The 53,730-nt window shown below is 69.3% G+C and carries 58 protein-coding genes (2 of these 58 cut by a window edge); 19 read left to right on the top strand and 39 right to left on the bottom strand.

Annotated elements, in window-relative coordinates; all coding sequences use genetic code 11:
• Nucleotides 1-1,387 carry the 5' portion of a dihydrolipoyl dehydrogenase gene (gene lpdA / locus ACHWVH_RS03660; protein ID WP_394686689.1) on the bottom strand. Its footprint begins 410 nt before the window's first position, so the window shows 1,387 of its 1,797 coding nt (coding positions 1-1,387); the start codon lies at nucleotides 1,385-1,387; its stop codon lies off the left edge, out of view.
• A 132-nt stretch (nucleotides 1,388-1,519) separates the two neighbouring features.
• Nucleotides 1,520-3,271: a dihydrolipoyllysine-residue acetyltransferase gene (gene aceF / locus ACHWVH_RS03655; protein ID WP_152236503.1), complete on the bottom strand. Its 1,752-nt coding sequence runs from the start codon at nucleotides 3,269-3,271 to the stop codon at nucleotides 1,520-1,522.
• 211 nt (nucleotides 3,272-3,482) lie between these two features.
• Between aceF and ACHWVH_RS03650 the strand changes: the two genes are divergently transcribed.
• Nucleotides 3,483-4,226 carry a hypothetical protein gene (locus ACHWVH_RS03650; protein ID WP_295925113.1) on the top strand — a complete coding sequence of 248 codons (744 nt, stop codon included), beginning with the start codon at nucleotides 3,483-3,485 and terminating at the stop codon, nucleotides 4,224-4,226.
• Between the two features lie 158 nt (nucleotides 4,227-4,384).
• Here the strand turns inward: ACHWVH_RS03650 and ACHWVH_RS03645 are convergent, their stop codons facing one another.
• Nucleotides 4,385-4,924 carry a DNA-deoxyinosine glycosylase gene (locus ACHWVH_RS03645; protein ID WP_017913071.1) on the bottom strand — a complete coding sequence of 180 codons (540 nt, stop codon included), beginning with the start codon at nucleotides 4,922-4,924 and terminating at the stop codon, nucleotides 4,385-4,387.
• A 182-nt stretch (nucleotides 4,925-5,106) separates the two neighbouring features.
• Between ACHWVH_RS03645 and ACHWVH_RS03640 the strand changes: the two genes are divergently transcribed.
• On the top strand, nucleotides 5,107-5,736 hold the full coding sequence (locus ACHWVH_RS03640; protein ID WP_017907486.1) for an OmpW family protein: 630 nt from the start codon (nucleotides 5,107-5,109) through the stop codon (nucleotides 5,734-5,736).
• Between the two features lie 117 nt (nucleotides 5,737-5,853).
• Here the strand turns inward: ACHWVH_RS03640 and ACHWVH_RS03635 are convergent, their stop codons facing one another.
• The 5 genes from ACHWVH_RS03635 to ACHWVH_RS03615 form a co-directional block, all read right to left on the bottom strand.
• Entirely contained in the window at nucleotides 5,854-6,417 is a 564-nt protein-coding gene (locus ACHWVH_RS03635; RefSeq protein ID WP_150411059.1) for a DUF1453 domain-containing protein, read from the bottom strand.
• Nucleotides 6,418-6,430: 13 nt separating this feature from the next.
• Nucleotides 6,431-7,234 carry a MetQ/NlpA family ABC transporter substrate-binding protein gene (locus tag ACHWVH_RS03630; protein ID WP_017907484.1) on the bottom strand — a complete coding sequence of 268 codons (804 nt, stop codon included), beginning with the start codon at nucleotides 7,232-7,234 and terminating at the stop codon, nucleotides 6,431-6,433.
• Nucleotides 7,235-7,396: 162 nt separating this feature from the next.
• Nucleotides 7,397-8,092 (bottom strand): methionine ABC transporter permease, encoded by a 696-nt coding sequence (locus ACHWVH_RS03625; protein WP_043093395.1) that lies wholly within the window; start codon nucleotides 8,090-8,092, stop codon nucleotides 7,397-7,399.
• Nucleotides 8,089-9,096, bottom strand: coding sequence for a methionine ABC transporter ATP-binding protein (locus ACHWVH_RS03620; RefSeq protein WP_394686688.1), 1,008 nt, complete (start codon nucleotides 9,094-9,096; stop codon nucleotides 8,089-8,091). Before ACHWVH_RS03620 ends, ACHWVH_RS03625 begins: the two co-directional genes overlap by 4 nt.
• Before the next feature lie 97 nt (nucleotides 9,097-9,193).
• Nucleotides 9,194-10,087 (bottom strand): DMT family transporter, encoded by an 894-nt coding sequence (locus ACHWVH_RS03615; RefSeq protein WP_394686687.1) that lies wholly within the window; start codon nucleotides 10,085-10,087, stop codon nucleotides 9,194-9,196.
• A 300-nt stretch (nucleotides 10,088-10,387) separates the two neighbouring features.
• On the opposite strand from ACHWVH_RS03615, the gene ACHWVH_RS03610 reads away from it, so the two are divergent.
• Nucleotides 10,388-10,870 carry a YajQ family cyclic di-GMP-binding protein gene (locus tag ACHWVH_RS03610; RefSeq protein WP_017913076.1) on the top strand — a complete coding sequence of 161 codons (483 nt, stop codon included), beginning with the start codon at nucleotides 10,388-10,390 and terminating at the stop codon, nucleotides 10,868-10,870.
• A 365-nt stretch (nucleotides 10,871-11,235) separates the two neighbouring features.
• On the opposite strand, the gene salA is transcribed toward ACHWVH_RS03610, so the two are convergent.
• The 13 genes from salA to ACHWVH_RS03545 form a co-directional block, all read right to left on the bottom strand.
• Complete coding sequence (gene salA / locus ACHWVH_RS03605) at nucleotides 11,236-12,522, bottom strand: salicylate 1-monooxygenase (protein WP_152236510.1); 1,287 nt, start codon at nucleotides 12,520-12,522, stop codon at nucleotides 11,236-11,238.
• A 22-nt stretch (nucleotides 12,523-12,544) separates the two neighbouring features.
• Nucleotides 12,545-13,264, bottom strand: coding sequence for an alpha/beta fold hydrolase (locus ACHWVH_RS03600; protein WP_017915018.1), 720 nt, complete (start codon nucleotides 13,262-13,264; stop codon nucleotides 12,545-12,547).
• Nucleotides 13,265-13,283: 19 nt separating this feature from the next.
• The gene (locus ACHWVH_RS03595) at nucleotides 13,284-14,477 is read right to left on the bottom strand and encodes an OmpP1/FadL family transporter (protein ID WP_394686686.1); all 1,194 of its coding nucleotides are present in this window, start codon (nucleotides 14,475-14,477) and stop codon (nucleotides 13,284-13,286) included.
• An 896-nt stretch (nucleotides 14,478-15,373) separates the two neighbouring features.
• On the bottom strand, nucleotides 15,374-16,501 hold the full coding sequence (locus ACHWVH_RS03590; RefSeq protein WP_017913080.1) for an NAD(P)-dependent alcohol dehydrogenase: 1,128 nt from the start codon (nucleotides 16,499-16,501) through the stop codon (nucleotides 15,374-15,376).
• An 18-nt stretch (nucleotides 16,502-16,519) separates the two neighbouring features.
• The gene (locus tag ACHWVH_RS03585; RefSeq protein WP_148828001.1) at nucleotides 16,520-17,983 is read right to left on the bottom strand and encodes a benzaldehyde dehydrogenase; all 1,464 of its coding nucleotides are present in this window, start codon (nucleotides 17,981-17,983) and stop codon (nucleotides 16,520-16,522) included.
• A gap of 32 nt (nucleotides 17,984-18,015) precedes the next feature.
• Complete coding sequence (locus ACHWVH_RS03580) at nucleotides 18,016-18,978, bottom strand: alpha/beta hydrolase (protein ID WP_017908782.1); 963 nt, start codon at nucleotides 18,976-18,978, stop codon at nucleotides 18,016-18,018.
• Nucleotides 18,979-19,087: 109 nt separating this feature from the next.
• Nucleotides 19,088-19,861 (bottom strand): 1,6-dihydroxycyclohexa-2,4-diene-1-carboxylate dehydrogenase, encoded by a 774-nt coding sequence (locus tag ACHWVH_RS03575; RefSeq protein WP_152238512.1) that lies wholly within the window; start codon nucleotides 19,859-19,861, stop codon nucleotides 19,088-19,090.
• Nucleotides 19,858-20,889: a benzoate 1,2-dioxygenase electron transfer component BenC gene (benC, locus tag ACHWVH_RS03570; RefSeq protein ID WP_152238511.1), complete on the bottom strand. Its 1,032-nt coding sequence runs from the start codon at nucleotides 20,887-20,889 to the stop codon at nucleotides 19,858-19,860. Before benC ends, ACHWVH_RS03575 begins: the two co-directional genes overlap by 4 nt.
• A gap of 26 nt (nucleotides 20,890-20,915) precedes the next feature.
• On the bottom strand, nucleotides 20,916-21,404 hold the full coding sequence (gene benB, locus ACHWVH_RS03565) for a benzoate 1,2-dioxygenase small subunit (protein WP_017908779.1): 489 nt from the start codon (nucleotides 21,402-21,404) through the stop codon (nucleotides 20,916-20,918).
• Nucleotides 21,401-22,756, bottom strand: a complete 1,356-nt coding sequence (locus ACHWVH_RS03560; protein ID WP_152236513.1) for a Rieske 2Fe-2S domain-containing protein — start codon at nucleotides 22,754-22,756, stop codon at nucleotides 21,401-21,403. The genes benB and ACHWVH_RS03560 overlap by 4 nt, the downstream gene beginning before the upstream one ends.
• Before the next feature lie 87 nt (nucleotides 22,757-22,843).
• The gene (catA, locus tag ACHWVH_RS03555; protein ID WP_267092945.1) at nucleotides 22,844-23,782 is read right to left on the bottom strand and encodes a catechol 1,2-dioxygenase; all 939 of its coding nucleotides are present in this window, start codon (nucleotides 23,780-23,782) and stop codon (nucleotides 22,844-22,846) included.
• 81 nt (nucleotides 23,783-23,863) lie between these two features.
• Nucleotides 23,864-24,154: a muconolactone Delta-isomerase gene (catC, locus tag ACHWVH_RS03550; protein WP_170268170.1), complete on the bottom strand. Its 291-nt coding sequence runs from the start codon at nucleotides 24,152-24,154 to the stop codon at nucleotides 23,864-23,866.
• A gap of 2 nt (nucleotides 24,155-24,156) precedes the next feature.
• Nucleotides 24,157-25,326, bottom strand: coding sequence for a muconate/chloromuconate family cycloisomerase (locus tag ACHWVH_RS03545; protein WP_394686685.1), 1,170 nt, complete (start codon nucleotides 25,324-25,326; stop codon nucleotides 24,157-24,159).
• 161 nt (nucleotides 25,327-25,487) lie between these two features.
• Between ACHWVH_RS03545 and ACHWVH_RS03540 the strand changes: the two genes are divergently transcribed.
• Complete coding sequence (locus ACHWVH_RS03540) at nucleotides 25,488-26,417, top strand: LysR family transcriptional regulator (protein ID WP_017908774.1); 930 nt, start codon at nucleotides 25,488-25,490, stop codon at nucleotides 26,415-26,417.
• An 89-nt stretch (nucleotides 26,418-26,506) separates the two neighbouring features.
• Nucleotides 26,507-27,076 (top strand): DUF1415 domain-containing protein, encoded by a 570-nt coding sequence (locus ACHWVH_RS03535; protein WP_152238508.1) that lies wholly within the window; start codon nucleotides 26,507-26,509, stop codon nucleotides 27,074-27,076.
• 82 nt (nucleotides 27,077-27,158) lie between these two features.
• On the opposite strand, the gene ACHWVH_RS03530 is transcribed toward ACHWVH_RS03535, so the two are convergent.
• The gene (locus tag ACHWVH_RS03530; RefSeq protein ID WP_394686684.1) at nucleotides 27,159-27,866 is read right to left on the bottom strand and encodes a pseudouridine synthase; all 708 of its coding nucleotides are present in this window, start codon (nucleotides 27,864-27,866) and stop codon (nucleotides 27,159-27,161) included.
• The gene (locus ACHWVH_RS03525) at nucleotides 27,863-28,933 is read right to left on the bottom strand and encodes a class I SAM-dependent methyltransferase (protein WP_394686683.1); all 1,071 of its coding nucleotides are present in this window, start codon (nucleotides 28,931-28,933) and stop codon (nucleotides 27,863-27,865) included. Before ACHWVH_RS03525 ends, ACHWVH_RS03530 begins: the two co-directional genes overlap by 4 nt.
• A 144-nt stretch (nucleotides 28,934-29,077) precedes the next feature.
• Between ACHWVH_RS03525 and ACHWVH_RS03520 the strand changes: the two genes are divergently transcribed.
• Nucleotides 29,078-29,341 carry a hypothetical protein gene (locus ACHWVH_RS03520; RefSeq protein WP_017908770.1) on the top strand — a complete coding sequence of 88 codons (264 nt, stop codon included), beginning with the start codon at nucleotides 29,078-29,080 and terminating at the stop codon, nucleotides 29,339-29,341.
• Nucleotides 29,342-29,816: 475 nt separating this feature from the next.
• Here the strand turns inward: ACHWVH_RS03520 and ACHWVH_RS03515 are convergent, their stop codons facing one another.
• The 5 genes from ACHWVH_RS03515 to ACHWVH_RS03495 all read right to left on the bottom strand — a co-directional run bounded on the left by ACHWVH_RS03515 (nucleotide 29,817) and on the right by ACHWVH_RS03495 (nucleotide 34,527).
• On the bottom strand, nucleotides 29,817-31,151 hold the full coding sequence (locus ACHWVH_RS03515) for a sorbosone dehydrogenase family protein (RefSeq protein WP_193313947.1): 1,335 nt from the start codon (nucleotides 31,149-31,151) through the stop codon (nucleotides 29,817-29,819).
• Nucleotides 31,152-31,225: 74 nt separating this feature from the next.
• Complete coding sequence (locus ACHWVH_RS03510; RefSeq protein WP_394686682.1) at nucleotides 31,226-31,555, bottom strand: DUF3247 family protein; 330 nt, start codon at nucleotides 31,553-31,555, stop codon at nucleotides 31,226-31,228.
• A 68-nt stretch (nucleotides 31,556-31,623) separates the two neighbouring features.
• Nucleotides 31,624-33,624, bottom strand: a complete 2,001-nt coding sequence (locus ACHWVH_RS03505) for an ATP-binding protein (RefSeq protein WP_152236523.1) — start codon at nucleotides 33,622-33,624, stop codon at nucleotides 31,624-31,626.
• Nucleotides 33,625-33,788: 164 nt separating this feature from the next.
• Nucleotides 33,789-34,037 carry a hypothetical protein gene (locus ACHWVH_RS03500; protein WP_148828011.1) on the bottom strand — a complete coding sequence of 83 codons (249 nt, stop codon included), beginning with the start codon at nucleotides 34,035-34,037 and terminating at the stop codon, nucleotides 33,789-33,791.
• A gap of 19 nt (nucleotides 34,038-34,056) precedes the next feature.
• On the bottom strand, nucleotides 34,057-34,527 hold the full coding sequence (locus ACHWVH_RS03495; RefSeq protein ID WP_017914945.1) for a hypothetical protein: 471 nt from the start codon (nucleotides 34,525-34,527) through the stop codon (nucleotides 34,057-34,059).
• A gap of 191 nt (nucleotides 34,528-34,718) precedes the next feature.
• Between ACHWVH_RS03495 and ACHWVH_RS03490 the strand changes: the two genes are divergently transcribed.
• The gene (locus tag ACHWVH_RS03490; RefSeq protein ID WP_267087569.1) at nucleotides 34,719-35,291 is read left to right on the top strand and encodes a DUF3016 domain-containing protein; all 573 of its coding nucleotides are present in this window, start codon (nucleotides 34,719-34,721) and stop codon (nucleotides 35,289-35,291) included.
• 48 nt (nucleotides 35,292-35,339) lie between these two features.
• Here ACHWVH_RS03490 and alr read toward each other — a convergent pair whose 3' ends face one another.
• The gene (gene alr / locus ACHWVH_RS03485) at nucleotides 35,340-36,413 is read right to left on the bottom strand and encodes an alanine racemase (RefSeq protein ID WP_152236525.1); all 1,074 of its coding nucleotides are present in this window, start codon (nucleotides 36,411-36,413) and stop codon (nucleotides 35,340-35,342) included.
• Nucleotides 36,392-37,699, bottom strand: coding sequence for a D-amino acid dehydrogenase (locus ACHWVH_RS03480; protein ID WP_394686681.1), 1,308 nt, complete (start codon nucleotides 37,697-37,699; stop codon nucleotides 36,392-36,394). The genes alr and ACHWVH_RS03480 overlap by 22 nt, the downstream gene beginning before the upstream one ends.
• A 136-nt stretch (nucleotides 37,700-37,835) precedes the next feature.
• Here ACHWVH_RS03480 and ACHWVH_RS03475 point away from each other — a divergent pair, with 136 nt between their 5' ends.
• Nucleotides 37,836-38,315: an Lrp/AsnC ligand binding domain-containing protein gene (locus tag ACHWVH_RS03475; RefSeq protein ID WP_017908762.1), complete on the top strand. Its 480-nt coding sequence runs from the start codon at nucleotides 37,836-37,838 to the stop codon at nucleotides 38,313-38,315.
• Nucleotides 38,316-38,339: 24 nt separating this feature from the next.
• On the opposite strand, the gene ACHWVH_RS03470 is transcribed toward ACHWVH_RS03475, so the two are convergent.
• A complete protein-coding gene (locus tag ACHWVH_RS03470) occupies nucleotides 38,340-38,720 on the bottom strand; it encodes a host attachment protein (protein WP_017914941.1) in 381 nt (126 codons plus the stop codon).
• Nucleotides 38,721-38,842: 122 nt separating this feature from the next.
• Complete coding sequence (locus ACHWVH_RS03465; protein WP_150411044.1) at nucleotides 38,843-39,289, bottom strand: hypothetical protein; 447 nt, start codon at nucleotides 39,287-39,289, stop codon at nucleotides 38,843-38,845.
• Between the two features lie 138 nt (nucleotides 39,290-39,427).
• Between ACHWVH_RS03465 and msrB the strand changes: the two genes are divergently transcribed.
• The 6 genes from msrB (at nucleotide 39,428) to ACHWVH_RS03435 (ending at nucleotide 43,413) form a co-directional block, all read left to right on the top strand.
• Nucleotides 39,428-39,892, top strand: coding sequence for a peptide-methionine (R)-S-oxide reductase MsrB (gene msrB, locus ACHWVH_RS03460; RefSeq protein ID WP_017912901.1), 465 nt, complete (start codon nucleotides 39,428-39,430; stop codon nucleotides 39,890-39,892).
• Between the two features lie 104 nt (nucleotides 39,893-39,996).
• Nucleotides 39,997-40,317 carry a hypothetical protein gene (locus tag ACHWVH_RS03455; protein WP_295969736.1) on the top strand — a complete coding sequence of 107 codons (321 nt, stop codon included), beginning with the start codon at nucleotides 39,997-39,999 and terminating at the stop codon, nucleotides 40,315-40,317.
• Between the two features lie 114 nt (nucleotides 40,318-40,431).
• Entirely contained in the window at nucleotides 40,432-41,286 is an 855-nt protein-coding gene (gene motA / locus ACHWVH_RS03450; RefSeq protein ID WP_017908926.1) for a flagellar motor stator protein MotA, read from the top strand.
• 7 nt (nucleotides 41,287-41,293) lie between these two features.
• On the top strand, nucleotides 41,294-42,472 hold the full coding sequence (gene motB / locus ACHWVH_RS03445; RefSeq protein WP_295935442.1) for a flagellar motor protein MotB: 1,179 nt from the start codon (nucleotides 41,294-41,296) through the stop codon (nucleotides 42,470-42,472).
• 111 nt (nucleotides 42,473-42,583) lie between these two features.
• A complete protein-coding gene (locus tag ACHWVH_RS03440) occupies nucleotides 42,584-43,120 on the top strand; it encodes a hypothetical protein (protein WP_394686680.1) in 537 nt (178 codons plus the stop codon).
• Nucleotides 43,121-43,128: 8 nt separating this feature from the next.
• Nucleotides 43,129-43,413 (top strand): DUF4031 domain-containing protein, encoded by a 285-nt coding sequence (locus tag ACHWVH_RS03435; protein ID WP_017915239.1) that lies wholly within the window; start codon nucleotides 43,129-43,131, stop codon nucleotides 43,411-43,413.
• A gap of 19 nt (nucleotides 43,414-43,432) precedes the next feature.
• Here the strand turns inward: ACHWVH_RS03435 and ACHWVH_RS03430 are convergent, their stop codons facing one another.
• A complete protein-coding gene (locus tag ACHWVH_RS03430) occupies nucleotides 43,433-43,978 on the bottom strand; it encodes a hypothetical protein (RefSeq protein ID WP_267100592.1) in 546 nt (181 codons plus the stop codon).
• A 149-nt stretch (nucleotides 43,979-44,127) separates the two neighbouring features.
• Here ACHWVH_RS03430 and ACHWVH_RS03425 point away from each other — a divergent pair, with 149 nt between their 5' ends.
• Entirely contained in the window at nucleotides 44,128-44,370 is a 243-nt protein-coding gene (locus ACHWVH_RS03425; RefSeq protein ID WP_010343635.1) for a DUF3297 family protein, read from the top strand.
• A gap of 79 nt (nucleotides 44,371-44,449) precedes the next feature.
• Here the strand turns inward: ACHWVH_RS03425 and ACHWVH_RS03420 are convergent, their stop codons facing one another.
• From ACHWVH_RS03420 to ACHWVH_RS03410, 3 genes are all read right to left on the bottom strand, one after another.
• Nucleotides 44,450-45,211 (bottom strand): ABC transporter permease, encoded by a 762-nt coding sequence (locus ACHWVH_RS03420; RefSeq protein ID WP_017907655.1) that lies wholly within the window; start codon nucleotides 45,209-45,211, stop codon nucleotides 44,450-44,452.
• Nucleotides 45,208-46,155: an ABC transporter ATP-binding protein gene (locus ACHWVH_RS03415; RefSeq protein ID WP_267124095.1), complete on the bottom strand. Its 948-nt coding sequence runs from the start codon at nucleotides 46,153-46,155 to the stop codon at nucleotides 45,208-45,210. The genes ACHWVH_RS03420 and ACHWVH_RS03415 overlap by 4 nt, the downstream gene beginning before the upstream one ends.
• Before the next feature lie 171 nt (nucleotides 46,156-46,326).
• Complete coding sequence (locus ACHWVH_RS03410) at nucleotides 46,327-47,256, bottom strand: DMT family transporter (RefSeq protein WP_267124094.1); 930 nt, start codon at nucleotides 47,254-47,256, stop codon at nucleotides 46,327-46,329.
• Between the two features lie 111 nt (nucleotides 47,257-47,367).
• Between ACHWVH_RS03410 and ACHWVH_RS03405 the strand changes: the two genes are divergently transcribed.
• Complete coding sequence (locus ACHWVH_RS03405) at nucleotides 47,368-47,847, top strand: Lrp/AsnC family transcriptional regulator (protein ID WP_320744670.1); 480 nt, start codon at nucleotides 47,368-47,370, stop codon at nucleotides 47,845-47,847.
• Between the two features lie 196 nt (nucleotides 47,848-48,043).
• Here ACHWVH_RS03405 and ACHWVH_RS03400 read toward each other — a convergent pair whose 3' ends face one another.
• On the bottom strand, nucleotides 48,044-49,681 hold the full coding sequence (locus ACHWVH_RS03400) for a Na+/H+ antiporter (RefSeq protein WP_017907651.1): 1,638 nt from the start codon (nucleotides 49,679-49,681) through the stop codon (nucleotides 48,044-48,046).
• Nucleotides 49,682-50,101: 420 nt separating this feature from the next.
• Complete coding sequence (locus ACHWVH_RS03395; protein ID WP_267124091.1) at nucleotides 50,102-50,575, bottom strand: hypothetical protein; 474 nt, start codon at nucleotides 50,573-50,575, stop codon at nucleotides 50,102-50,104.
• A gap of 444 nt (nucleotides 50,576-51,019) precedes the next feature.
• On the opposite strand from ACHWVH_RS03395, the gene ACHWVH_RS03390 reads away from it, so the two are divergent.
• From ACHWVH_RS03390 to ACHWVH_RS03380, 3 genes are all read left to right on the top strand, one after another.
• Nucleotides 51,020-51,688, top strand: coding sequence for a class I SAM-dependent methyltransferase (locus ACHWVH_RS03390; protein WP_017914793.1), 669 nt, complete (start codon nucleotides 51,020-51,022; stop codon nucleotides 51,686-51,688).
• A gap of 248 nt (nucleotides 51,689-51,936) precedes the next feature.
• Nucleotides 51,937-52,554: a pentapeptide repeat-containing protein gene (locus ACHWVH_RS03385; protein WP_267085660.1), complete on the top strand. Its 618-nt coding sequence runs from the start codon at nucleotides 51,937-51,939 to the stop codon at nucleotides 52,552-52,554.
• Between the two features lie 254 nt (nucleotides 52,555-52,808).
• Complete coding sequence (locus tag ACHWVH_RS03380; protein WP_017911977.1) at nucleotides 52,809-53,399, top strand: fasciclin domain-containing protein; 591 nt, start codon at nucleotides 52,809-52,811, stop codon at nucleotides 53,397-53,399.
• A gap of 123 nt (nucleotides 53,400-53,522) precedes the next feature.
• Here ACHWVH_RS03380 and ACHWVH_RS03375 read toward each other — a convergent pair whose 3' ends face one another.
• Nucleotides 53,523-53,730 carry the final stretch of a UdgX family uracil-DNA binding protein gene (locus ACHWVH_RS03375; protein WP_267100587.1) on the bottom strand. 1,235 nt of this gene lie beyond the right edge of the window, so only the last 208 of its 1,443 coding nucleotides appear in the window; the start codon falls outside the window, past its right edge — the gene reads right to left on this strand; its stop codon occupies nucleotides 53,523-53,525.

The following is a 53,730-nucleotide window of genomic DNA, read 5'->3' as shown; positions in this document are numbered from 1 at the left end:
CGGCGGCCACTTCCGCGGCCAGCTTGCCCTCGTGGGTGGCCTTGTGCGCCAGCATCGGGTTACCGACGATGTCGCCGATGGCGAAGATATGCGGCACGTTGGTGCGCATCTGCCGGTCGACCGGGATGAAACCGCGCTCGGTGACATTGATGCCGGCCTTGTCGGCGCCGATCTTCTTGCCGTTGGGCGCGCGACCTACCGCGACCAGCACGCGGTCGTAGGTGGTGGCGGCCAGCGCCGGCGTCTCGCCCGCGGTGGCGGCTTCGAAGGTCACGGTGATGCCCTTCTTGTCGGCCTTGACCTCGGTCGCCTTGGTCTTGAGATGGACCTCCACGCCCTGCTTCTTCAAGCGGTCGGCCAGCGGCTTGACCAGGTCCTTGTCGGCGCCCGGCATCAGCTGGTCCATGAACTCGACCACGGTGACCTTGCTGCCCAGCGCGCTGTACACGGTGGCCATTTCCAGGCCGATGATGCCGCCGCCGACCACCAGCAGGGTCTTGGGGATCTCCTGCAGTTCCAGCGCGTCGGTGGAGTCCATCACCCGCTTGTCGTCCCACGGGAAATTCGGCAGCTTCACCGCCTGCGAGCCGGCGGCGACGATGCAGTGCTCGAAGCGCAGCAACTGGGTCTTGCCGTCGGCGCCGACGATCTCCAGCTCGTTCGGCGACACGAACGACGCCACGCCGGTGACGGTGCGCACCTTGCGCTGCTTGGCCATGCTGGCGAGGCCGCCGGTGAGCTTGCCGACCACCTTTTCCTTGTACTCGCGCAGCTTGTCCAGGGTGATCTTGGGCTTGCCGAAGTCCACGCCGAAGTCGCCGGCATGTGCGACCTCGTCGATCACCGCGGCCGCATGCAGCAGCGCCTTGGAGGGGATGCAGCCGACGTTGAGGCAGACGCCGCCGAGGCTGGCGTAGCGCTCGATCAGCACCGTGTCCAGGCCCAGATCGGCGGCGCGGAACGCGGCGGTGTAGCCGCCGGGGCCGGCGCCGAGCACCACCATCTTGCATTCGATGTCGGCGGGCTTGCCGCTGGCCAGCGCCGGCTTGGGCGCCGGCGGCTCGGCCGGTGCGCGGTGCGACGGCGCCACCGGCGGCTTGCTGGCCGGCACCTCGGCCGGGGCCGCGACGGGCGCCGCAGCGGCGCCGTCGACGGTCTCCAGCAGCGCGATCACCGCGCCCTCGGACAGGGTGTCGCCGAGCTTGACCTTCAGTTCCTTGATCACGCCGGCAGCCGCGGACGGCACTTCCAGCGTGGCCTTGTCCGACTCCAGCGTCACCAGGCCCTGGTCCTTCTTCACCGTGTCGCCGACGGCGACCAGCACCTCGATGACCGGAACGTCGCTGTAGTCGCCGATATCCGGAACCTTGACCTCAATGACCGCCATGCAGCTTCTCCTGTGGCCCATCGCCGCGGCGGTGGGCGTTTGCAGTTCGTCGGCGCGACCGCGCAAACAGGCGGCGCGCGCAGGTGGGGGAAAACCGGCACCGCGACGGACGCGGCACCGTGACGACAGGGCTTACAGCAGCACGCGGCGCATGTCCGCCAGCACCTGGCTCAGGTAGGTGGTGAAGCGCGCGGCGGCGGCGCCGTCGATGACCCGGTGGTCGTAGCTCAGCGACAGCGGCAGCATCAGCCTGGGCGCGAATTCCTTGCCATTCCAGACCGGCTGGATCGACGACTTGGACACGCCCAGGATCGCCACTTCCGGCGCATTGACGATCGGGGTGAAGGCGGTGCCGCCGATGCCGCCGAGCGAGCTGATCGAGAAGCAGCCGCCGCTCATGTCGGCCGGGCCGAGCTTGCCGTCGCGCGCCTTCTTGGCCAGCTCGCCGCTCTCGCGCGCCAGCTCGACCACGCCCTTCTTGTCCACGTCGCGGATCACCGGCACCACCAGCCCGTTCGGGGTGTCGGCGGCGAAGCCGATGTGGAAGTACTTCTTCAGGGTCAGGTTCTCGCCGCTGGCATCGAGCGAGGCGTTGAACTCGGGGAACTGCTTCAGCGCCGCGGCGCTGGCCTTGAGCAGGAAGGCGAGCATGGTCAGCTTGATGCCGGCCTTCTCGTTCTCCTTGTTCAACGCCACACGCAGGGCTTCCAGGTCGGTGATGTCGGCCTGCTCGAACTGGGTGACGTGCGGGATCATCGCCCAGTTGCGCGCCAGGTTGGCGCCGGAAATCTTCTTGATCCGCGACAGCGGCTTGACCTCGACCTCGCCGAACTTGGCGAAGTCCACCTTCGGCCACGGCAGCAGGTTCAGGCCATTGCCGCCCGCGGCGGGCGCGGCACCGGCGGCGGCCGGCGCGGCGCCGGACAGCGCCGCCTTGACGTAGCGCTGCACGTCGTCCTTGGTGATGCGGCCACCCTGCTCCGAGCCGCTGACCTGGAACAGGTCCACGCCGAGTTCGCGGGCGAACACGCGCACCGCCGGGCTCGCATAGGGCACCTTCTGCGGCAGCACGCTGTCGGCGTCGAACGCCACCGGCGGGCTGCTCTGGGTGGCGGACGGCGCGGCGGCCTTGGCCGGCGCCGTGGCCTGGACCTGGGCGATCTCGCGCTGGGCCAGCTTGTCCGGCGCGGACGAGGCCGGCACCGGCTCCACGCCGCCGCCGGTCTCGGCGCTGGGCTGGACCGCGGACGCGGCCGGCGCGTCGGCATCGCTGCCGGCCACCTCGATCAGCGCCACCAGCTTGCCCTCGGACAGGCTGTCGCCGACCTTGACCTTGAGTTCCTTGACCACGCCGGCCACCGACGAGGGCACTTCCATCGTCGCCTTGTCCGACTCCAGGGTGACCAGGCCCTGATCCTTCTTGACCGTGTCGCCGACCGCGACCAGCACCTCGATCACCGGCACGTCGCTGTAGTCGCCGATGTCCGGCACCCGCGCCTCGACCACGCCGGTCGCCGCGGCCGCGGCCGCGGCCGGGGCCGGCTTGACCGCGTTCTGCGCGGGCGCGGCTGCCGGAGCGGCAGCCTGCTGGGCCGGCGCGGGCGTGGCCTTGGCGGCCGCAGGCGCGGCACTGGCGCCACCCTCGGCCACTTCGATCAGCGCCACCACCTTGCCCTCGGACAGGCTGTCGCCGACCTTGACCTTGATCTCCTTGACCACGCCGGCGAACGGCGACGGCACTTCCATCGTCGCCTTGTCCGATTCCAGGGTGACCAGGCTCTGGTCCTTCTTCACCGTGTCGCCGACGGCCACCAGCACTTCGATTACCGGGACGTCGCTGTAGTCACCGATATCGGGGACAAGTGCTTCCTTGATTTCGGCCATGCGGGGAACTCCGGCAACTAATGAGGGGGAAACCCCTATTGTGGCGGCCCGCAGCCGCAGCGCCAACCTTTGGCGGGCAAAAAAGCCCGATCGCCTGCAGGGGGCGCCACTGCCGGCGGACAGTACGCCGGCGCATGTTGCGCAGCCATCGCCGGTGCACCGCCTTCACGGCGCCACGGCTAGGCTCGCCGCAGATTTCCGGAGGGCAGGCATGCGGATCCTGGTGCTGTTGATGGCGTTGGCGATGCCGTTGGTCGCCTGGTTCTCGCAACGTGGCGCGTTCGGCCCGACCAACGGCGCCATCTCCGACCGCTACCCGACCCTGATCGTCGCCGCCGGCTACGCCTTCGCAATCTGGGGTGTGATCTTCCTGCTCGACCTGGCCTTCGGCCTGTGGCAATCCAGCGCGCGGCGCCGTCGCGTCAGCGCGCTGGCGCAGGTGCGGGCGCCGGCGGCGCTGGGCTTCGCGCTGACGGCGGCGTGGATGCCGGTGTTCTCGCAGCAGCACTTCCTGTTGGCGCTGGCGGTGATCTGGACCGCGCTGGCGGCGATGCTGCTGGCCGCGCTGCGACTGTCGCGCGACCCCGCCCCCGAATCCGGCCAGACCCTGTGGGCCTGGCTGCCGCTGTCGCTGCACGCCGGCTGGCTGTCGCTGGCGGCATTCCTGAACACCGCGCAGGTGATCGTGGCCTACCGCTGGCTCTCGACCGAGCGGATGCTGCCGTGGAGCCTGGTGCTGTTCGCGCTGGCGGCGGCGCTGCTGCTGGGCATGAACCGGGCCATGCGCGGCAACCTCGCCTATGCGGCGGCGGCGCTGTGGGCGCTGGCCGCGGTCTACGCCAAACAGACCGACAGCACGCTGGCCGGTGCGCAGACTGCGGCGTGGGTGGCCTTGCTGCTCGCCGCGGTGCTGGCGCTGCAGACGCTGTGGCTGCGCCTGCGCGCGCGGCGCTGATCCATGGATGCAATGCCAGCGCGCCGCCAATCACCTGTTTTTGCCACATCGCGCTGTCTCGTAAGAGTGGCTTCGGCCGCGCCAGCGCTGTCGGGATCGCCGCGTCGCGGCTGAAGCCGCCCCTGCGCGTGTGCCTCGTGCGTGATTGGAGGCACCCGTCAATCGCCAGCCATCGGCACCCGCAGCCATTGCTGCAGCGGCGACCACGCCTGCAGCAGCCGCGGCCAGGCGAAGGCGGCATTGGCCGGGCTGCTGGACGGCAGCGCCAGCAGCACCAGCGGCGGATCGCGCAGCGGCAGGTGCGGCTGCACGAAACGCGCGAACGCCTGCGCCGCCGCCGCGCCATTGCAGGCGATGGCGCGCAGCTGTGGCAACTGCGCGATGCGATCGGGCAAGGCATTGGGAATTTCGCTGCCGCGCACGATCGCCGCGTCCAGGCTGCCGCGGCGTCGGCACTGGCCGATCACATCCCACAGGCCCACGCCGGCCGCGTGCAGCGCCTGCATCCGCGCCTCGGCGTCCAGTGCCGCATCGAAGCCGCACAGCGCCGCCATCAGCGGCCAGAACCGGTTGCGCGGATGCGCGTAGTAACGCGCCTGCTGCAACGACGCCGCACCGGGCATGGAGCCGAGCACAAGCACGCGGCAATCGTCGCGAATCTGCGCGGGCAGGCCCTGCAACAGCGGCTGCGTCGTCACGTCGCGCGCACCTGGATGAACAGCCAAAAGCCTTAAAACCTCGTTATTTCAAGCATCGGACGCAAGTGCCTGAACGTCGCCTGCATTCGTCCGGCGAGGGTCGGCGCCGATTCATCTTCTCATCGATACGGTGTGCGCGCCCACTCCCGTGGCCCCACAAGAAAAAGATGAGGAGATACCCCATGCGGTCCATTCAGATCCTGAGCCTGGCTGTCGTGTCCGCCCTTGCGTTTGCGCCCGCCGCATTCGCACAGGATGCCGATACCGCTTCCGGCAAGCACTTCTCCGTCGTCGGCAGCGCGACCCTGCTCGACCCGCATTCCAAGCCGGCGGCCGGCCTCGACGTCGATGGCGGCCCGGCGCCGACCATCAGCGCCAGCTGGCTGATCGACGACAACTGGGCGGTCGAACTGTGGGGCGCTGCCGACAAGTTCAACCACCGCGTCAAGGCCGACGGCATCGGCAAGGTCGGTACCGTCGAGCAGCAGCCGATCGCGCTGAGCGGTCAGTACCACTTCGGCCAGGCGGACAACGTGTTCCGTCCGTTCGTCGGCGTCGGTTACTACGAGTCCAACTTCAGCAACGAGAAGCTGGCTGGCCTGAACCCGGACCAGCACATCAGCCTGGACACCGCCAAGGGCGCCATCGGCACCGTCGGCGTGGACATGAACATCAACTCCACCTGGTTCGCCCGTGCCGATGCGCGCTACATGCACTCGCGTCCGGAGCTGAAGGTGGCCGGCGAAGGCACCGGCGAAGACCTGAAGCTGGATCCGTGGCTGTTCAGCTTCGGCGTCGGCGCGCGCTTCTAAGCGTTCCGTCTCCAGCGTTTGCGCAAACGGGCCCGCAAGGGCCCGTTTGTTTTTGTGCGTGCGCTGGATCGAGCGCGCGACCAGCGAAAACCGCATTGCGCGTGCACGCGGGCGCCTTCAGCGCGGCGAGCGATCGAAACCGCGGTAGCGGTCGAACCGGCGCAGGCGCCGCCGCAGCAGCCAGGCGTAGGCGCAGGCATAGCCGAGCAGCAAGGCCGCGGCGGCCAGCAGACTGGCATGACTCATCCAGCCCTCGGTCGGCCACGCCGCACCATCGGCCAGACTGCGCCAGCCTTGCCACAGTCCGGCACCGATGCGTACCGCCACCAGCGCGGTCAGACCCAAGACCAACCACAGGTTCGGCGTGTAGTGCAGCCCGTGCGGCAACGGCTCGAAGCGGGTGGCGACGATGCCGAGCGCGCCCAGCAGCGCGCCGATGCCCCAGCCGGCCAGCGCATGCGTGGCCGCACCGGGCCACCAGTGCGCGGCGATCAGGGCGAAGACCAGCACCACCACGCTGGACAGCAGCGCCGACCACAGTTGCACCGCGACCAGCCAACCGCGCGCTTGACGCCGCGCCGTGCCCACGCGAAACCGCTGCAGCAGCGACAGCGGCAAGAGCACGGCGGTCACCGCCAGCGCGATCACGATCGCCAGCGGAATGGCCAGCAGCAGCGGCATGCGCGTGGCCCGATCAGAACGCCGGCAGCACCGCGCCCTGGTACTTGCGCTGGATGAAGGCCTTCACTTCCGGGCTGGTCAGCGCCTTGGCCAGCTTCTGCACGCGCGGATCGTCCTTGTTGTCGCGACGCGCGACCAGGAAGTTCACGTACGGCGAATCCTTGCTTTCGATCGCCAGCGCGTCGCGGGTCGGGTTGAGGCCGGCGTCGAGCGCGTAGTTGGTGTTGATCAGCGCCAGGTCGACCTGGTCCAGCACCCGCGGCAGCATCGCCGAATCCAGCTCGCGGAACTTCAGCTGCTTGGGATTGGCGACGATGTCGCGCTGGGTGGACAGCGCATTGCTCGGGTCCTTGAGCTTGATGACCCCGGCCTTGTCCAGCAGGATCAGCGCGCGGCTGTTGTTGCTGGGATCGTTGGGGATCACCACGTCGGCGCCCTGCGGCAGCGCGTCCAGCGACTTGTAGCGGCGCGAGTAGGCGCCGAACGGCTCGATGTGCACGCCGACCACGGTCACCAGGTCGCTCTTGCGGTCGCGGTTGTAGGCCTGCAGGTAGGGCTCGGTCTGGAAGTAGTTCACGTCGATCTGCTTCTGCACCACCTGGTCGTTGGGCTGCACGTAATCGTTGAACACGCGCACGTCCAGGGTCAGGCCCTGCTGCTCCAGCATCGGCTTGACCACCTCCAGAATCTCGGCGTGCGGCACCGCAGTGGCGGCGACGCTGAGATGGTCGCCGGCGGCGCCGGCATCGGGCTTGCCGCAGCCGCCGAGCACGAGCACGGCGCTGGCGAGCAGGAGGCGGAACGGGAATCGGGTCATGGCAGGTATCCGGGAAAACGGGGGGGAGTGGAGGAGCGCGACCCGCGGCCGCGATGCGTGCACGCTAGCAGACGGCCGTGCAGGCGGGGCGATCCATGCGCGCAGGAGCGGCTTCAGCCGCGACCGCTCACCGGCTGACGCCCTACCGCGGTACGCAGGACATCAGCGCCGGCTGTAGTGCGCGACCAGACGGTCACCGAGCATCTGCAACGCCTGCACCAGCAGCAACAGGATCACCACGGTCACCAGGGCCACATCGGCGTGCGAGCGCTGGTAGCCGTCGCGGTAGGCCAGGTCGCCGAGGCCGCCCGACCCGATCGCGCCGCCCATCGCGGTGAAGCCGATCAGGGCGATGGTGGTCACCGTGGCGCCGGCGATCAGGCCCGGCCGCGCTTCCGGCAGCAGCACCCGCGTCACCAGTTGCCAGGTGGTCGCGCCCATCGCCAGGCTGGCCTCGACCACGCCGCGGTCCACTTCGCGCAGCGCGGTCTCCACCAGCCGCGCGTAGAACGGCGCCGCGCCCACCACCAGCGGCAGGATCGCGCCGCGCACGCCCAGCGAGGTGCCCATCGCCCACAGCGTCAGCGGGATCATCGCGATCATCAAAATGATGAAGGGCACCGAGCGCAGCACGTTGATGACCAGCGCCAGGCCGCCGTACAGCAGCGGCTTCTGGTGGGTCTGGCGCGGGCCGGTCAGGAACAGCAGCACGCCCAGCGGCAGGCCGATCAGCAGGGTCAGCGGCAGCGAACCGCCCAGCATCAGCAGCGTATCGACGGTGGCGCGGCCGATCTCGCTCCACTTGCCGGCATCGAGATTGCGGAAGAAGCCGGCGGCGGCGGTGGCGATCGGACTCATCGGCGCAGCTCCTGCACATGCACGCCGGCGGCGACGAAGGCGGCCTGCGCCGCGTCCATGTCGCCACCGACCAGGGCCACGGTCAGTTGGCCGTACGGGGTGTCCTTGATCCGGTCGATGCGCCCGGACAGGATGTTGTAGTCCACCGCGGTGGCGCGGGCGATGCGCCCGAGCAGCGGCGCGTAGGTGTCGGTGCCGAGAAAGGTCAGCCGCAGGATGCGCCCGTCCACCGCGGTGAAATCGCGGTACAGCTCGGCCTCGTCGACGTGCTCGGCCTCGGACACGAAGCGCTTGGTGGTCGGATGCTGCGGGTGCAGGAACACCTCGGTGACCGGCCCGCTCTCGACCAGATGCCCGGCATCGAGCACCGCCACGCGATCGCAGACCCGGCGGATCACCTCCATCTCGTGGGTGATCAGCACGATGGTCAGACTCAGCTCGCGGTTGATCTGCGCCAACAGCGCCAGCACCGAGGCGGTGGTCTGCGGGTCCAGCGCGCTGGTGGCCTCGTCGCACAGCAGGATCCGCGGGCGCGTGGCCAGGGCGCGGGCGATGCCGACGCGCTGCTTCTGTCCGCCCGACAGCTGCGCCGGATACTTGCCGGCATGCGCGGCCAGCCCGACCCGCTCCAGCAACTCGGCCACCCGCGCGTCGATCTCCGCGCGCGGCGTGCCGGCCAGTTCCAGCGGGAAGGCGACGTTGCCGGCGACCGTGCGCGAGGACAGCAGGTTGAAGTGCTGGAAGATCATGCCTACGCGCTGGCGCAGCGTGCGCAGCCCGGCGCGGTCCAGCGCGGTGACGTCCTCGCCGTCGATGATCAGACGACCGCCGCTGGGCTCTTCGAGCCGGTTGATCAAGCGAATCAGGGTCGACTTGCCGGCGCCGGAGTGGCCGATGATGCCGAACACCTCGCCGGCCTCGATGCGCAGGTCGAGCGGATGCAGCGCCACGACCGGCTGGCCGGCGACGGAATAGGACTTGTGCAGGCGCTCGAACTGGATCAACGCGCGGGACCGGCAGCGACGGGGGGCGCAAAGCCTAGCAGGCCAGGATGGCGTGCGTTATTCCATTCGATTCTAACGTACGCGCGCATCGCGGACCCTAGGGGCGTGCCTGCGGCGGCGGATGCGCCACCGCGCGGATCCGCTCGCGGTGCAGCAGGTACAGGCCGCTGGCGACGATGATCGCCCCGCCCGCCCAGGTCCAGACATCGGGCAGCTTGCGCCACAGCAGCCAGTCCCAGGGAATCACCCACAACAGGCCGCTGTACTCCAGCGGCGCAACCAGCGAGGCGTCGCCGCGGCGGAACGCCTGGGTCAGCGCCACCTGGCCCAGCGCCCCGGCCAGGCCCATGCCGGCGATCCAGCCGGTGTCGGCCGGGCGCAGCGGGGTCCACTCCGGCAACGCCAGCGCACCGGCGCCCAGCGCCATGATCAGCAGGAACCACACCACCAGCGATTGCGACGTGTCGGTGCGCGCCAGCAGGCTGACCAGCACCGAGGCGACCGCGTAGGCGATGGCCGCCAGCAGCACCATCAGCCCCGGCAGCGAGACGAACCCGTCCATACCCGGGCGCAGCACCACCAGCACGCCGACCAGGCCGACGCCGATCGCCGCCCAGCGCCGCGGGCCCACGTATTCGCCGAGCAGCGGCACCGACAGCGCCGCCACCAGCAGCGGCGCGACGAAGTAGATGGTGTAGGCGGTGGACAGCGGCAGGCTGCGCAAGGCCCAGGCGAAGCAGCCGATCATGGCGATGCCGAGCACGCCGCGCAGCAGATGCAAGCCCCAGCGCACCGGCCAGATCGCGCGCGGCCCGGCGCTGGCCAGCACCCATACCAGCACGAACGGCAGCGAAGCCCCACCGCGCAATGCCGCGACCTGCAGCGCCGGATAATGCGTGCTGAGCTGCTTCATCGACGCATCCATCAGCGAGAAGAACGCGACCGCGGCGATCATCCACGCGGCGGCGGCATTGGAACGGGAGTTGGGCATCGGCGCATTATCGCCGCGATCGGCGATGTGCGTGGTGCCGAGGCTCATCGCGTCGGGACTGAAGTCCCTCCCACATGGCTCCAGCCGGCGCACCGGCCGATGCCGCTTCTTGTGGGAGCGACTTCAGTCGCGACGCGCGGCGCCCACCAACGCACGACATTGCGCAACGCGCCGGAACCGACATCCGTCCCACCCTGCACGTGCCAGCCCCTGCGACACCTGCGCTGCCACTTCCCACCTGCCGCGTCCCACTCCTCGCCCGCACGTCTTACGATAGGCATCTTTGCCGAGGACTTGCCCATGCCTTCCTTCGATATCGTGTCCGAAGTCGACAAGCACGAACTGACCAATGCCGTCGACCAGGCCAACCGCGAGCTGTCGACGCGCTTCGACTTCAAGGGCGTCGACGCCAAGTTCGCGCTCGACGACCAGGTCATCACGCAATCGGCGCCCAGCGATTTCCAGGTCAAGCAGATGACCGACATCCTGCGCGCGCGCCTGCTGGCCCGCGGCATCGACGTACGTTGCCTGGAGTTCGGCGACGTGGAGACCAACCTCGCCGGCGCGCGGCAGAAGATCACCGTCAAGCAGGGCATCGAGCAGAAGCTGGGCAAGAAGATCGTGGCCACGCTCAAGGAAGCCAAGCTCAAGGTGGAAGCCCAGATCAACGGCGACAAGCTGCGGGTCAGCGGCAAGAAGCGCGACGACCTGCAGGACGCGATCGCGCTGCTGAAGAAGAGCGATTTCGAGCTGCCGCTGCAGTTCGACAATTTCCGCGACTGAAGCCGCCGCGCAAACGCCTCGCGCGTCATCGCCATGCCGGTGCAAGGGTGCAGGACGACCACCGCGTGGCGATGGTCGTTCTGCAGTCGACCGCGCGATATCGTCGCCACGCTGCGTGAGTGCACACGGCTGCGCATCGCCTCGCCTTGCAGGGCGGCACGGCAGACAGGCGATACGCCCATGTCGCGACCTGCGCATGCCGTCCGGCCTGCGCAAGCAGGCATGCCGGCATGACCACGCGAGCGCATCCCGGTCATTGCAGCCCATGCGAAAGCGACGCACTCCGCATCGGAACGAGACGACACCACGCAACGGCACTCCCGCCTCCGCGCCGGGACGCGGACGCCTAGCGCCGCAATTTCTTGCTAGGCACCCGCGGTGACGCCCGCGGCCAGCATTCTCCGCCCCTGCGCCACTTCGGCTTCCAGGTCGTGCGTCCAGATCCAGTCGAAGCGCTGCGCCAGCGTCTGCGCCAGCCGCGTATCGTCGGCGCCGGCCTGCGGATCGCGCAGTTCGTACAGCTCGCCGGCCTCGCGCGAGGTGCGCTGCACGCGGCAGGCGCGCGGCAGGCGCAGGCGCTCGTAGACCTGCAGCAGGGCCGGCAGATCGCCGCGCGTCAGGCCAGGCGTGGCCAGCAGTTGCGCCAGCAGATAGGCATCCTCCAGGCCCTGCCCGGCGCCGGCGCCCTGGTGCGGCAACATCGCGTGCGCGGCATCGCCGATCAGCGCCAGCCGCCCATGCACATAGCCGGGCAGCTCGGCCAGATCGTGCAGCGCCCAGTGCGTGGGCGTGTCGATGCACTCCAGCAGCGTACGCGCCGCCTCGCCCCAGTGCGCGAACGCCTCCAGCATCTCGCGGCGGCTGGCCTCGCGTACCCAGGCCTGGCCAGCGCGCCATTGCGGCGCCGGCTCGCTGCGGTCGGAGACGAAGGCAACCACGTTGATCAGCCTTCCCTGCTTCACCGGGAAGGTCAGGATGTGCGCGTCCAGGCCCAGCAACATCTGCGGCACGTCGACCAGGTGCGCGTCCACGCCGCGGGCGGCGAAAGCGGCACGCAGCCGCGCGGCGTCGATCAGGCCGCGATAGGCGCAGGTGCCGGTGAAACGCGGTTCGGCCGGTGCATGGCCGAGCGCACGCAGCACTTCGCCGCGCATGGCGGACTTGATGCCGTCGGCGGCGATCAGCACGTCGCCTTCGTACTGGCTGCCGTCGGCGAAGCGCACGCGCGCCACGTCGGCGTCCTGGTCCACGGCGACTGCGCGTTTGCCGAACCTGGCCAGCCCGAACGGCAGGCGGGTGGCCAACGCATCGAGGAAGTCGGCGCGGTGCACCGACGACTGGCCGACGCCGGGCGCCAGGGTCTGGCCCAGCAGCCGCGCGTCCTCGCCGCGGCGCCATTCGAACCAGACGTCCTGCCATGGGGCGGGGGTGCGGTCGGCGAGTTCGGCATAGGGCTCGCCCATGCCCAGGCCGGCCAGCGCGCGTACCGCATTGGGGCCGAACGAGACGCCGGCGCCGATTTCGCCGAAGGCCGGCGCCGATTCGAACAGTTGCACGTCGAGATGGCGGTGCCGGCACAGGCCCAGGGCCAGACCGACGCCGGCGATGCCGCCGCCGACGATGCCGATGCGCAGGGGGGATGCAGGATTCATCTGGAGTCTCCGGTGGGGAATGTCAGTCGCGGCCAGCCAGCAGGATTTTCTCGGCCAGCAGCGCAGGCGCGCTGAAACACACTTCGTGGCTGCCCGGCAGGCTGACCAGACGGTAACCGCCCAGGCGCGCGCTCAGCCGCGGATGCCAGCCGTACTCGCCCGGCGGCAGTGCCACATCGTCGGTGGCATAGAGCCAGCTGCGCGGGATCTGCAGCTCGTGGAAACGCTTGAGCGGTACCGCGTCGAAATGGCTGCGCGCGGGGGTCGGACTCAACTGCGCGTACGCCTGCTGCGCCTGCGCCAGGTCGGCGTCGCCGATGAAGCCGTCGCGCCAGATCGGAAACGGCAGCATGATGCCGCCGTCGGCATCGACCGCGTTCTTCCACAGCGCCTGATAGTGCGGCGGCAACAGATCGAACAGCGCCTCGCCGTCGCGCAGCACGAAGGCGTTGTGGAAGATCAGCCGCTTGCAGCGCTCCGGCTCCTCCTCGGCCAGGCGTTGCACGATGCTGCCGCCCCAGCTGTGGCCGAGCACGACCAGGTCGCGTAGGTCGTGGCGGCGCACGTAGTCCACCACCGAGGCCACGCAGTCGGCGTGCGAGACGCGCTTGTCGGCGCCCACGCCATGCCCGGCGATGGTCGGTGCGTGCACCTGCACGCCGTGCGCGCGCAGATGGGCGGCGACGCCGTCCCAGGCGTGGCCGTCGTGCCAGGAACCGTGCAGCAACAGATAGGTTTGCATGGGGTCGTCTCCGTGTGGCTCAGCGGAAGGTCCAGCCGAGGCCGAAAGTGAGATAGGTGAGGTCGCGGGTCCCGGCCTGCACGCCGCCGCTGGCGACCGAACCGCCCGGTGCGTGGGTGACGCTGCCGGTCAGCGACAGCTGCGGCGACAGCCGCCAGGTCGCGCCAAGCGCGTAGTGGCGGTACTGCGCCAACGGCGCCAGCACCGCGAGTTGCGCCTGGCTGTCGGGGATCAGGCGGCTGCCGCGGGAATAGCCGGCCCGCAGCGACCAGGCATCGTTGAGGCGGTAGTCGGCACCCAGGCGGAACACGCGCTGGCTACGCCAGCCGAAGCCCGGACCGTTCGGATCGCCGAACGCGCCGCCCTCATCGACGCGATTGCCGTAGGAGCGCTCGCCGGCCCAGTCGATCCACAGCCAGTCGGCCGCCACGGTCAGCGCATCGCTGGCCTGCCAGGCCAGACCGACACCGGCCTGCTGCGGCATGTTCAGACGGCCTTCCGGCAGCAGCGCACGGTAGCGCTGCATCTGGCCGAAGCGGATGCGGCTGGACCAGGTGACGCCGGCGCTCAGGCGCGGCGCGAGCTGGCCGTACCAGCCCACGGCGACACCGTATCCGTAGGCCGCATCGGCCCCGGCCGACTGGAAGCCGACCCCCTCCAGGCCGGCGACGTGCAAGCGCTGGTAGGCCAGCCGCGGCGAGATGCCCAGGTACTGGTGCTCGCCCACGCGCCAGGCCAGGGTCGGCGCGAATACCACCTGCTGCAGCTTGGACAGGGTGTTGTGGCTGCCATACACCGGAGCGCCGTAGTCCAGCGCGACGCCGTGGCCGAACACCGACACCCCCAGGCTCAGGTCGTCGTTGAGTTGATGGTTGTAGCCGGCGGTGGGCACCGGAACCAGCGCATCGTCGCCGTAGCGGTTGGGGCCGACCTGCGCGCGCACCGGCGCCGCGATCAAGGTGAGGTCGGCGTCCATGCGGTCGCCGACCGCGCCCATGCCGGCCGGGTTGTTGGCGGACGCCGCCGCGTCCAGCGGCAACGCGATCGAGGTGCCGGCCAGGCCCTGGGTCTGTGCGCCGTAGCCGGGCAGGGCCACGCCGTTGTTGGCGGCTGCGCCGCCGGACACCGCCGCCATGGTCCACAGCAGCGTGGTCCAGCGTGGCGTGCCCTGTCGTTGCGCCCTGCGGCGCATTGGATGTGCGAACTGCTGCATGATCGAGCCCTCCCTCCGAGCCGATGCGTGGGTGCGGCCGCCGACCGGCGGCACGCGGGGTCCGCACTGCCGTCGTGACGACCGGCAGCGCGGGATGTTGGAAACGGCACTCATCCTTTGTGCACGCGTCGGCCGACACGGCGACGCGGTACGACGCGAACGCAAGACCGTGCGCGCGACCGGTACGGACGCTCGCGACGATCGAAGCAGGAGACGACTGACCTCGGCGATGCATCCATGCGTCCGACACTGCCCCGCATCACACCAGGCGTCCAAGACCATGTCAGTCTCGTTTCATACCCTGCTGGTATGTTCATCGCGCGATGCGCGCTAGCACTGGATCTTCCGCGATGCAACATGCGCGTTCGATGGCGTGCATGCCGACGCAGCGGCAGCGTCGCCGCAGGCGCACGCCCGCATCGCTTGCGCAAACGCCAACGCCTGGACGCGCACGCACACGCGCTCTGCGCCGCCTCGGCAAGGTTGCGCATGCCAGTGTCTGCATGCCACTGGACACCCCGCGCGCCGCAGCGCGCAGACAGCCACGCACGCGCAGCGCAGCGGCGCGCGGCGCGCGGCGCTACACGGCACGGGCTTCATCGGGCGGCGGCGCGCCGCCATCGCACGCGCGCTGCGGCGGTGCGGTCCGGCAACGCAAGGTGGGCAACGCAGACACCGCTCAGGCGCTGCACTGCGGCGCAGCCTGGCACGCGCGCCGGCCTCCCGCGTCTCGGCCGAGGCAGGCAGGATGCCGGCGAACGCGCACGGCGAGGGCCCGATCAAAAAAAACGGCACCGGCATCGCCCACGGCAGCGTGTGGCGACGTCGGTGCCGAGGCAGGCGCGACGCCTGCTGCGGGGACACGCGCGACGGCAGCGCCGTCGCCAGCGCAAGGCTCAGCTGGCCATGCGCAGGATCGGCTTGAGGGTGATGCCGCTGCTGCTGTCGGCGGCGGCCTGGTTGATGTCGCTCAACGGATAGAACTTCACCAGCTTGTCGAACGGGAAGCGGCCCTGCTGGTACAGCGTCACCAGTTGCGGAATGAACACCTGCGGCACGCTGTCGCCCTCGACGATGCCGCGGATGCTGCGTCCGCCCAGCAGCAGGTTGTTGACGTCGAAACCGGCCATGGTGCCGAGCTTGGGTGCGCCGACCACGCCGATCGTGCCCAGGCTGGCCAACGCTTCGATGCCCGCCTCCAGCAACTGCGGACGCCCGGTGGATTCGAGCGCGAAGTCGGCGCCGCCGCCGGTGATCGCGCGCACCGCTTCCACCAGATCGCCTTCGCGGTTGTCGATCACGTGCGTGGCGCCCAGTTCCTTGGCCAGCGCCAGCCGCGACGGCACCACGTCCACGGCGATGATGCAGGCGGCGCCGGCCACGTGCGCGGCCATCACCGCGCTGAGTCCGACCGCACCGGCGCCGATCGCCACGAAGCTGCTGCCAGGACGCACCTTCAGCGCATTGATCACCGCGCCGGCTCCGGTCTGGATGCCGCAGCCCAGCGGGCCGAGCAGTTCCAGCGGCGCCTCGCGCGACACCCTGATCGCATTGTTCTCGCGCGCCAGCGCATAGGTGGCGAACGAGGACTGGGCGAAGAAGTGGTCGTGCAGCGGCTGCCCGTGCAGATCCTCGATGGCGGTATGGCCATGCGCGTCGGCACCGCCGAAGTTGCGCGGGAAGAACTCCTGGCAATACGCCGCATGCCCGCCATCGCAGGGATTGCAGTGGCCGCAGGCGCCATAGGTGAGCACCACGTGGTCGCCGACCTGCAGGCTCTTGACGTTGGGACCCAGCGCTTCGACCACGCCGGCGCCCTCATGGCCGAGCACCGCCGGCAGCGGCACCGGGTAGTACTGATCGCGCACGATCAGGTCGGTGTGGCACAGGCCGGTGGCCACCACCCGCACCAGCACCTCGTCGTCCTGCGGCGCGCGGATGCGCGCCTGCTCGATGGTGAAGGGCTGTTGCGGCGCGTGCGCGACCGCCACGGTGATCTCGCGTTTATCGGTTGCTGCGTTCATCGCACTGTCTCCTGGGGTTCAAAGCGGATAGGCGGGCGCTGCGCCCTTGACGGTCAACCACTGCCACTGGGTGAACTCTTCCAGGTTCGCCGGGCCGCCGATGCTGCTGCCGTTGCCGGAGGCGCCGACGCCGCCGAACGGATTGACCACCTCGTCGTTGACGGTCTGGTCGTTGATGTGCAGCAGGCCGGTGCGCAACTGCTCGCCCAGCGCCATTGCGCGGCCGACGTCGGCCGACAGCACCGCCATCGACAGCCCGTACTCGGTGTCGTTGGCCAGGGCGACGGCCTCGGCATCGGTGTCGAACGGCACCACCACCGCCACCGGAGCGAAGATCTCCTCGCGGAAGGCCGGGTTGTCGGGGGTGACGTCGCTGAGCACGGTGGGCTCGAAGAACAGGTCGCGGTAGCCGCCGCCGGCGGCGACGGTGGCACCGGCCTCGCGCGCGGCCGCGACTAGGCGCGCGGCGTGATCGCGCTGGGTCGCATCGATCAACGGGCCGAGCGCGACCTCGCCGCTGGCCGGGTCGCCGACGCTCAGGCTCCTGGCCTTGGCCGCCAGCCGCTCGACGAACTGCGGGTAGAGTGCGCGCTGCACCAGCACGCGGCCGGCGGACATGCAGATCTGGCCCTGGTGCAGATACGCGCCCCAGGCGGTGTTGGCGATCGCCAGATCCAGGTCGGCATCGTCGAGCACGATCAGCGAGTTCTTGCCGCCCAGTTCCAGCGACACCTTCTTCAGATGACGGCTGGCCGCCTCGCCGACCTTGCGCCCGGCCGCGGTGGAACCGGTGAACTGGATCATCGCCACGTGCGGATCGGCGGTCAGTGCGGCGCCGGCGCCGCCATCGCCGGGCAGCACGTGCAGCACGCCGGCCGGCAGGCCGGCCAGTTCGAACAGCCGCGCGATGACCGCGCCGCCGCAGATCGCGGTGCGCGGATCGGGCTTGAGCACCACCGCGTTGCCCAGCGCCAGCGCCGGCGCCACCGCGCGCATGGCCAGGTACAGCGGGAAATTGAACGGCGCGATGACGCCAACCACGCCCAGCGGACGGCGCCGCGCCAGACTCAGGCGCCCCGCCGCGGAGGGCAGCACCTCGCCGGCGCTGCGCGACGGCAGCGCCGCCGCTTCGTGCAGGGCGGTGGCGCACAGGGCCGCTTCGAAGCCGGCCTTGCCTTGGGTGGAACCGCTCTCGCGCACCAGCCAATCGGCGATCTCCTGCTGGAACCGCTCGGCCAGTTGCGCGGCCTGGCGCAGTACCTGCGCGCGTTGCGCATACGGCGCCGCGGCCCAGCCGCGTTGCGCCTGCGCAGCGGCGGCGGCCGAGACCGCGACCTGCGCCGGGCCAGCCAGGCCGACGCGGCCGAGCTGCTCTCCGCTGGCCGGCGCGATCGCCTCCGCGCTCTCGGTGGCGGCCTGCCACTGACCGGTGAAAAGCGCTCCGTGCCAGAAATCGTGCTGCAGCAAAAGCGTATCGTTCATGCGGGTGTTCTCCTGGGAATCGGGGTTGCCGGTCATGCCAGTCGCGCGCTCAGGAAGGCGGCGGCATGTTCGATGGCGCGCACGGCGGCCGGCAGCACGCCGGCCATTTCGACGAAGCCGTGCACCATGCCCGGCAGTTCGACGTACTCCACCGCCACCCCGGCCGTGCGCAGGGCATCGGCGTAGTGGCGGCCGTCGTCGCGCAGCACGTCGCAGGCGGCGGTGTAGATCAAGGCCGGTGGCAGTCCGCGCAGATCGGCCGCGCGCAGCGGCGACAGCCGGCTGTCGCTGGGGTCGTACTCGGCCACGAACGGCGCCGACATCGCCTGCATCACCGCCAGCGTCAGCGGCGGCACATGCGCGTTCTCGTGGCGCGCCGCAAAGTCCTGCGATGCCGGCGACAGATCCGTACTGGGATAGAACAGCGCCTGCGCGCGCAGCGCCACCGCACTGCCGCGCAACTGCTGACAGGCCACCGCCGCCAGACTGCCGCCGGCGCTGTCGCCGGCCACGGCCAGGCGGCCGGCATCCAGGCCCAGCTCGCCGGCATGCGCCGCCAGCCAGGCGATCGCCGCGACGACGTCCTGCGGGCCGGCCGGGGCCGGATGTTCCGGCGCCAGCCGGTAGTCCACCGCCACCACCGCGCACGCGGCCGCCTGCGCCAGGCGCCGGCAGACCGGATCGTGGGTGTCCAGATCGCCGGCACTCCAGCCGCCGCCGTGCAGATAGACGATGGCCGCGGTGGCCTGCGGCGCGCTGACCGGCCGATACAGGCGCAGCGGGATCGGACCGGCCGGCCCCGTGGCGGTCAGCGCACGGACCTCGGCCACCGGCAACGGCGTGCCGCCGAGCAGCGCGCCGATCTGACCGTAGGCCTGGCGCAGCTGCGGGATCGGCAGGGTCTCCAGCGGGGGCGCGCCGCTGGCGGCCATGCCTTGCAACACCGCCAGCACGTCCGGCGCCAGCCGCGAAGGGTCGAAGAGAGGGGACTGCATGGCGTTCGCTCCAGGAAAGGACAGAGGTGAGGACACGGGGGTCAGTGGGCGCCGCCGGTGCGCGGCGGCAGGCCGCGGCGACGCGCGCACGGCGGGCCGGGCGGGTGGATCATCCCTGGTCGCCGCCGCCCACCGGCAGCACCGTCCCGGTGATGTAGGAAGCCTCGTCCGAGGCCAGGAACAGGATCGCCGCGGCCTGCTCGTCGAGCGTGCCGTAGCGTTTCATCAGGCTCGATTCCACGGTCTGCGCGACGATCTGCTGATACCAGGCCTGCGCCTGCGCGCTCTGCGCATCGGCATTGCGCGGCACCCGCCGCGGCGGCGCCTCGGTACCGCCCGGGGCGACCGCGTTGACGCGGATGCCATGCGCGGCGTGCTCGAACGCCAGGCACGCGGTCAGCGCGTTGACCCCGCCCTTGGCCGCGCCGTACGGCACGCGATGGATGCTGCGGGTGGCGATGGAGGAGACGTTGACGATCGCCCCGCCACCCTGCGCGATCATGTACGGCAGCGCCGCGCGGCATCCCCACAGCGCCGGGAACAACGAGCGCCGCACCTCGGCCTCGATCTGCGCCGGGGTGTATTCCTGGTACGGCTGCGCCCAGATGGTGCCGCCGACGTTGTTCACCAGCACGTCGATGCGGCCCATCTGCGCCTGCGCGAACTGCATCGCCCGCGCGTTTTCCTCGTAGTGTTCCAGGTCGGCCACCAGCGTGGCGACTTCGGCCGGCGCCAGTGCCTGGGACAGTTCGGCGACATGGTCGGCGCGGTCCACCAGCACCAGCCGTGCGCCCTCGGCGGCGGCACGCTCGGCCACGCGCAGGCCGATGCCCTGCGCCGCGCCGGTAATCACCACCACCTTGCCGGCGAAACGCGCGCTCATGCGGCCCGTTCCTGCACCGGCGCCACGGCGCTGGGGGTGAACTTCTCGTAGTGGAAGGCGGCCGGAACCAGCCCGATGCCGGAAAAATGCGTGCGCACCGCTTCGACCATCGGCGGCGGTCCGCACAGGTACACGTCCACGTCGCCGCCGTGCAGGGCGTGCGCCGGCAGGTGCTCGGTGACGTAGCCGGTGCGCGGATGCGCCGCCGCCGGATCGACCACGCAGGTATCGAACGTGAACCAGTCGGCCTGCTCGGCCAGCGCCTGCAGGCGCTCCAGCAGCACCAGATCGGCGCCGCGGGTCACGCCGTACATCAGATGCACCGGATGCGCGCAGCCGCTGGCCTGCAATTGCGCCAGCATCGACAGGAACGGCGCAAGGCCGGTGCCGCCGGCCAGCAACAGCAGCGGCCGGGTGATCTCGCGCAGGTAGAAGCTGCCCAGCGGGCCGTTGAGGTCCAGGACCTGTCCCGGCGTGGCCGTGTCCAGGTAGGCGCTCATCAGGCCACCGGGGACGCGCCGGATGAGGAAGGTCAGCGTGGACGCGCCCGGCGCGGAACTGAAGGAATACGCGCGCAACTGGCCGCTGCCGGGCACGGCGATGTTGACGTACTGGCCGGGCAGGAAGGCCGGCGCCGGGCCGATCGTTTCCAGGGTCAGTTCCAGCGCGGCGTCGGCATGCGCGACCACCGCCGCCACCGTGGCCTGGAAGTGCACGCTCCCGGTCTTGCAGGCGAGCGAGGTCGCCGGCACCGCCACGGCGCAGTCCGACTGCGGCCGCATCTGGCAGGTCAGGACCATGCCGGCGGCGGCTTCATCGGCGCTGAGCGCGTCCTCGATGTAGTCCTCGCCCAGATCGTAGCGCCCACGTTCGGCGCGGCACTTGCAGGTGCCGCACACGCCGTCGGCGCAATCCATCGGCAGGTTGATGCGCTGGCGGAAGGCGGCGTCGAGCACCGTCTCGCCGTCGTTGCAGTCGATGAAGCGGGTGATGCCGTCTTCGAAATTCAGCGCGATGCGATAGGACATGGCGGTTGCTCGCAGGTACGTGCCGATCAGACGTGGTAGACGTCGACGACCTGGCGGATGTAATCGTTCTTCAGCACGATGGTCTTGCGCGCGATGCGCAGCGCGTCGTCCTGCCGGCGCAGGGTCAGCGTCACCGTGCCAAAGAACTGGTCGGTGACCTTGTAGCGATGGCTGAGCGTGTGGAAATTGTGCCGCACCTCGATGTCCTGCCCGTGCTCGGACAGCACCTCGATGTTGCTCAGGTTGTGGCTGGTGCGCGGCTCCGGCGTGGAGGCCCCGGAGCGCTCGGTCTTGATGCGGAACACGCGGTCCTCCAGCCCGGAGCGATCGGCGTAGTAGATCAGCGAGATCTGCGACTGCGGATCGTCGGTGAGGCGGTCGTCGTCGTCCCAGGCCGGCATCCAGTACACCGCGTCCTCGGCGTACAGGGTCAGCCACTCGTCCCACTGGCGGTCGTCGAGCAGGCGCGCCTCGCGGTACAGGAAGGCGCAGATGGTCTGGTAGTCGGTGCTCATGCCGTACCCTCGCGTTCGCGTGCGATCGCCTCGCGCATCGCCTCCGCCCAGTACGCGTGCTGGCGCACGAACAGGCCTTCGTCCTCGCTGCGCTCGCCCGACAGCAGCGGCGCCAGTCCCATCCGCCGCGCATTCTCGTCGGGGCCGTCGATCCACAACGGCGCGCCGCGGCTGAGATCGTTCCACGGCGCCGCGCCGGCGGCGTAGCCGGCCTGGCACGCGCGGAACTCCTCCAGGTCGTCGGCGGTGCCCATCCCCGAGACGTTGAAGAAATCCTCGTACTGGCGGATGCGCAGCGCACGGTCGCGCGCGCTTTCGCCCTTGGGCGCGAAGCAGAAGATGCTGACCTCGGTCTTGTCCACGTCCAGCGGCCTGACCACGCGGATCTGCGTGGAGAACTGGTCCATCAGGAACAGGTTCGGATACAGACACAGGTTGCGCGTCTGCTCGACGATGAACGCGGCGCGGTCGGCGCCCAGGCGCTGCGCCAGTTCCTCGCGCTGCGCGTACACCGGGCGCACTTCCGGGTTCATGGTCTTGGTCCACAGCAGGATGTGGCCGTTCTCGAAGCCGTACACGCCGGCGACGCTCTTGCTCCAGCTGCCGGCATCGACCGCCGGGGTGCCTTCCTGCTTGCGCCGGCTCATGGTGGCGGCGTAATTCCAGTGCACGGTGCTGACGTGGTAGCCGTCGCAGCCGTTCTCCATCTGCAGCTTCCAGTTGCCGTCGTAGACATAGGACGAGTTGCCGCGCAGCACTTCCAGCCCCTGCGGCGCCTGATCGACGATCTGGTCGATGATGATCCGGGTCTGCCCCAGGAACTCGTGCAGTGGCGCCACGTCCTCGCGCAGGCTGCCGAACAGGAAGCCGCGGTAGCTCTCGAAGCGCGGCACGCGCTTGAGATCGTGGCTGCCGTCCTGGCCGAACTGCGGCGGGTACTGGGTGGTCTTCTCGTCCTTGACCTTGAGCAGCTTGCCGGTATTGGAGAAGGTCCAGCCATGGAACGGACAGGTGAAGCTGCCCTTGTTGCCGTGCTTGCGCCGGCACAGCATCGCGCCGCGATGCGCGCAGGCGTTGATGACCGCGTGCAGTTCGCCGTGCTTGTCGCGGGTGATCACCACCGGCTGACGGCCGATGTAGGTGCTGTAGTAGTCGTTCGGCGCGGGGATCTGGCTCTCGTGCGCCAGATAGATCCAGTTGCCCTCGAAGATGTGCTTCATCTCCAGCTCGAACAGGTCGGCGTTGGTGAAGATGTCGCGGCGGCAGCGGAACCTGCCTTCGGCATGGTCGTCCTGCACGGCGCTGGCGAGCAGGTCGTCGAGCGCGGTCGCTTTGTCGATGACGGCGGACATGTGGCGTTGTCTCCTGGGGGAAGGCGGCGGCCGTGCGCGGCGGCAGGCCGCCGCGACGACGACGGACGCGGTTGGCGCAGCAGACGCCTAGGCGGCGGCGCGTCGGCGCAGCGGGTTGGCCTGGTTGTCGACGCCGTCGACAAGCGCGGTGAGGCGGAAGTCGAAATGGATCTCGGCGAACGGACCGTCCACGCCATTGGCGGCGATGCTGGCCGCGTCGCTGTGCTCGACGATCGCCGGCACCAGGCCGTCACGGGTGGCGTAGGCGAAGTCGTCGTTGACCAGCGGGTCGCCGGCGATGTTGATCTGCGTGGTCAGCTTGCGGTGGCCGTCGGCGCCGACGAAGAAGTGGATGTGCGCCGGACGCTGGCCATGGCGGCCGAGCGCGAACAGCAGGCGTTCGGTCGGGCTGCCCGGCGGCACGCCGTAGCCCTTGGGCACGATGCTCTGGAAACGGTACTGGCCGTTGTCGTCGGCGACGATGGTGCGGCGCATGTTGAACGGCGCCTGCTTGCCGGTGGGATCGAAGTGCGAATAGAAACCGCGCGTGTCGCAGTGCCACACCTCCACCGTGGCGCCGGGCAGCGGGTGGCCGTCGGCGGCGTACACGGTGCCGTGCATGATCAGGGTGTGGCCGTTTTCGTCGCTGCCGTCGTCGAGCCGGGCGAAGCCGTGCGCCACCGGCGCACCGGCCACGTACAGCGGCCCTTCGATGGTGCGCGGGGTCGGATTGTCGATGCCCAGTTCGGCGTCGATGGCGTCCAGGCGCAGGTCCAGGAAGTGGTCAACGCCCAGCCCGGGCGAGATCAGCCCGGCCTGACCGGCCGCACCCAGGTCGTTGAGCCAGGCGACGGCGGTCCAGTATTCGTCGGGGGTGACGTTCAGGTCGTCGATGGCCTTGAACAGGTCCGACAACAACCGGTGCATGATCTGCTTCGCCCGTGCGTCGCCGCCGGCCTGGTCCAAACCGCAGACCGACCGCAGAAATGCCTGCACGTTCGCAGTCTCGAAAATCTTGACGCTCATCGTATGGTCCCTTCTTTGCTCATGGTGGCGTTGGCTGCCTTGAGACGTTCCCCTCCCCAGGGAAGCGTCGTTGCTTCGGTTCTAGCGATCGTCCTCGTACAGCGAGGACGGGTGCCGGCACAGCGGCGTGACGGCGATACGCATGTAGGGAAACAGCGGCAGCGACAGCAGCAGGGCGTGCAACTGGGTGTTGTCGGCCACGTCGAAGATGCTGACGTTGGCGTATTGCCCGACCACCCGCCAGATGTGCCGCCACTGGCCGCTGCGCTGCAGTTCCTGGAAACGCGCCTTTTCCTGCGCCTTGAGTTGCTCGGCGCGCTCGGGCGGCATGTCGCCGGGCAGGTTCACTTCCATGGTCACGTGGAACAGCATGGTCATGGCTCCTGGCTGGGCGCGACCGGCACCGCCACGCGGCGGCGGTCGCGACGGAAGGCATCCACCCGCGCCTCGTCCAGGGCGATGCCCAGGCCCGGCGCGCGCGGTACGTGCAGATGGAAATCCTCGTAGCGCAGCGGCTCGGCGAGGATCTCTTCGGTCAGCAGCAGCGGCCCGAACAGTTCGGTGCCCCACTGCAGATGGGGGAAGGTGGCGAAGACATGGGCCGAGGCGATGCTGCCGATCGCCCCTTCCAGCATCGTGCCGCCGTACAGGCCGATGCCGGCGGCATCTGCGATCGCGGCGACCTTCTGCGCGGCGAACAGGCCGCCGGATTGTTCGATCTTCACCGCGAACACGTCGGCGGCGCCCTGCTGGGCGGCCTGGAAGGCGCTGTCCGGGCCGTTGAGCATCTCATCGGCCATCAGCGCGATCGGGAAGCGCCGCATCAGCCGCCGCATCGCCGCCAGCGACGCCACCGGCTGTTCGACCAGTTCGCAGCCGGCGTCGGCCAGCGCCGGCAGCGCGCGCACCGCCTCGGTCTCGCTCCAGGCCATGTTGACGTCCACCCGCACCGCGCCGCGCGCCCCCAACGCGCGCTTGATCGCCGCCACGTGGGCCACGTCCTCGGCGACGCTGCGCGTGCCGATCTTCAGCTTGAACACGTTGTGCCGGCGCTCGGCGAGCATGCGTTCGGCCTCGGCGATGTCGCGTTCGGTGTCGCCGGAGGCCAGCGTCCACGCCACCGGCAGGCGATCGCGCAGGCGCCCGCCCAGCAGCTCGGACACCGGCAGGCCGAGCCGCTGGCCGTGGGCGTCGAGCAGCGCGGTCTCGATCGCGCACTTGGCGAAATGGTTGCCCTTGACCAGGCCGCCGATCCGCTGCATCAGCGCCTGCACCGCGCAGGCATCGGCCCCGACCAGCAGCGGCGTGATGTAGCGGTCGATCGTCAACTGCATGCCTTCCGGGCTCTCCGCGCCGTAGGCCAGACCGGCGATCGTGGTGCCCTCGCCCAGCCCGACCACGCCGTCGCTGCAATGCAGGCGCACCAGCATCAGGGTCTGCCCGCGCATCGTCGCCATCGACAGGCGATGCGGGCGGATCGTGGGCAGGTCGAGCAGCAGCGTCTCGACGCGTTCGACGGTGGCGGTGGTGGGGTGCGGTGACATGGCGCCGATTCTTGGCCCGGCACGGCACTGCCGTCCAAGACTGAATGCAGCACCATTTCATACCCTGAAGATATAGTATGGCGGGAAACCTAGACGTTCATGATTTGCTGCAGCACAGCATACTTTGAATGTCATGTAACTTTCCGCCACAGCGAGCGTCTATGGATCTGCGTCAACTCCGCTACTTCGTGGCCGTCGCCCGCGAACGCAACTTCACCCGTGCCGCAGAAATCCTGCATATCGCGCAACCGCCGCTGAGCCGGCAGATCCAGCAGATCGAACAGCAACTGGGCGTGCCGCTGCTGGTGCGGCGCAGCCGCCCGCTGCGTCTCACCGACGCCGGACGGCTGTTCTACGAGGAAGCGCTGCAGGTGCTGGGCCGGGTCGAGCAGATGACCGAGGCCGCGCGCCGGCTCGGCCGCAGCGAGCGCCGCGTGGCCTCGATCGGCTTCGTCGCCTCCACCCTGTACGGCGGTCTGCCCACGGTGGTGCGGCGCCTGCGCCAGGCGCGACCGGACCTGGAAGTGCGCCTGGTCGAGCTGATGTCCAGCCAGCAGGTGGAAGCGCTGAAGGAAGGCCGCATCGACCTGGGCTTCGGCCGCGTGCGCAGCAGCGACCAGCATGTCGAACGCCTGGTCCTGCGCGAGGAGCGCCTGGTCGCGGCGATCCCGATGGAACACCCGCTGGCCGCGGAGGACGCGCCGCTGCCGCCGGCGGCGCTGGCCGGGCAACGGCTGCTGCTCTATCCCAGCCATCCGCGCCCCAGCTTCGCCGATCAGGTGCTGTCGCTGCTGCAGGATCACGGCGCGCATCCCAGCGAACTGCAGGAGGTGCGCGAGCTGCAGACCGCGCTGGGCCTGGTCGCGGCCGAGAGCGGGATCTGCCTGATCCCGGCCTCGGCGCGGTCGATGCGCAGCGACCTGCATTACCGCCTGATCGACGACGAACACGCCACCTCGCCGATCATCATGAGTTATCGCCGCAACGACGACTCCGGCCTGGTGGAACTGACCAAGCAACTGATCCGCGAGATGTATGCCGAGCATCCGCCGTGGCTGGACGTGTCCTACAACCGCTGGAACGCACCGTAACCCCGGCCACCGGCGCCTATCCGGCATACACTGGCCGCCGCGCGCGGCCCCGTGCCCACGCGCGCCGCCCCTTCGCCGCCGCCGACGCCATGCCTCCCACCTCGCTTGCCCCCGCCTCCGACGACCCGATCGCCCTGACCCGCCGATGGCTGGAGCGCGCGGTGATCGGGCTGAACCTGTGTCCGTTCGCCAAGGCGGTGTACGTCAAGCAGCAGGTGCGTTTCGTGCTCAGCGATGCCAGTACGCCCGAGGCGCTGCTCGAACAACTGGCCGAAGAACTGGTGCTGCTGCGCGACACCCCGGCCGAGCAGATCGACACCACGCTGATCGTGCACCCGGACGTGCTGCAGGACTTCCTGGACTACAACGACTTCCTCGACAACGCCGACGCCGCGGTCGAGGCGCTGGACCTGCAGGGCGTGCTGCAGGTCGCCAGTTTCCATCCGCAGTACCAGTTCGCCGGCACCGCGCCGGACGATATCGGCAACTACACCAACCGCGCGCCCTACCCCACCCTGCACCTGCTGCGCGAGGACAGCGTGGAACGCGCAGTGGCCGCCTTCCCGGACGCGGACGTGATCGTCGAGCGCAATCTGCAGACCCTGGAGAAGCTGGGGCTGGAGGGCTGGAAGCGGGCGGTTGGGGAGCGGGATTCGTGATTTGGGATTCGGGATTCGTAGAAGCGGGATTTGCGACGGGGCGTGGCGCCACGCGCTTTTGCCAATCCCCAATCCCGACTCCCTAATCCCGGCCCTCGAACAGCACCGCCACGTCCGCCGCCTCCAGCACCCGCCACTGCCCCGAGGGCAGATCGTCCAGGCCGAAGCCGCCGATGCGGCTGCGGTGCAGCGCGGCCACGTGGTTGCCGACGGCGGCGAACATGCGCCGCACCTGGTGGTAGCGGCCTTCGTGCAGGGCCACGCGCACCTGGCGCGGTCCCAGCGTCTCCAGTTCCACCGGCAGCAGCGGCGTGGTCTCGCCGTCGAGCAGCAGCGTGCCGCTGGCGAACTGCGCGGCCTCGTCGCCGCGCAGGTCCTCGGCCAGGGTGGCCTCGTAGACCTTGGCCAACCGCGCCTTGGGCGAGACGATGCGATGCAGCAGCGCACCGTCGTCGGTCATCAGCAGCAGACCGCTGGTGTCGCGGTCCAGCCGCCCCACCGTGGACAGCAGCGGCGAGCGCAGGCGGAAGCGCGGCGGCAGCAGGTCGTAGACGATGCGCCCCGGATCCTTGGTCGAGCAGGTGTAGCCGACCGGCTTGTGCAGCGCCAGGATCAGCCCGGGCGGCGGGTCCAGCGGCTCGCCGTCGACCCGGATCGCCGCGTGCGGCACCTGGTCGTCGGCATACAGCACCTCGCCCTCGGCGTCGGTGATGCGGCCCTCGCGGAACATCAGCGCCACCTGCTTGCGGCTGCCGTAGCCCAGGTTGGCCAGGTGCTTGACCAGTTTCATCGGCGCGCTCCGGCACGGCTGCGCACCGCGTGGATCAGCTTGAAGCCGTCGCGGGTGGCGAGCACCTCGGTCTCCCCGAAGCTGGCGTCGAGCACCGCCTCGTAGGGCAGATGCCGGTTGGCGACCAGGAACAGCCGCCCGCCGGGCGCCAGCGCCTGCGCCGCCACCGCGATGAAGCGCCGGCCGATGTCCGGCCGTTCCATCCGCCCCGGCGCATGGAACGGCGGATTGCTGACGATGACGTCGTACTGCCCCGGCAGTCCGGTGGTCACGTCGTGCCAGTGGAAGCCCAGCGTCGGGCCGGCCGGTGCCTGCGCCAGATTCGCGCGCGCCAGCGCCAGCGCGCGCGCGTCGGCCTCGAACAGATCCAGCGCGATCAGTTGCGGGCAGCGCGCCAGCAGTTCGGCCGACAGGTAGCCGTAGCCGGCGCCGAGATCGGCGGCACGGCCGCGCAGATCGGCGGGCAGGTGCTCGGCCAGCAGCGCCGAGGCCGGGTCGATGCGATCCCAGGCGAACACGCCCGGGCGGCTGCGGAAGCGACCGTCGAGAATCGGCCGCACCGCATCCAGCTTCGCCCAGCGCTGCTGCAGCGCGGCGTCGTGGCCGCCGTGCAGCGGCGCGGTCCAGTACACCCGGCAGTGGTGCTTGGTCAGCTTGCCGCCGAGGCCGGCCAGCTGCTGCAAATCGTCCTCGCCGGAGCGCGCGCCCTCGTTGTTGGCCTGGCAGGCCACCACCACGCCGCCCGGCGCGGCCAGCGCCACGGCGCGCGCCAGCAGCGCCCGCGCTTCCTCGCGCTGGCGCGGCGGCAGCACCAGCACCAGCGCGTAGCCGCCGGCGTCGGCGGCGCCGTCCTGCTCGGCGCGTACGGTCCAGCCGCCCTGCTGCAGCGTGCTGGCGAACGGCCGGTAGTCCTGCTCGCAGACCAGTTGCGGCGGCTGCGCGTGCTGACGCAGCGCCCAGCCGTCGCGGGCGCGCAGGAACAGCACTTTGCCGTCAGGCCAGCGCAGCACGCCCTGGGCGAACGGCAGGAACAGGGTGTCGAGGGGGGCGTCTTGCGCAGCCGGCATCGGGCGTGAGTCATCGGAACAGGGACGCGCATTCTACCGGCAGTGCGCGGCGACCCCGGTTTTGCGCGAATCCAACGCATCATTGATGTTTCGGCAACATCGCCGCGCCTAGGCTGCAAGGCACCCAATGACCGGAGAGGCAGCATGCGCGCAGTGTTCATCGGCGGCGTCGTCGACAACAGCGAAGTGGACCTGGATGGCAGCCAGCCGCCGTTGCACTACCCGGAGAACACCGGCACCGGGCGTCCGCGCTACCGCCTGCACCAGCGCGGCGCACGCGACGACGGCAGCGTGGTGTATGCCGTCTATGCCGCCCCGGAACTGGGCGACACCGAAGTGGAGCGCGTCTTCAACGAACGCGGCTACGCCCGCCGCTTCGGTGTGGAACCGGCGCCTGTGGAGCACTGACGCCGGGCTTTCGGCTCGGTCAATCAATCGTGCAGGAGCGGCGTCGGACGCGACCGGGCCTTGCCAGGCGCATCCCGGCCGCTGCCGACGCCGCTCCTGCACGCGTTAGCAGAGATGGATTTGCCCTCGCGCTCACTCGCGCGATTTTCGATTGCAGCAAACAAGGCCTGCTTCCAGGAAGCGGCTGCGGTCGTGGTTTTCCTGTAAGGCCCGTCGCGGCTGAAGCCGCTCCTATGGGGGCCTGCGCATGTTTTTCGAAGCACGCGGCCGCGCAATGAGATGCGCGCTGCAGCAGCCCTGGGGGCACGCGCCACACCTTCCGCAGTGGTCCTTTGCAGGAACGGCCCAAGCCGCGATCGGGCTTCACCATGAAGCCCACGTCGCAGCCATCAATCCCGCATCGCGACCATGAACCCCGCACCGCGGCCGAAGCCGCTTCTACGATCGATGCGGAACACGCGGCTAACCAGACCGCTCACTTCCCCGGCTTCGGCGTCACCCGCCACACCACATTGCCAACGTCGTCGGCGACCAGCAGCGCGCCCGGCTTGTCCACCGCCACGCCGACCGGGCGGCCCTGCGCACGGCCCTCGGCGTCGAGGAAGCCGGTCAGCACGTCCTGCGGTTTGCCGCTGGGCTTGCCGTTGGCGAAGGGCACGTAGATCACCTTGTAGCCCGACGGCGGGTCGCGGTTCCAGGAGCCGTGCTGGCCGATGAAGGCGCCGCCGCGGTAGGGCTGCGGCAACAGCGCACCTTCGTAGAAGGCCAGGCCCAGCGAGGCGGTATGCGCGCCCAGCGCGTAGTCCGGCTTGATCGCGCTGGCCACCATCTCCGGGTTCTGCGGCTGCACGCGCTCGTCCACGTGCTGGCCGTAGTAGCTGTACGGCCAGCCGTAGAAACCGCCCTCGCGCACCGAGGTCAGATAATCCGGCACCAGGTCGCTGCCGATCTCGTCACGTTCGTTGACCACGGTCCACAGCGTGTCGGTGCCGGGCTGCCAGGCCAGGCCGACCGGATTGCGCAGGCCGCTGGCGAACACGCGGGTGGCGCCGCTGGCGGCGTCCACTTCCAGGATCGCGGCGCGGTTGAGTTCCTGCTCCATGCCATTCTCGGCGACGTTGCTGTTGGAGCCGACGCCCACGTACAGCTTCTTGCCGTCGCGGCTGGCCAGCAGGCTCTTGGTCCAGTGGTGGTTGATGCCGCCGGGCAGGTTGGCGACGAAGCTGGGCGCGGCGGTGATCTGGGTGTCGCCCTCCTTGTACGGGAAGCTGACCAGGGCATCGGCATTGGCGATGTATAGGCGGTCGCCGACCAGGGCCATGCCGAACGGCGAATACAGGCCCTTGAGGAACTGCGTGCGCACTTCGGCGACGCCATCACCGTCGGCGTCGCGCAGCAGGGTGATGCGGTTGGCGCTGGGCACGGCGGCGCCGGCCTTGGCCATCATCGCGCCCTGGATCTTGTCGCGCAGGCCGCTGCTCTCCTTTTCCGGTGCCGGCGGCTCGGCGGTCTCGGCGACCAGCACGTCGCCGTTGGGCAGCACATACAGCCAGCGCGGATGGTCCAGGTCGCGGGCGAAGGCCTGCACCGCCAGGTCGGCGGCCGGTACCGGCGCGGCGCCATCGGCCCAGCGCTTGACCTCGGCGACCTTGACCGTGGGGATCATGCGCTTGACCGGATCGGGCAACACCGGATCCGGCCCCATGCCCTCCTCGATGGAGTGCTTGGCGGTGTCGCCGCAGGCGGCGAGCAGGGCGGCACTGAGCGCACACAACACCCAACGGGCGCGAATCGGCGAAGACATGGCCATGTGTCTTGGATATCCGGGAACACGGGGGAACGCCGATGATGCACAGGCCCGACGCGAAAAAAGTGAAAGATGCGTCAAGAGGCGTCGCCGCGCGGATCGGTCTCCCAGGGCCGTGCCGGCAACTGGCGCACGCTGCGGATTTCGTCCAGCCACAGGTAGCGGTGCCGGGCCGGATCGTCGAGGTCGTCGAGGTCGTCGATGCGCACCTGCGCATTGCTGCCCTCGTTGCCATCGGCGTCGCGGAACTGCTGGATGCTGGGCCGGACCGACACGGTGCCGAAGCACACGCTGCCGTCGTGCAATTCGATGCGCACATGCGCCTGCCCGGGCAGTTGCAGGATCAACGCTTCCAGCGCCTGGATCTGCGCCTGGTCGGTGTGGATACGCTCGGCAAACTGGGTCATCGGCGGACTCCTGAGGGGGAACCGCAGCACCCTAACGCCGGCCGCGTGAGCCGGCGGGCAAGACCGCGCTAACGTTGCCGCGCGAAGCGCACCGCCGAGACCAGCTGCGCCACGCTATACGGCTTGGCCAGGTGTTCCTGGAAGCCGGACTGCAGCGCGCGCTGGCGATCGTCGGCACGCGCCAGCGCAGTCACCGCGACCGCCGGCAGTTCGTCCGCGCCCAGGCCCATGTTCTCGCGCACGGTGCGGATCAGCCCGTAGCCATCCATGCCCGGCATGCCGATGTCGGTGACCATCACGTCGATCGCCGCATGGCCGCCGCCGTCGAGCACCTCCAGCGCCTCGCTGGCCGAGCCCACCGCGACCACCTCCGCGCCCTGCTCCTCGAGCAGGCGCCGCAGGTAGTCGAGCATGTCCGGCTGGTCCTCCACCGCCAACAGGCGCACGCCCTTGAGCGAATACGCCTCGACCACCTGTTCGGCCATCGCGAACGCGCGCACTTCGCGCAGCGGGCGCGAGCCCGGCGCATCGCGGTGCAGCGGCAGGCGCACGGTGAAGACCGAGCCGCAGCCGCGACCTTCGCTGGCCGCGCTGATCTGGCCGCCGTGCATTTCCACCAGCTGCTGCACGATCGCCAGGCCCAGGCCGAGGCCGCCGTGCAGGCGTGTCGTAGTGCTGTCGGCCTGGCGGAAGCGCCCGAACAGATGCGGCAGGAACTCCGGCGGAATGCCGTCGCCGGAATCGCGCACCGCCACGCTGACGTGCTCGCCATCGTCGTCGAGCGCGATCGCCAGGGCGATGCGCCCGTGCGCGGGCGTGAACTTGATCGCGTTGGACAACAGATTCCAGAACACCTGCTGCAGGCGCGTGGCGTCGCCCAGCACCATGCACGGCTGCGAAGGCGCCTGCAGGGTCAGCGCCTGGTCCTTGCCTTCGGCCACCGGCTCCTGCGCGCGCATCGCCTCGCGCACCTGTTCGGCCAGGTCCAGCGCCTCCACTTCCAACTGCACCTTGCCCAGCAGCATGCTGCTGAGATCGAGCATGTCCGAGATCAGCCGCTGCTGCGCGCGCGCGCTGCTGGCGATCACCGACAGGCCCTTGCTGCTCGGGTCGCCCGGCGGCAGCCGCTGCAGCAGCAGGTCGCTCCAGCCGAGGATGGTGGTGAGCGGCGTGCGCAGTTCGTGCGACAGCGTCGCCAGGAATTCGTCCTTCAGCCGTGCCATGCTCTCGGCGGCGTTGCGTGCGCTGCGCTCGGATTCCAGCAGTTGCTCGCGCGCCAGTTCGATGTCGCGGCGTTCGGTGACGTCCGGACTGCTGCCGGCCAGGCCGATGAACTGGCCCTCGGCGGAATAGCGCGGCACCGCGGTCATTTCCACCCAGCGCCACTCGCCGTCGTGGCGGCGCGCGCGCACCAGCGCGCGCAGGTTGCGCTGGTCGTGCAGCGCGTTGCGCAATTCGTAGGCGAACACGCCCACGTCTTCCGGATGCAGCACGTCGCCCCAACCCGGGCGCGCAGCATCGGTGTCCAGATCGATGCCGAAGAATTCGGCATAGGCGGTGTTGGTGAAGCGCATTTCGCCCTGGGCGTCCAGCACCCACACCGGCATCGGCAGGCCCTCTGCCAGCGCGCTGAAGCGCGCCTCGCTCTCGGCCAGGTCGCGCTCCATCCGCTTGCGCTCGGTGATGTCGAGGAACTGCACGGCGACCTGGCGCAGTTCCGGCGCGCCGACGCGGAACGAATCCACTGCCCACCAGCGGTCCAGCGCAGTCGCGAAGTTCTCGAACTTGTCCGGACGGCCTGTCAACGCGACGGCGCCGTAGCGCTGGAACCAGTGCTCCTCGTGGGTCGGCGAGATCTCGCGCATGCGCCGCCCGACCACATCGCGCAGGCCGGTCTCGCGCTCGAAGGCCGGATTGACCTGCAGGAACACGTAATCGACCGCGCGCTCGCCCTCGAACAGCATCTGGATCACGCAGAAGCCGGAATCGATCTTGTCGAAGATCTCGCGGTACTGCAGGTCCGTCGCCTGCGCGAACGAGGAAGCGGTGGAGTCTGGACTGGCATGCATGACGGACTAGCTCTGGAAGCGGCCTACGGCAACGGATGAAGACGGTGCCCGGCATCCGCGGCGCAACGACGATGCGCCAGGAGCGGCAAGGCGTAAACCCCCATCTTGTTAAGCCACTCCGCCGCCGTCAAGCCAGCACCTGTGCTGCGCCTGCCCGAACGATGTCACCAGAAGAACGCGATCACCAGCACGATGCCCAGCAACGACAGGCCGATGCCGGCGAGCACCATCCACTGGGTCAGGCGCGCGCTGCGCAAGGCCTGCTCTTCCAGCCAACGCTCGGCTTCCTCGCGCCACGGCGGCGGCGAAGAGGATTCCAGCAACTGCTGCACGCGCGCCGGCCCCAGCTGCCGGCATTGCCGGCGGCATTCTTCGGGAACCACGGATCGCTCGGGTGCGCTGACGACGGACATGACAACGTTCCTGAATTACTCAGCCGAGCGTGAAACGCGGCGCGTCGCCGGCGAGTTCGTGCTCCACCGCCATCCGCGCCAGGCGGGTGTAGTTGGCGCGCGGGCCTGCACCGCGGCCGACGATCAGGCCCAGGTACTCCAGGCCGGTCCACACCCGCGCCTTCCACTCCACGCCGTCCTCGGCCAGCACCAGGGTCAGCGTGTAGCGGAAGCTCTGCCCCTGCGGGCTGCGGTAGTGGTAACTGGGCGGGAACTGCACGGCCACGTCCTGCGCCTCGCCAAGCGAGACCAAGTAGCGCCGCAGCAGATGGCGCACGTCGTCGCCGGGGTTGAGGCGCAACTGCCGCGCCGCCTCGTCCAGGTTGGCCTGGTGCTCGACGAACGCGGCCGCACCGCTGGCCGGGCTGTGCCCATGCCGCTTGGCCCAGTCGATGAACTGCAGGCGCACATCGCTGCCGGTGTGGGCCTGGTGGAACAGCGGCGTCTTCATGCGATCCCCGTCGTGCTCGAGTGGCGGCCATGCTCCCGCGCGCGCCGTGAAGCAGGCGGCGAGGCGATGTGAGCCGTCCGTCATGCCGGGCGGATGAATCCGCGGCCAACGGTCGCCGCCGCGCGCCTCGCCGCGATTGCGGGCGCGCCGGCACAGGCACACACTGCGCGTACGCCTCCTGGAGATCCGCCATGAAGATCCGCTATGCCTGGACGGCGCTGGCTGTTGCCTGCCTGTGGGCGGGCGGCGCCTCCGCCGAGATCCGCAACGTCACCGACCCGCAGGCGCCGCGCAGCCTCGTCAGCGACGGCCCGGTGCAGGTGAGCTGGGCCGACCCGTCCACCTTCAGCGAACTGCGGCAGAGCCGCAATCGCTGGGAAGCCGAACGCGGCGACTGGGTACAGGACCTGGCCGCCTACCTGCAGAAGCAGGCCGCCAAGCAACTGCAGCCCGGGCAGCGCCTGGACATCAAGCTGACCGACATCAAGCGCGCCGGCGACTTCGAGCCGTGGCACGGCCCGAACTGGAACGACGTGCGGGTGATGCGCGACCTGTACCCGCCGCGGATCAGCCTCGACTTCACCCTGTACGGCGCCGACGGCCAAGTGATCGCGCAGGGCCAGCCGAAACTGATGGACCCCAGCTACCTGTACAACAGCTCGGTCGGCCTGAGCACCGATCCGCTGCGCTACGAAAAGCGCATGCTCGACGACTGGCTGCGCCGCCAGTTCCGCAACAAGGACAGCGCAGTCGCCGAGCGCTGAGGCCGCACGCGCGGCGCCGGTATCGCGCCGGCGCCGTCAGCCATTGGCTTACGCGTCGAGATAGACGCGCGGCGCGCGCTTGAGGCCGCACAGCAAGCGGTAGGCGCTGGAACTGCAGCGCCCGGCCAGCGCGTCGATGCGCGGCTGTTCGCCCCACAACTGCACCTCGCTGCCGAGCCCGGCCTGCGGGTGGTCGGTCAGGTCCACGGTCAGCATGTCCATCGACACGCGCCCGATCAGTGCGCCGGGCGCGCCGTCGATCAGCACCGGGGTGCCGTTGGGCGCGAACTGCGGATAGCCGTCGGCATAACCGATCGCCACCACGCCGACCCGGGTCGGACGCGCCGCGACGAAGCGCGCGCCGTAGCCGACCGGCTCGCCCGGCGCGATAGTGCGCACGGAAATGATCCTGGACTGCAGGGTCATCACCGGGCGCAGCTCGCCGGGCAGCGCGGCCGCGGAGGCGAACGGGTCGGCGCCGTACAGCATCAGTCCCGGCCGTCCCCAGTCGTTGCGCAGCTCCGGCCAGCCGAGCAGGGCCGGCGAGTTGCACAGGCTGGTCTCGCCGGCCAGGCCGGCGGTGGCCCGACGGAACACCTCCACCTGCTCGCGGGTGCGCGCGCTATCGAGTTCGTCGGCGCGGGCGAAGTGGCTCATCAGCACCAGCCGCTCGACCTGCGGCAGCGCGCTCAGGCGCGCGTGCGCGGCGCGGAATTCCTCCGGCGCCAGGCCCAGCCGGTGCATGCCGCTGTCCAGCTTCAGCCACAGGCACAGCGGCTGCGGTGCGGCGAAGGCGGCGATCGCCTCCACCTGCCAGGGCGAGGCCACCGCGCACCACAGCCGGTGTTCGGCGACCAGCGGCAGTTCGTCGGCGTCGAAGATGCCTTCCAGCAGCAGGATCGGCGCGGCGATGCCGGCCTGGCGCAATTCCAGCGCCTCCTCGATGCAGGCCACCGCGAAGCCGTCGGCCTCGCCGTCCAGCGCGCGCGCGCAGGCCACCGCGCCGTGCCCGTAGGCATCGGCCTTGACCACCGCCAGCGCCTTGCCGCCGCTCAGCCGGCGGGCCAGGCGGTAGTTGTGGCGCAGCGCGGCGAGATCGATCAATGCACGGGCTGGGCGCACGCGACGGCCTCGGCGACGGACGCGGCGGAACCGCGGGAATAACGGAAGATGTCCAGGCCCTCGCCACTGATCTGCGGCTGCCGCGAGACCATCAGGTCGGCCAGGTAGCGGCCCGAGCCGCAGGCCATGGTCCAGCCCAGCGTGCCGTGGCCGGTGTTGAGGAACAGGTTGCGGTAGCCGGTGGCGCCGACCACCGGCGTGCCGTCCGGGGTGGCCGGGCGCAGCCCGGTCCAGAACTCGGCCGCGGCCAGGTCGCCGCCGCGCGGGTACAGGTCGTTGACCACCTTCTCCAGCGTGACGCGGCGCCGTGCCGGCCGCGACAGGTCGAAACCGGCCAGTTCGGCCATGCCGCCGACGCGGATGCGCGCGTCGAAGCGGGTGATCGCCACCTTGTAGCTCTCGTCGAGGATGGTGGAGGTGGGCGCCAGCGCCGCGTCGCGGATCGGCAGGGTCAGCGAGTAGCCCTTCAGCGGGTACACCGGCAGGCGGATGCCCAGCGGCGCCAGCAGGCCCGGCGAATAGCTGCCCAGCGCGACCACGTAGCGGTCGGCCCGCTCCACCCGCCCGCCGATGCGCACGCCATCGATGCGGTCGCCATCGGCCTGCAGCGCCTCGATGGTCTCGCCCTGGCGGAACTGCACGCCGGCCGCGGCGGCCATCGCGGCCAGGCGCTGGGTGAACAGGCGGCAGTCGCCGGTCTGGTCGTTGGGCAGGCGCAGCGCGCCGACCAGGGTCGCCGGTGCGTTGGCCAGGGCCGGCTCGACCCGGGCGATGCCGGCACGGTCCAGCAGCTCGTAGGGCACGCCGTACTCGCGCAGCACCTCGATGTCCTTGGCCGCACCGTCCAGTTGCTGCTGGGTGCGGAACAACTGGGTGGTCCCGAGCTGGCGGCCTTCGTAGGCGATGCCGGTCTCGGCACGCAGCTGGTCCAGGCAGTCGCGGCTGTACTCGGACAGGCGCACCATCCGCGCCTTGTTGATGGCGTAGCGCTCGGCGGTGCAGTTGCGCAGCATCTGCGCCAGCCACAGGTACTGCTGCAGATCGGCGGTCGGGGTGATCGCCAGCGGCGCATGGCGCTGGAACAGCCATTTCAGCGCCTTCAGCGGCACCCCGGGCGCCGCCCACGGCGAGGCGTAGCCGGGCGAGACCTGGCCGGCATTGGCATAACTGGTCTCCAGCCCGGCCGCCGGCTGGCGGTCGACCACCGTCACCTCGCAGCCGCTGCGGGCCAGATACCACGCCGTGGCCGTGCCGATCACACCGCTGCCGAGAACCAGAACCCGCATGCGCCTACTCCGTTCGGATCAATTCCCTGGCTGGATGGCGCCAGGGCAGAAGTTCGGTGCAGTATAGGCAGCAGAACCCAGGATTTTCCCCTGACTTCTGCCGACTCGGCAGGCCAAACCCCTGAGACCGCCACGCATGGCCGCACGGCTTCGCGAACTGGACAAGATCGACCGCAAGATCCTGCGCATCCTGCAGCAGGAAGGGCGCATCTCCTTCACCGAACTGGGCGAGCGGGTGGGCCTGTCCACCACCCCGTGCACCGAGCGGGTGCGCCGGCTGGAACGCGACGGCGCCATCACCGGCTATTACGCGCGGCTGGACCCGCACTACCTCAAGGCCAGCCTGCTGGTGTTCGTGGAGATCAGCCTGGCCTACAAGTCCGGCGACATCTTCGAGGAGTTCCGCCGCGCCGCGCTGAAGCTGCCCAACGTGCTCGAGTGCCACCTGGTCTCGGGCGACTTCGACTACCTGCTCAAGGCCCGCATCAGCGAGATGGCGTCCTACCGCAAGCTGCTGGGCAGCACCCTGCTGACCCTGCCGCACGTGCGCGAGTCCAAGAGCTACATCGTGATGGAGGAAGTGAAGGAAACGCTCAGCCTGCCGATCGCCGACTGAGCGCTTCGCGCGGATGCATGCGGGTCAGGAGACCAGCAGCTTCTCGAGGTCGTCGCGCGAGGAATTGGCGTGATTCTTGGCTAGTTCGGCCACCACCCGCTTCTGGACCTCCTTGTGCAGCAGCGGCCGCAACTGGCCCAGCGTGTGCGGGTCGGCGACCAGCATCAGGTGCTCGACATCGCCGCGCAACGCGTCCTGGTACAGGCGCTCGGCGATCTGACGCACGAACCCGGCTTCATCCATGGTCATCGGCCGGTCGCCGTCCTCCACGCCCTCGATCGGCGTCGGGTTCAGCACTTCGGTCTGCTCCAGCAGCGCGGTCTCGCCGGCCAGGTTGACCCGAAACAGGCGCGCGCTGGTGCGGTCGGCGACGACGATCAGGGTGTTGTCGGGAAGCTTGCTCATCGGTTCTCCTGCGAAAACGTGGCGCCGCGGCAGTCGCGGCCGGTTCGCCAGTCTAGGAACCGATTTGTGAGGATGGCGGCCACGCGGCGTTCGCCGCGCGTTCGCCGCCGGGGCGCAGGCGCTCAGTCCTGGATGCGGACCCCGTCGCCGCTGGGCACGGTGTCGTAGTAACGGCCGGTGCGGGTATCCAGCGCGCGGTTCGGCCCCACCTGCATCGCCCCCGGCACCAGCTGGCCGCGGCGGTCGTAGAGGCGGACCGGGCGGCGTGCGGACGGGTCGGCGAGCGCGGCGGCCGGTACCGCCGGACTGGCCGGACGCGTGTGCCGGGCCTTTCCTTGCGGCCGGTCGTCCAGGCTGGAGGGCACCGGCGCGGCCTTGGGGGCGGTCGTCGAGGCCGGCGGACGCTCGTCGAGGCGGCTGGCCACCGAGGGCGCCGGCGGCGGCGCGGACTGCAGGGTGTTGGCGTCGCGATTGCCGGCCGGTGCGCCGGGGACTGGCTGGAGACTCTGCGCGGCGGCGAGTGCCGGCACGAGCAGGGCGATGGCAACGCAGGGCAGCAGGCGCTTCACGGTGGCTCCATCGACGGGCCGCAAGAGAGCGTTCCACGCTAGCGCATCGCCGACTCGGCGTCGACGCGGCGCGGCGCGCTTGATCCACCCCGTACAGCCCTCATGTTGTTTTCCCCTCCTCCAGCCACGGGCCCCGCCATGAGCCGATTCGACCTCACGCCTCCTACCGCTGCCGAGCGCGAGCAGTTGATCGGCGGACTGAACGCGGAGGAACGCCGGGTGCTGCTGCAGCACGGCACCGAAGCGCCGTTCTGCGGCGTGTTCCTGGACAACAAGCTGGAGGGCGTCTACACCTGCCGGATGTGCGGGCTGCCGCTGTTCCGCTCCAGCGCCAAGTTCGATTCCGGCACCGGCTGGCCGAGCTTCTTCGCGCCCTACCACCCCGACCACGTGCGCGAGATACGCGACACCAGCCACGGCATGATCCGCACCGAGATCGTCTGCGCCCGCTGCGACAGCCATCTCGGCCATGTGTTTCCGGACGGCCCGCCGCCGAGCGGCGAGCGCCACTGCCTGAATTCGGTGTCGCTGCAGTTCACCGAACAGGGCCAGGCGCTGCCCAACCCGCTGCACCGCGGCGGCGGCGAGACCGAACCGGCCTGATTCCGGCGCAGCCGCGCCGCCACAGGGAGACCACCGGCATGCGTACCTCGTCGCTTCCCCTTTTGTTCCTCCTGGCCGCCTGCCAGCGCAGCCCCACCCCGCCCATGCAGGCCGCCCCCGCGGCGGCGGTCTCACCGGCCGCCGCGCCCGGCCTGCAGGCCGATGCCCTGCCCATGCAGTGGCGCTGCGGCGAGGAACTGGTGCAGGCGGCCGCCGATCCGGCGCGCGAGCGCCTGGCCCTGCAGGTGCGCGGCACCCGCCTGGACATGCAGCGCACCGATGCCGGCGGCGCCACCGGCGCGCGCTACACCGACGCCCTGGGCAATACCTTCCGGCAGTCGCAGCCGGACCAGGCCACACTGACCCTGGCCGGCCTGGGCGAGACCCTCAAATGCGTCCGCCACGACAGCGGCATGACCGGCTGAAGACCGGCGCTGGCGCGGCCGCCGCCAAAAACCCGGCACAGTTCACACCTTCAGAATGGCGCGGCGGGGCCGACATCTAGAGCGTCCCCGCTTCGGCCCGCAGGCTGCCCCGCCATGCTCATCATCGTTGGCTTCATCGTCGTCATCATCAGCGTGGTCGGCGGCTACGTGCTGTCGCACGGCAAACTCGGCGCGCTGTGGCAGCCCTACGAGCTGATGATCATCGGTGGCGCGGCGCTGGGCGCGTTCCTGGTCAGCACCCCGGGCAAGATCGTCAAGGCGACGCTCTCCGGCGTGCTGGGCGTGTTCAAGGGCCCGCAGTACAAGGCCGACGACTACCGCAGCACCCTCACCCTGATCTACGAACTGCTGAACAAGGCGCGCCGCGACGGCTTCATGGCCCTGGAAGACCACGTCGAGCGCCCGGCCGACAGCGCGATCTTCGGCAACTACCCGAAGGTGCTGGCCGACCACCACCTGCTCGACTTCATCACCGACTGCCTGCGCCTGATGATCGGCAGCAACATCGAGCCGCACGAACTGGAACCGCTGCTGGAGCTGGAGCTGGAGAAGCACCACCACGAGGCGATGGCGCCGGCGCATGCGCTGAGCAAGGTGTCCGACGGCCTGCCCGGCTTCGGCATCGTCGCCGCGGTGCTGGGCATCGTCATCACCATGGGCTCGATCGGCGGTCCGATCGAGGAGATCGGCCACCACGTCGGCGCGGCGCTGGTCGGCACCTTCCTCGGCATCCTGCTGGCCTACGGCTTCGTCGCGCCGCTGTCGGCGGCGATGGAAGCGCGCGCCGAGCAGGACAGCCGCATCTTCGAATCGGTGAAGACCGCGCTGCTGGCCTGCCTGCGCGGCTACAACCCGAAGATCGCCCTCGAATTCGCGCGCAAGACCCTGCCGACCGACGTGCGGCCGAGCTTCGCCGACTTCGAATCGCATCTGAAGACGATCAAGTAACGCGGTCATGGCCGAGACCAAATCCACCGTCGTCATCCGCCGGGTCAAGAAGGTCCAGGGCGGCGGCCACCACGGCGGCGCGTGGAAGGTGGCCTATGCCGACTTCGTGACCGCGATGATGGCGTTCTTCCTGGTGCTGTGGCTGGTGGCGGCCACCACCAAGGAACAGCGCGCGGCGATCGCCGAATACTTCCGCAATCCCAGCCCGCTGGCCGGCAAGAGCCCGGCGCCGAGTCCCGGCATGGCCGGCCCCGGCGGCGCCAGCACCTCGATGATCAAGCTCGGCGGTGCCGGCGAGATGCAGCGCGGCAACAACAAGGATCCGTTCGGCAGCAAGAGCCTGAAGGGCGACGACAACAGCAAGAGCAGTCAGCGCGAGAAGGAAAAGGAGCGCCTGGAAACGCTGATGCAGGAGCTGAAGGAAGCCATCGACAAGAGCCAGGCGCTGGAACCGTTCAAAGACCAACTGCTGCTGGACCTGACCCCGGACGGCCTGCGCATCCAGATCGTGGACAAGGAGAACCGGCCGATGTTCGACATCGGCAGCGCGGTGCTCAAGCCCTACACGCGCGGCATCCTCCACGAGCTGTCCGGCTTCATCAACCAGGTGCCCAACCACATCAGCATCACCGGCCACACCGACGTCACCCAGTACAGCGGCAAGAACGGCTACAGCAACTGGGAACTGAGCGCGGACCGCGCCAATGCCGCGCGCCGCGAACTGGTCGCCGGCGGCATGGGCGAGGACAAGGTCTCGCGCGTGGTCGGGTTATCCTCCTCGGTGCTGTTCGACAAGCAGGTGCCGAACAATCCGATCAACCGCCGCATCAGCATCGTGGTGATGACCAAGGATGCCGAGGACGCCGCCACCGCCGACGGCGACCACAGCGTCGCCCTGGGCACGGTGCAGCCCGACGCCGACACCAAGGTGCCGGACCTGAGCGACGCGGCGGCCGCCGGCAAGGGCGCGCCCGCGGCGGCGCCTGCCGCCAGCAACGGCGCTGCCCCGACGGCCGCGGCCGCGACCTCCGGCAAGGCCTCGGTGCAGATCGCCGAGCCGCGCACGACCTCGCCGGAGGCCGCGGCCGCGGCCGCGCGCGATGCCTTGCGCAGCATCAACGGCAGCGCACCGGTGGCGAGCACCGCCGCCCCCGGCGGGACCCCGGCAGCGACCAACACGCGCTGACCGCGCCGCCACCGCGCGCGCGGGCGACGACCGCGCCGCACCGCACCGGCCCGGCGGGACCGCACACGGCGCGGCGCTTACAATGGCCGCCACTTCGCCAACGAGACCGCCGTGTCCAAGCAATCCAAAGCCAAGCGCGACAAGCGCAAGAAGCAGCAGTCGCCGCGCCCCTTCGCCCGCCTGGGCCGCGAGCAGCCCATCGCCAACCACGCCGTGCTGCAGAACGAGAGCGGCCGCGTGCTGGCCGCGATCGGCCTGCAGGGTCGCCAGTGGTTGCTGTCGGTCGGTGGCCAGACCATGGGCAATGCCGACAATCCGGTGCCGATGCTGGCGATGCTCAAGCACCTGGCCAACCTGCAGGAGCAGGAAGGCAACACCATCACCCTGGACTACTCCACGCAGCTGCAGCAGATGATCGACGCGCTGGCGGCCGAGGCCGGCCAGACCCCGGCCGAGTACCTGGACGCGCTGGTTGCCGAGTTCGCGGCGGGCGACGGCACGGCAGAGGATGCGGACGAGGACGAGACTGACGCGGATGCGGATGCGGACGCCGAGAAGAAGACGAGCGATGCCGACCCGGTGAAGGCCGACAGCAGCGCGGCGACCGACGCCGTGGCGGATGCCGACGGCACGCACAAGCCGGCCTGACCTGGCGCGTGGCGGTCTACATCGACGATGCGGTGCATCCCTGGCGCGGCCAGCGCTGGGGCCACCTGCTCGCCGACACGCTGGACGAACTGCACGCCATGGCGGCGCGGCTGGGCATCCCCCGCCGCGCCTTCCAGAACAAGCTCAGCGGCGCGCACTACGACGTGCCCGCCGCCCTGCGCGACGACGCGATCCGTCTGGGCGCGGTGCCGGTCTCGCGACACAGCGACCGCGAGCTGCTGAAAGCATTGATCCGCAATGCACGTGCGCAGGCGCGCGGCGAGGCGCCGTGAACGGTGGCGCCACGTCCGCCTAGAACGGATCGCTGCCCGGGCGCAGTTCGATGTCCAGCAGCGCCGCCAGGCGCCGCATGTCCTCGTCGTCGCGGCTGAGCGCCATCCACCCGGCGTACGCATCGCCCTCGGTGTCCCAGCACCAGAGGGTGTAGCCGTGTTCGCGCAGGCGGTCGTAGGCCACGTTCAGCAGCGCCGGCACGTCATGACTGTCGAGGAAGTCCTCGTCGTCCACGTCGCCGCCCCAATCGATGCGCAGGTTCCAGCGCGTCGCCAGTTCGTCGATCGCGCCGATCAGCGACTCGGTGTCCTTCCAGTCCACGTAGAAGCCGGCACTCCAGTCGATGGCATCCTTCAGCGTCCACAACCAGCCGTCGTTCTCTTCGCCCTCGTGCTCGGCGCGCGCTTCGCGGAACGCGTTGAACTGACGCAGCGCACTTTCCTCGTCGCCGGGATTGATCAGCAGCAGCAGGTTCCAGATCAGCCCTTGCTGGGTGTCCGGATCGTCGTCGAGCTCGTCGTGCAGATCGTCGGGATCGTCGTAATCGGTGCTGTTGTCGGGCATGGCGTGAGCCGGCGGATGGAAGGGAAGGTGCAAGTGTGCCGTGCCCGCCGCGGCGACGGAAGCGCACGGAACTCGGCAACGGCGCCGCAGGCGTTTATCCTTCGCAGCCCGGAAGACGGCGCTGTCCGCCGCCACGCGAAGCCACCACGATGTCCGACACGCCCCCCGACCGCCTGGCGGTCAGCCCGCAGAGCCCCTTCCACGATGCCGAGACGCTGTCGCGCGGCGTCGGCATCCGCTTCAACGGCGTGGAGCGCGACAACGTCGAGGAGTACTCGATCAGCGAAGGCTGGATCCGCGTCCAGGTCGGCAAGGCGCGCGACCGCCGCGGCAACCCGATGACCATGAAGGTCAAGGGCACGGTCGAAGCCTTCTGGCTCGACGCCAAGTAATCGCGACCGCCGGCAGGCGCCGCGCCTGCCGGCATGTTGCTGCGACGCACGGCCGCACGCCGCGGCCCCCGCTGCCGCCTCAGGGCTTGAGCCGATAGCCGCTGCGGAAGATCGCCCATACCACGCCCAGGCACAGCGCCAGGAACGCCAGGGTCATGCCCAGGCTGACCGCGATGTGCACGTCGGCCTTGCCGTAGAACGCCCAGCGGAAGCCGCTGACCAGGTACACCACCGGGTTGAACAGGCTGATCTTCTGCCACAGCGGCGGCAGCATGTTGATCGAGTAGAAACTGCCGCCGAGGAAGGTCAGCGGCGTGATCACCATCAGCGGGATCACCTGCAGCTTCTCGAAGCCGTCGGCCCACACGCCGATGATGAAGCCGAACAGGCTGAAGGTCAGCGCGGTCAGCACCAGGAAGCCGAACATCCACAGCGGATGCGCGATCTCGTACGGCACGAAGGCGCGTGCGGTGAGCAGGATCAGCAGGCCCAGCAGCACCGACTTGCTGGCCGCCGCGCCGACGTAGCCGATCACCACCTCCCACCACGCCACCGGCGCCGACAGCACCTCGTAGATGGTGCCGGCCCAGCGCGGCATGTAGATGCCGAAGGAGGCGTTGGAGATGCTTTCGCTGAGCAGCGACAGCATCACCAGCCCGGGGATGATGTAGGCGCCATAGCTGATACCGTCGATGGCGCCCATGCGCGAACCGATCGCCGCGCCGAACACCACGAAGTACAGCGAGGTCGACAGCACCGGCGAGGCGATGGACTGGGTCAGCGTGCGGAAGGTGCGCGCCATCTCGAAGCGGTAGATCGCGGCGATCGCGTGCAGGTTCATGCGCGCACCTCCGCAGTGGCCGATGCCGGCCGCACCAGGTTGACGAAGATCTCCTCCAGCGAACTCTCGCTGGACTGCAGATCCTTGATCTCCACGCCCTGCGCCTCCAGTTGCCGCAGCAGCGGGCCGATGCCGGTCTGCGCGGCCTGCGCGTCGTAGGTGTAGGTCAGTGTCGTGCCGTCGGCGGACAGCTCCAATGGCTGCGCCGCCAGCGCCGGCGGCAACGCGTGCAGCGGTGCCTGCAGGGTCAGCGCCAGTTGCTTCTTGCCGAGCTTGCGCATCAGCGTGCGCTTGTCCTCCACCAGCACCAGTTCGCCGCGATTGACCACGCCCACGCGGTCGGCCATGTCCTCGGCTTCCTCGATGTAGTGCGTGGTCAGGATGATGGTGGTGCCCTGCTCGCGCAGGCGCCGCACCATCTGCCACATGTCGTGGCGCAGCTCCACGTCGACCCCGGCGGTGGGTTCGTCCAGGAACAGGATGGACGGCTCGTGCGCCAGCGCCTTGGCGATCAGCACGCGCCGCTTCATGCCGCCGGACAGGGTGGAGATGCGGCTGTCGCGCTTGTCCCACAGCGACAGCTCGCGCAGCACCCGCTCCAGATGGGCGTCGTCGCGCGGCTTGCCGAACAGGCCGCGGCTGAAGCGCACCGTCGCCCACACCGTCTCGAACGCATCGGTGGCCAGTTCCTGCGGCACCAGGCCGATCTTGCCGCGCGCGGCGCGGTAGTCGCGCACGATGTCGTGGCCATCGGCCAGCACCCGGCCGCTGCTGGGATTGACCAGCCCGCAGATGATGCTGATCAGCGTGGTCTTGCCGGCACCGTTGGGACCGAGCAGGGCGAAGATCTCGCCGCGATGGATCTCCAAGTCGATGCCCTTCAGTGCCTGGAAACCCCCGGCGTAGGTCTTGGTCAGGTGTTGTACGGAAATGATCGGCGACACGGGAACTCCCTGGGCGCGCGGCGGCTGCGGAAACGGCCCCCAGGGTAGAAGCCGGCTCGTGATGGATAAATCCCGATCCGGCGGAAGCACTCTCCCGCGTGCGGGACAGTACGTCGGCCAGTGCCTGCACACGCAGGGCAACGTGACCGTCTTGGCCGTGGCGACGCCTGGTTAGCCTTGTCCGGTGTCGACGTCGACGACGGCCGGTCGCGCAGGGCGCGGCCACGGCAGCACGCGCCAGCCGAAGTTGACCCCGGCCGCCGCCAGCAGGATCAGCAGCGCCCCGAGTACCTGCGTCCACGCCAGCGACTGCCCGAAGGCGATGCGATCGACCGCGATCGCCACCACCGGATAGATGAACGACAGCGCCCCGATCATCGCGGTGGGCAGCGCCTGAATGGCGCCGTACAGCAGCACGTACATCACCCCGGTGTTGACCACGCCGAGCACGACCAGGTCCAGCCACTGGCCGGGACGGGCAGGTAAGGCATCGAAATGCACGAACGGCGCCAGCAACACGATGCCGATGCCCAGTTGCAGCAGCGCGAGCAGATGCGGCGGCGTGCCTTTCAGGTGCTTGGTGACGATCGACGACACCGCGTACAGAAACGCGGCACCGAGCGCCAGGGCGACGCCCTGCAGGTACTCGCCCGGCACCGCGAGCACCGCAGGCGCGATGCGCACCACGCCCACCAGGCCGACGAACGCCACCGCCAGCCACCCCACGGTCGAGGCGCTGATGCGCTCGCGGAACACGAGCGCGCCGAGCCCGACCAGCATGAACGGCTGCGTGTTGTAGACGGCGGTGGCCATCGAAATCGACGCGCGGCCGTAGGCGGCGAACAGCAGCAGCCAGTTGCCCACGATCGCGATCCCGCCGAGCAGCACCAGCGCCAGCATCCGCGGCGAGAACGCCTTGCGCCGCAACAGGCCCAGCGCCGCGCAGAGCACGAGCAGGGTGGCGGCGCCGAACAGGCAGCGGAAGAACACCACATTGACCGGCGACTGCCGCGACGACACCACCAGCCAGCCGATCGTGCCGGACATGAGCATGGCCACGACCATCTCGGCCGCACCACGGCGAATCTCGTTCGAGGCCATCCCGGTTCCTTTCAATGCTGCGAACAGCCGTCATTGTAGAAACCGAAATTCCGCGAATATATGCTTAAACTTAGGCGAATTACGGAATTCACCTAAAAAAGGAAGGCCGCTATGCAAACCCGCCTTTCCCCTCCCGCCATCGCCCCACTCGACGCGATCGACCGCGCCATCCTGGCTGCATTGGCGCAAGACGCGCGCATGGCGACCAGCGAACTGGCCCGGCAGATCGGCCTGTCGGCCCCGGCAACCGCCGACCGCGTGCGCCGGCTGCAGCACCAGGGCGTGATCGCCGGATTCACGGTCGAGCTCGATCCGCGCGCGCTGGGCTACACCTTGCAGGCGATCGTGCGGGTCAAACCGCTGCCGGGGCAGTTGCACCTGGTGGAGGAACTGCTGCAGCGCATCCCGGAATTCGTCGAGTGCGACAAGGTGACCGGCGAGGACTGCTTCATCTGCCGGCTGTACCTGCGCAACATCGCGCACCTGGACAGCATCCTGGCAAAAGTCTCCGATCGCGCCGAAACCAACTCCGCCATCGTGAAGTCGACCCCGGTGCCGCGACGGCTGCCGCCGCTGGCCGAGGACGCCTAGCGCGATGCGCTAGCCACGCGGCTTGCAACAGACCACACAGCGCCAGGGGCGCAGGCCGGCGTGCGCCCCTGGCGGGTAGAAAGCGACGAGCAGTGAACCGGCGCGCGCCGAAAGTGGCATCGCGGCGAGCCCAAAACGACGCCAGGAAGCCGCTTTCACGAATCCCCATTCCCGACTCCCCATTCCCGGCCGTCGATCAACTCTTGCGCCGCGCCTCCAGCAGATCCAGGTTGCGGATCAGCCGCCGGGCGATCTCGTCGGAGATCTTGCGCTGGCGGGTCAGCTTGAACAGTTCCTGGCGTTCGGCCTGCAGGCCGGCGTGCCGCAGCTGGCGCAGCACCGCGTCCAGGCGCCGCGCCTCCTCCGGATCGCTCTCCATCGCCTCGCCATGGTCGAGATGGCGCTGGTACAGCGCGCTGACCCGGTTGGCGGCCTCGTTGTAGAGATCGGCGTGCTCGCTGTCCTGCACCAGCCGCTGGCGCAGCTTCTCCACCGCCGCCAGCGCCGCGCGCGAGGACTCGCGGCGGGCCAGGTCTTCCTCCAGGCGATCGGTCGGCTCTTCCGGCAACTCCAGGCCGCGCAGCAACCGCGGCAGGCCGATGCTGGCGACCAGCAGCGAGGTGACGATCACCGCGCTGGCCAGGAAGATCGCCAGGTCGCGCGCCGGGAACGCGGCGCCGCCGGGCAGGGCCAGCGGCAGGGTCAGCACGCCGGCCAGGGTGATCGCGCCGCGCACGCCGGCCAGCGAGGTCGCCACCACGATCCGCCACGGCGGGCTCTGCCGGTCCTCGCCGCGACGGCGCGCCTTGAGCAGGGTCCAGCGCAGCGACAGCCACACCCACAGGAAGCGCAGCAGCAGCAGGCCGACGTAGATCGCCAGCGCATAGGCGGGCAGCCACCACGGGTCCAGGTGGCCGGCTTCGTCCATGTTGTGCATGGCGCCCTGCACGATGCCCGGCAACTGCTCGCCGAGCAGCACGAACATGATGCCGTTGAGGGTGAACTGCACCATGTCCCACACCGCCGAGCGCTGCACGCGCATGCTGCCCGGCGCGCGGCCGCTCAGCTCCACGTAGCTCATGGCGATGCCGGCGGCGACCGCGGCGAGGATGCCCGAGGCGTTGATCGCCTCGGCCAGCAGGTAGGCGGCGAACGGCAGCAGCAGGTTGACCAGGATCGCCGCGCCCGGCTCCTCGCCGACCTGGCGCCACACCCAGCGCTGCGCCAGGCTGGTGCCGACCACCACCGCAATGCCGGCGGCCACGCCGACCAGCGCCACCCACAGGAAGGTCAGCGAGGCATCGGCCAGCGAGAACGTGCCGGTGATCGCCGCGGCCACCGCGAACTGGAAGCAGACCAGGCCGGAGGCGTCGTTGAGCAGCGACTCGCCTTCCAGGATGTGCATCAGCCGCTTGGGGATCGGCGCGCGCGCGGCGATCGAGGACACCGCGATCGGATCGGTCGGCGACACCACCGCGGCCAGCGCGAACGCCACCGCCAGCGGCATGGTCGGGATCATCCAGTGGATCAGGAAACCGGCGCCGATCACGGTGAACACCACCAGGCCCAGCGCCAGTTCCAGGATCACGCCCTTGTCGCGGAACAGGCCCTGCTTGGGGATGCGCCAGCCGTCCAGGAACAGCAGCGGCGGCAGGAACAGCAGGAAGAACAGCTCCGGCTCCAGCGCATAACCCTTCTTGAACACGCCGGCGATGATCGCGCCCAGGCCGATCTGCACCAGCGGCAACGGCAGCGAAAACGGCAGTACGCGCACCAGGTAGCCGCTGGCCACCACGGCCAGCAACATCGCCAAGACCACTTCGATCGAATGCATGCTCGTCCGGACGGCGGCGCCACGCCGGCGGCGCCGCCCATGAATGGGGGAGCCTGCAAGCAAAGCGCACCGCGGCGGCGATGTCCAGTGGTGCGGCGCAGCCGGACGCTGATGTCGCAATGTTGCAGCCCGGACGGGTGGCCGCCACCTGGCGCGCCAGGTAAGCAGCGCTCGCCCCAGACCAAGCAGCGTCCATCCCGTCCGGATATGGACGCCCCCGGTGTGTCACCGACCGATGGTGGCCGCACGGCCGCATTGTCTCGCTGGCTGCATCGCGCCCAGCGGCGCACGATCCGTCCATGTTCCCTGACGCAACACAGGTGCGGAACGACGGCACATCGCTCCCTGCGTCCGCAAAATGCGCGCACGCACGCATCGTGCCGAAAACGTGCGCAGCGAGCAGGCGCAGAACCGGATCGACTACGGCTTGTAGGGTTCGAATGCCTTGCCTTTCCCCGTGCCAGTACTGATGGTCCATATTTGCGTGCAGTACGCACGATTGATATAGATGTAGTCGCTACGTGGGTCCACGCCTTCATCGATACTCGCGTCGTAGCCGTTTTGCTTGGTAAGAAACAGGGCGATTCCCTGCTTGCCTCTGTCCCCCTTGATGGGCGTGACCAGCACGGCAGCCCCTTTTTCTTCCCAGGCATCGGGCAAGTCCATCTCAAAGCACAGCCAGCGATCGCCCGGCGTCGCCTTCAGGCCCAGCACCCGCGCCACCGGGTTACTGTTGTCGGCAAGTTGCGCCGGCGAAAGGCGTGTGACATAGCACGCTTTCGGCTTTCCTTCCGACTGATCCTGCGCGCTTTCGATGAACTCCCATCCCTTGCTGCCGCCCAGTCGCTTCACCTTGCTCAGAATCGACATTGGGCCGTAGTGGTAGTACTTCATGTCATCCTCTCTCTACATGTGATCGTGCGGTTGATTTGGCATGTCCTTGCATCCCGGTCGACGGCAGATGCCGATCGCGTTGCACTGGCGAAACCAGCGGCTTCCAGTTGATCGACTAGGACCGGATCGCGGTTGGCGAAGGCCACGCACCCACAGAATCGACCGTCGCCAAGGGAAGGGATGCCGGGCAAAACCTGATTTGTGGCCAATACCCACCCTATTGATCCCTTCCGGCGTAGGGGAGCGCGCTGCCAGTCAGTGTGAACGGCGACGGCTCGCGACGGCCCTGCCGGGCATGAGCGTGCGTCGCCTACAGGATGCTCCGGCAGCACTTGGCGCACTCGCCGGCATGACATATGCAAAATGGCGGCGTCCGGGGCAGCGCTGGAGCTACTATCCGACTGCAGCGCCGGTGACGGACCGGCGCATTCGGCCGGAGACCGCATGCTCACCATCCAGGAACTCAACCGCTTCATCGACGAACACGCGGCCGAAGGCAGCATTCCGCGGATCTGGGACCTGATCGGCGACCACTTCGTCCAAGCCCAGGCCGGCCTGCCGGCCGAGCACGCGATGGAGCGACGCGAGCTGTCCTTCCACGACCATGTGCGGCTGCTGGGTTATCTGTGCCTGCTGCTGGAGGGCGTGCCGGGCGATCTGGTGGAGATCGGGGTGTGGAAGGGCAAGTCGCTGGTGCTGATGAACGAGGTGTCTGGCCGCCAGCGCCGGGTGATCGGCATGGATCCGTTCGCGCTGCCGAATCAGTTCGAGGAATTCAACCACTATCGGCAGCAGTTGCTGCCCAATGCGCGCTTCATCCGCGGCTATTCCGAATTCTGCGCCGAACATTTCTACGCCATGGAGCCGAAGGTGGCGCTGTTGCACATCGACGGCGGCCACACCGGGCGCAACGTGTTGCTGGATTTCCTGCTGTACGGGCCGAGCGTGGTCTCCGGCGGGTTCGTGGTGTTCGACGACTACGGCGACTGGGAATACTCGCCGGAGGTCGGTCCCGCGGTGGACCTGCTGCGCGCCGCCGGCTACTTCGGCGACTTCCATGTGCTCGGCTGCGCCCACGGCTTCGAGAACAGCTATGTGCTGCAGCGCCGCTGAGCCGGCGCGCCTTGGCCCTCCAGCGCGTGCCGGCAGCGCAAAGCGACGTTCCGAGAACGGCATCGCCGGGATGATCCCGGCCAACCAACAGGACAAACATTTCCGACACACCGATCATCGGTCCTGGACCCTGAGCCCGACAGCCACTCAGGGTGCGGACGTCGCGGCGCGTCCGAAGCTGCAGCCGCGCTCAACCATAACGGCATGGCAGATAGCATGCCGCCAATTCATCGCCGAGGCGGCCACCCATGAAAAACACAACCGCCAAATGGCGAAACCATGAATATCTGGCGAGCATCATCGACAGCATCGATTCGATCGCGGCTGGACGACCGATCATTCGCGACGCTGATCTTTCCGGCATCAGCATCGGCCCATCTGCCATCCTGGAGCAGTTAAAAGCCGCAAATCTCTTCGAATCGAGGATCAGCAACACCGACCTGTCTTACTCGAAAATATCGGGAAGTGCGAACGATAGTTCCTTCATGAATGTCAGCTTCGAAAGTGCCAGCTTGAACGGAGCCCTTTTGTGCAGATCGGAAATAAAAAACTGCAACTTTTCAAAAAGCAAGCTTGTGATCAACATGGATGATGCGATCTGCGAAAAAACCGATTTCGTCAAAGCCAGATTTTCCGGTGGATCTTGCGGAGTGGAGTACGGCGGCCGCCGGGTAAAATTCATAGACTGCGATTTTACCGGCGCTGTCTTTGACAGAGTCGAATTCAGAGCATCGACATTCATCAACTGCATCTTTGCCGATGCGAAATTCAAGAAATGCGACTTGCGTGGCGCCAGGTTTGAGGCTGGCGTTCTGCCATTGGCAGCCCAATTCGAGGATATGGACATCCCTTCTCAGTGTCGGTGATCTCATCGATGCAGGCCGACAATGACGCACTACCTGCACTCGGGTAGACCATTCGCCGCAGCGCTGCCCGACCTTAGAGCTGCACCACCGTGCGACAGGGCACTCGCCTGAACCGCCCTGGATGCGAGCGGCGGTACCCGCCAACTCTTCTGTTCAGCATTATCTGGACGGCGTGATGCAACCGCGGCGGCGCAGGCCGCGTAAAGACAGGTGCACGGCCGACTGGCCGCGCATCCCTTTCAAGGAGCAAGCCCATGAAGATCCACTTGCTGTCCCTGGCCCTCGCCGGCCTCGTCTCCCTGCCCGCCATGGCCGCCCCCAGCCAGGCCGCGATGCACGACCACGCCGCGATGAGCGAAGCCAAGCCGAATCCGATGGTCGGCGGCGCGCCGATGTACGCCACCAAGGACATCATCGACAACGCGGTCAACTCCAAGGATCACACCACCCTGGTCGCCGCGGTCAAGGCCGCCGGCCTGGTGGACACGCTGAAGGGCGCCGGCCCGTTCACCGTGTTCGCACCGACCAATGCCGCCTTCGCCGCGTTGCCGGCCGGCACGGTCGACACGCTGCTCAAGCCGGAGAACAAGGAAAAGCTGACCCAGGTGCTGACCTACCACGTGGTCCCCGGCAAGCTCGATGCGGCGGCACTGCTGGCGCAGATCAAGGCCGGCGGCGGCAGCGCCAAGCTGACCACCGTGCAGGGCGAAACGCTGATCGCCAAGACCCGCGGCGGCAAGGTCACGCTCACCGACAGCAAGGGCAACACGGCGCACGTCACCACCGCCGACGTGATGCAGAGCAATGGCGTGATCCACGTGGTGGACAAGGTTTTGATGCCGTAAGCACGCGTCGGGGGGTGCATTGGCATCGCGGGGGCGGCTACGGCCGTCCCCGTTTTGCACGTCCATGCAGCCAACGGCGATCGCGCGCCACGCCGACAATGCCCGGACCACGCGCACGTACCGTCAGTCGCCAGCACCGCCTGCGTGCGGCATCGGCACCTGCGCTGCCAGCACACGCAAGTCATCCACAAAGCCTTGGTAGGCGGCCACGCCCGCCTCGCCGCCGCGCTGGCGCAGCACCCACGACGGATGCACGGTGGCCAGGGCGCGGGTGCCGTCGTCCAGCGCCTGCCATTGCCCACGTTGGGCCATCAGCTTGAAGCCGCTTCCC

It is taken from the genome of uncultured Xanthomonas sp. (assembly GCF_964278005.1).
Taxonomy (GTDB): domain Bacteria; phylum Pseudomonadota; class Gammaproteobacteria; order Xanthomonadales; family Xanthomonadaceae; genus Xanthomonas_A; species Xanthomonas_A sontii.
Note: the sequence above shows the minus strand (reverse complement) of the source record. Positions and strands in the feature narration are given on the sequence as shown.

Excerpts from the sequence above, each read along its gene's own strand:
- ACHWVH_RS03425 (WP_010343635.1), top strand. The coding sequence starts at position 44,128 with ATGTCCGACACGCCCCCCGACCGCCTGGCGGTCAGCCCGCAGAGCCCC.
- ACHWVH_RS03410 (WP_267124094.1), bottom strand. The coding sequence starts at position 47,256 with ATGGCCTCGAACGAGATTCGCCGTGGTGCGGCCGAGATGGTCGTGGCC.
- ACHWVH_RS03495 (WP_017914945.1), bottom strand. The coding sequence starts at position 34,527 with ATGAAGACGCCGCTGTTCCACCAGGCCCACACCGGCAGCGATGTGCGC.
- ACHWVH_RS03505 (WP_152236523.1), bottom strand. The coding sequence starts at position 33,624 with ATGCATGCCAGTCCAGACTCCACCGCTTCCTCGTTCGCGCAGGCGACG.
- ACHWVH_RS03540 (WP_017908774.1), top strand. The coding sequence starts at position 25,488 with ATGGATCTGCGTCAACTCCGCTACTTCGTGGCCGTCGCCCGCGAACGC.
- ACHWVH_RS03455 (WP_295969736.1), top strand. The coding sequence starts at position 39,997 with ATGCAGGCCGCCCCCGCGGCGGCGGTCTCACCGGCCGCCGCGCCCGGC.
- ACHWVH_RS03575 (WP_152238512.1), bottom strand. The coding sequence starts at position 19,861 with ATGAGCGCGCGTTTCGCCGGCAAGGTGGTGGTGATTACCGGCGCGGCG.
- ACHWVH_RS03610 (WP_017913076.1), top strand. The coding sequence starts at position 10,388 with ATGCCTTCCTTCGATATCGTGTCCGAAGTCGACAAGCACGAACTGACC.
- catA (WP_267092945.1), bottom strand. The coding sequence starts at position 23,782 with ATGAGCGTCAAGATTTTCGAGACTGCGAACGTGCAGGCATTTCTGCGG.
- ACHWVH_RS03480 (WP_394686681.1), bottom strand. The coding sequence starts at position 37,699 with ATGCGGGTTCTGGTTCTCGGCAGCGGTGTGATCGGCACGGCCACGGCG.
- ACHWVH_RS03510 (WP_394686682.1), bottom strand. The coding sequence starts at position 31,555 with ATGACCCAGTTTGCCGAGCGTATCCACACCGACCAGGCGCAGATCCAG.
- ACHWVH_RS03580 (WP_017908782.1), bottom strand. The coding sequence starts at position 18,978 with ATGCAGTCCCCTCTCTTCGACCCTTCGCGGCTGGCGCCGGACGTGCTG.
- ACHWVH_RS03590 (WP_017913080.1), bottom strand. The coding sequence starts at position 16,501 with ATGAACGCAGCAACCGATAAACGCGAGATCACCGTGGCGGTCGCGCAC.
- ACHWVH_RS03395 (WP_267124091.1), bottom strand. The coding sequence starts at position 50,575 with ATGAAGTACTACCACTACGGCCCAATGTCGATTCTGAGCAAGGTGAAG.
- salA (WP_152236510.1), bottom strand. The coding sequence starts at position 12,522 with ATGAATCCTGCATCCCCCCTGCGCATCGGCATCGTCGGCGGCGGCATC.
- ACHWVH_RS03635 (WP_150411059.1), bottom strand. The coding sequence starts at position 6,417 with ATGCCGCTGCTGCTGGCCATTCCGCTGGCGATCGTGATCGCGCTGGCG.
- ACHWVH_RS03475 (WP_017908762.1), top strand. The coding sequence starts at position 37,836 with ATGGCCGCACGGCTTCGCGAACTGGACAAGATCGACCGCAAGATCCTG.
- ACHWVH_RS03530 (WP_394686684.1), bottom strand. The coding sequence starts at position 27,866 with ATGAAACTGGTCAAGCACCTGGCCAACCTGGGCTACGGCAGCCGCAAG.
- benB (WP_017908779.1), bottom strand. The coding sequence starts at position 21,404 with ATGAGCACCGACTACCAGACCATCTGCGCCTTCCTGTACCGCGAGGCG.
- ACHWVH_RS03535 (WP_152238508.1), top strand. The coding sequence starts at position 26,507 with ATGCCTCCCACCTCGCTTGCCCCCGCCTCCGACGACCCGATCGCCCTG.
- ACHWVH_RS03470 (WP_017914941.1), bottom strand. The coding sequence starts at position 38,720 with ATGAGCAAGCTTCCCGACAACACCCTGATCGTCGTCGCCGACCGCACC.
- ACHWVH_RS03650 (WP_295925113.1), top strand. The coding sequence starts at position 3,483 with ATGCGGATCCTGGTGCTGTTGATGGCGTTGGCGATGCCGTTGGTCGCC.
- ACHWVH_RS03405 (WP_320744670.1), top strand. The coding sequence starts at position 47,368 with ATGCAAACCCGCCTTTCCCCTCCCGCCATCGCCCCACTCGACGCGATC.
- msrB (WP_017912901.1), top strand. The coding sequence starts at position 39,428 with ATGAGCCGATTCGACCTCACGCCTCCTACCGCTGCCGAGCGCGAGCAG.
- ACHWVH_RS03385 (WP_267085660.1), top strand. The coding sequence starts at position 51,937 with ATGAAAAACACAACCGCCAAATGGCGAAACCATGAATATCTGGCGAGC.
- ACHWVH_RS03560 (WP_152236513.1), bottom strand. The coding sequence starts at position 22,756 with ATGTCCGCCGTCATCGACAAAGCGACCGCGCTCGACGACCTGCTCGCC.
- ACHWVH_RS03500 (WP_148828011.1), bottom strand. The coding sequence starts at position 34,037 with ATGTCCGTCGTCAGCGCACCCGAGCGATCCGTGGTTCCCGAAGAATGC.
- aceF (WP_152236503.1), bottom strand. The coding sequence starts at position 3,271 with ATGGCCGAAATCAAGGAAGCACTTGTCCCCGATATCGGTGACTACAGC.
- ACHWVH_RS03630 (WP_017907484.1), bottom strand. The coding sequence starts at position 7,234 with ATGACCCGATTCCCGTTCCGCCTCCTGCTCGCCAGCGCCGTGCTCGTG.
- catC (WP_170268170.1), bottom strand. The coding sequence starts at position 24,154 with ATGCTGTTCCACGTGACCATGGAAGTGAACCTGCCCGGCGACATGCCG.
- motB (WP_295935442.1), top strand. The coding sequence starts at position 41,294 with ATGGCCGAGACCAAATCCACCGTCGTCATCCGCCGGGTCAAGAAGGTC.
- ACHWVH_RS03400 (WP_017907651.1), bottom strand. The coding sequence starts at position 49,681 with ATGCATTCGATCGAAGTGGTCTTGGCGATGTTGCTGGCCGTGGTGGCC.
- ACHWVH_RS03640 (WP_017907486.1), top strand. The coding sequence starts at position 5,107 with ATGCGGTCCATTCAGATCCTGAGCCTGGCTGTCGTGTCCGCCCTTGCG.
- benC (WP_152238511.1), bottom strand. The coding sequence starts at position 20,889 with ATGTCCTATCGCATCGCGCTGAATTTCGAAGACGGCATCACCCGCTTC.
- ACHWVH_RS03515 (WP_193313947.1), bottom strand. The coding sequence starts at position 31,151 with ATGGCCATGTCTTCGCCGATTCGCGCCCGTTGGGTGTTGTGTGCGCTC.
- ACHWVH_RS03585 (WP_148828001.1), bottom strand. The coding sequence starts at position 17,983 with ATGAACGATACGCTTTTGCTGCAGCACGATTTCTGGCACGGAGCGCTT.
- ACHWVH_RS03595 (WP_394686686.1), bottom strand. The coding sequence starts at position 14,477 with ATGCAGCAGTTCGCACATCCAATGCGCCGCAGGGCGCAACGACAGGGC.
- ACHWVH_RS03600 (WP_017915018.1), bottom strand. The coding sequence starts at position 13,264 with ATGCAAACCTATCTGTTGCTGCACGGTTCCTGGCACGACGGCCACGCC.
- ACHWVH_RS03545 (WP_394686685.1), bottom strand. The coding sequence starts at position 25,326 with ATGTCACCGCACCCCACCACCGCCACCGTCGAACGCGTCGAGACGCTG.
- ACHWVH_RS03490 (WP_267087569.1), top strand. The coding sequence starts at position 34,719 with ATGAAGATCCGCTATGCCTGGACGGCGCTGGCTGTTGCCTGCCTGTGG.
- ACHWVH_RS03525 (WP_394686683.1), bottom strand. The coding sequence starts at position 28,933 with ATGCCGGCTGCGCAAGACGCCCCCCTCGACACCCTGTTCCTGCCGTTC.
- ACHWVH_RS03420 (WP_017907655.1), bottom strand. The coding sequence starts at position 45,211 with ATGAACCTGCACGCGATCGCCGCGATCTACCGCTTCGAGATGGCGCGC.
- motA (WP_017908926.1), top strand. The coding sequence starts at position 40,432 with ATGCTCATCATCGTTGGCTTCATCGTCGTCATCATCAGCGTGGTCGGC.
- ACHWVH_RS03390 (WP_017914793.1), top strand. The coding sequence starts at position 51,020 with ATGCTCACCATCCAGGAACTCAACCGCTTCATCGACGAACACGCGGCC.
- ACHWVH_RS03625 (WP_043093395.1), bottom strand. The coding sequence starts at position 8,092 with ATGAGTCCGATCGCCACCGCCGCCGCCGGCTTCTTCCGCAATCTCGAT.
- ACHWVH_RS03430 (WP_267100592.1), bottom strand. The coding sequence starts at position 43,978 with ATGCCCGACAACAGCACCGATTACGACGATCCCGACGATCTGCACGAC.
- ACHWVH_RS03520 (WP_017908770.1), top strand. The coding sequence starts at position 29,078 with ATGCGCGCAGTGTTCATCGGCGGCGTCGTCGACAACAGCGAAGTGGAC.
- ACHWVH_RS03380 (WP_017911977.1), top strand. The coding sequence starts at position 52,809 with ATGAAGATCCACTTGCTGTCCCTGGCCCTCGCCGGCCTCGTCTCCCTG.
- ACHWVH_RS03615 (WP_394686687.1), bottom strand. The coding sequence starts at position 10,087 with ATGCCCAACTCCCGTTCCAATGCCGCCGCCGCGTGGATGATCGCCGCG.